Genomic DNA, 57,671 nt, shown 5'->3' on the forward strand with positions numbered 1-57,671 from the left:
GCCCCCTGGACCCCCAGGGGGCTCCTCCCACGACGCGACCTCGCCGCCGAGGACGCGCGCAGCCAGCCGGCGCACCCGCGGCCGTCCCCGTCACCATGCGCAGCGCTGTTCGTCTCTCCTCGACGAGGCCATAATCGGGCCACGGGAGCGGCGCGGGTGGGAGGCTACGGCATGAGCGGGGACAACGGCCCGAGCCCGGTTCACCGGCTGTTCGGCCTCGACACGGTGATCCTCGCGGAGCCGAGGCGTTCGCTCCTGCGCCGGTACACCGGTCCGAAGATGCACATGGCGGCGGAGGACGGCACCGTCCTGGCGCACCTTCAGGAACGCGGCACCTTCTCGTACGTACTCCGCGACCTCGACGAGCGCCCGGTCCTGGGAGTCGACCTGGTCTCCGGAAGGGGTGGTTTCGCCAGACCGGGATTCCTGGTGACCGGCCCCGCGAGTGAGCTGATCGCCGAGGTCCGTTCCCCCGGCCGTCTCCGTCACGCCCGGCTGCTCGTCGTACGGACGGCCGAGCAGGGCACGCTACGGACGGCCGAGCAGGGCACGCTACGGATCACGCGCAACGCCCTGCTGGGCAGGGCTTGGCGCGTGGAGGACGATCGCGACCGACTGATCGCCGAGGTGACGGTCTCGACGGTCCGCTCGCTGGACGGCCTGCAGGGCTACCGGGTGTCATTCGACCGACAGGCCGGGAGCGAGCAGCGTCGTCTCGTGGTCGGCGGACTGGTGTGTCTTCAGGTGATACGACGCTGGCTGAACACCCCCCAGGGCAAAGCCGGCTGACAGGCCGATGGGTAAGCACGTACCAACGCCACCTGATGCGCGCCTACTCCAGCCCGAAGCCCCGGGAACCGCTTGGTTCCCGGGACTTCGGCACATCCGGCATCGACAAGCGCGTCGACCGACATGTGTGGCCGGAGGGGGCGAGTCTTCCCAAGCCGAGTTCTCCCAAGCCGAGTTCTCCCCACTGGGCCCACTGGGTCCACTGGGGGTGTGCTGACGCACCAGGCGCCCGGGTGTCGGACCAGCCGAAGTGCTCGACACAGCTTCGGCAACCGCCGTGTCCTCGCTCCCGGCCGTCCTGTCGGATTGACGACAGTGCCGGGAAACCGGTGTACCCGTTCGCTCGTGCTGCCCCTACTGTCTGGGCCGACATCCCCACCCCCACTTGGGAGGAAGCATGATGCGGTTCGCGATATCTGCGGGCCTGACGGCGGCAGCCGCCGCGGTGTTCGGCACTTTTCCGGCGGCTGCCCAAGGCGGTGAAGCCGCGCCGCAGGAAGGCGCGCGGTACGTCGTCGTCCTGAAGAACGGCACCACCGCCGACCCGGTCTCGGTCGCCCGCTCCGCCGCGGGCGTCGAGCTCGGCTCGGTCTACCGCTCGGCGCTCGAAGGGTTCTCCGCCGAGCTGACGCCGACGGCCGTGGCCGCGCTCCGGGCGAACCCGAACGTCGCGTACGTGGAGAGGTCCGCGGTCGCCCACGCCCACGGTCAGGCCACACCGAACGGCACCGCCCGGATCGGAGCCCCTGCCAACTCCGGTCTGAGGGTGGGCGACGGGCGCGACGAGCGGGTCGACGTGGACGTGGCCGTGATCGACTCGGGCATCGACCCCACCCACCCGGACCTCAACGTGGTCCGCCGGGTGAACTGCGTCGCCGTCACCTCCTGCGTGGAGAACGCCGGCATGGACGACAACGGTCACGGCAGCAACGTCGCCGGCATCGTGGGCGGCCTCGACAACGGGATCGGATACGTCGGTGTCGCACCCGGAGCCCGCCTCTGGTCGGTCAAGTCGCTGAACAGCAAGGGCAGCGGCAGCACGGAGGAGATCGTCAACGGCATCGACTGGGTGACCGCACACGCCGACGAGATCGAGGTCGTCAACCTGAGCCTCGGCTTCGACGGCACCGTCCAGGCCGTCAACGACGCTGTCAACCGGGCCATCGCCAAGGGCATCGTGGTCGTCGTCTCGGCAGGCAACGACAAGCGCGACGTCGCCGCCCAGAGCCCCGCCAACGTCGCCGACGCCATCACCGTCTCCTCCCTCAGCGACGGTGACGGCAAGCCCGGCGGCCTCGGCGACTTCGCATGGTGCAACGCGAAGAACACCAACAAGGACGACACCCTCTCCAACTTCAGCAACTTCGGTCGCGGCGTCGACCTCGCGGCACCCGGCGACTGCATCCGCTCCGCCTTCAAGGACGGCGGATACTCCAACTACAGCGGTACGTCCCAGGCGGCGCCGCACGTCGCCGGTGCCGCAGGCTGGCTCACCCGTGGCAGCGCCAAGCCCACCACCAGGGCCGGCGTCCTCGCCGTCCGCGACCGCCTCGTCGCCACCGGCAACGCCACCTGGACCGACACCTCCGGCGACGGCGTCAAGGAGCCGCTGCTCGACGTGACCGACACGGCGGCGTATCCGGCCGGCGGCACCGGCACACCCCAGGCGACGTTCGTCTCCGCCTGTGACCGGGCCACCCGGGCCTGCGTCTTCGACGCCTCGCTCACCGGCGGGAGCGGGCTCTCGTACCGCTGGGACTTCGGCGACGGCACCACCGGCACCGGTGTCAAGCCCACGCGCACCTACGCCGCCTACGGCACCTACACCGTGAAACTGACGGTCAGTGACCCCTCCGGCCGCACCGGTGGCAATCAGACCACCTTCCGTCTGCTCGCGCCCCACCACAACGACAAGCCCACCGCCAAGGTCGACGGGTTCTGCACGGTCAACGGGCACTGCTCGCTGAACTCCGAGGGCTCCTACGACCCGGACGGCACTCTCGCCTCGTACAGCTGGAACTTCGGTGACGGTACGACGGGCACCGGTTCCGAGATCAGCCACCAGTTCCCCGGCGGCTCCTCCGGCACCTACCGGACCACGCTCACCGTCACCGACGACAAGGGCGGCACCGGAAGCGCCTCGACCACGATCACCTGCACCAAGCAGCAGTGGTACACGACCTGCTCGATCGGCTGACCTGCCCCGCTCGTTCCCCGGAGGGGCCGTACCTCCTTCCGGGTCGCCTGGTACGGCTCACTGCCGTACCAGGCCTTTCCCCTGTACGCCGGGGGGAGAAGGGCGGCCTCGGCCTCAGGTCTCCCGGTCGCCGAGATACCCCTTCAGTCCGGCCTGAAGACCGGCCTGGAAGCGGGTGCGTGCGCCGAGGGCGTCCATGACGCGGCGCATGTGGCGTTCGATGGTGCGTTGGTTGAGGCCGGTCTTGCGGGCGGTGACCTCGTCCGTGCAGCCGACGGCCGCGTAGCCGAGCAGCAGCTTGTCGAAGTCGCTGAGCCCGTCCGTCTGCTCGGGACGGCCGGTCGGCCAGAGAGGAGTGGCCCGCTGCCACAGGAGCTCGAAGAGGGAGACGAGTGCGTCGAGCAGAGGCGAGTCGCGCAGCACCACCGCGTGCCGGTCCTCGGTGAGCTGGACCGGGACGAGGGCCGTGGACCCGTCGGCGATGAGGGCCTTGAGGGGCACGCCGTCCAGGACCCGGGCTTGCTCTCCGTGGGCCGCGAGCTCACGAGCGAGAGCGTGCTGCTCCGGTTCGAGCAGTGACTCCCGGTCGTAGAGAGTGCGATAGCGCACCCCGTGGGCCATGCGAGCGCGCTGGACCTCGGCCTGTCTTCCGACCCCCTCGACGACGTACGGGGGCTTGTCGAAGGTGAGGATCTCCTCGCGGGCGGATCGCTGGGTCTGCAGGAAGAGCTGGATGTTGGCCTCGGCTCCCTGGACGACCTCGACCGCCGGTTCCCGGCCCGTCCCCTCTTCCCACAGCTGGGTCAGCTCCTTCGCCTCGGAGCGGGTTCGGTCCAACTGCTCCTGTCTGCGGGCGATCAGGACGTCGACGGCGGGTCCCGGCGGCGCCGGACGGTAGCGGACGGGCCGGGTCGGTGTACGGGAGACGAGCCCGGTGTCCTCCAAGGCCCGCAGCCGCCGACGCAGCGGTGCCTGCGGGGCGCCGAGCGCCTCCGCCAGGTCGGCCAGTGTCCGGTCGGGTCCGGACAACAGGAGTCGGTACAGGCGCTCCTCCTCCTCGCCGACTCCCAGTGCCTTGAGCGCTCCCACCGTGATCCCCCCCTGTCGGATTACCGACATCGACGGTATTCCCGGTGGCTCACCTTCCGCCAGAGGGCTTCTACGGATCCTCGTGGAACGGGCCCGCCTCCTGTCCGCTTGGAACGGGCCCGCCTCCTGTCCGCGCACGGTGCGGTCCGCGGTGTTGTTGCGGCGGTGTGGGTCCTGCAGGACAGGGCCGGCGGCGTTGCGGATGCCGACGATCAGGGCCTCGCAGGCGCGGCCCAGTTCTGCGCGGCCGTAGCTGTCGACCTCCATCCAGGTCCAGCCCACCTGCCGGCGACCGGTGTCGGCGCCGGCCGGCTCGGCGCCGGGCAGGAGGAGGCCGCTCACTGCGGCCAGCAGGACCAGCAGAATGGCCAGCGGGCGGCCTAGGGGTGTGACAAGAGGCCGTGGCGCGTTGCGGGCTGTGTGGTTCCCCCGCCCTGCCGTGCCGCCGCGGCTCGTCGGGCAGACAGGGCCGCCGCGAAGGTCGGCCCCCCGGCGCGGGGCGCTACTCCTCGCCGTTCGTTCCGGCCCGGAGCATCCAGTGCTGCTTCTCCAGGGTGCCGGTGATGCCGATCAGAAGGTCCTGCGTGACCGGGTCGGTCGTGCTGGTGGCTTCGATGCGGTCATGCATGCAGCCGATGATGGTCGACATGGCGGACACCAGCGTGGTGAGGGCTTCGGTGTCCTTGATCCGGCCCGGGGCGAAGGAGGGGAGGCCGCTGCTGGAGGCGATGGTCGCCGCCTGCCCGTCCGGGCTCAACCCGATGGCGGAGGCGCGTTCGGCGACTTCGTCCGCCTGCGCGCGGACGACGGCGACGACTTCGTCGACCTGGAGGTGGAGTGAACGGAACTGTGGACCGTGAAGGTTCCAGTGGGCCTGCTTGGCGAGCAGGGACAGGTCGAGCAGGTCCACCAGGGTGCCCTGGAGGGCGTCGGCGATGGCGGTGCGGTCGGGGTCGGGGTCGGGGTCGGGGTCGGCGAGACGATTCCTGACAGGAGACATGGTTCTCCTTCCTTCCTCTCGTGCAGGGTGCGGTGTCACTGCGGTGCCGGGCCTTGGGGTGCCGTGTGGCGTACCGGCAGTGGTGTCAGACGTTGAAGCGGGACGACGGGCGGGGGTTCTCTGCGGCCGGCTGTCGGCCGCACCGCGCAGGTCCGGGAGTGGCCCGCGCGGTGCGACGGGCCTTCCGCGGTCTCGCGGTGCGTGGTGGTCGGGGCGTGCCGGTCGCAGCCGGAGCGCGCCCAGGGCTGGGCGGCAGGGGAGGTGCCGGCGGGATCTCAGAGCCGGCACCTCGCCGTACCGCTCAACGGGCGGAGGACCGCTCCCGGCCTTCACGCCCGGCCATGCCCGGCAGCGTCTGGACGCGGCTTCGGCCCGTAACCCGTCCGACCGATGGCGAGCACCCAGCTCGCGCCGCTCCAGACGCCCGACCACCACGACTCATGCAGCGGTGCCGACATGACGGCCCGTCACTTCCGGGACCACCAGGCCTGCGCCCCATCAGCGCAAGCGCAGCCTCGTGTCCGGAAGGACGACGGCCTCTCAGGGCTGTGCGTGGCGCAGTGCCCAGTCCAGGGCGAAGTCGGCGACTTCCTCCCAGCCCGGCTCCGCGCACGTCCAGTGGGATCGTTCGGGGAACTCGTGGTAGTCGGTGACGGTCCCCGGTGCCTTGTAGTGGCGGTGGTTGGACCGGTTCACGGCGGGCGGCATGATGTGGTCACGCCCGCCGGCGAGGAAGAGGAGCGGGGCCCGGTCCGCGTTGTGGAAGTCGACCCAGGTCTCCCGTCTGCCGGGGGTGAGGTTGGCGATCAGCCCGTACGTCCACACCCAGCTTCCCGGCGCCGCGATCGCGTACCGGTCGTAGGCGGCCCTCGCCTCGTCCTCGGGGAGGGTGTTGGTGAAGGCGTAGTGGAACTGCTCGGGGGTGAACCCCGCTGCCCGGTGGCGCTTGGCAGGGTTGTTGAGGATGGGGAAGAGGGAGCGCAGCTGCGAGGGCGGGTTGACGCGGATGCCCTGCGGCGGTGCCGAGTCGATCACCACCCCGGCCGCGCCGTGGCCCCGGTCGAGAAGGAGCTGAGTGAGCACCCCGCCGAAGGAGTGGCCGATGAGGACCGGCTTCTCCGGCAGCGCGGCGATCACCTTCTCCAGGTGGGCGACGGTCTCCGGCACGGTCAGCGACGCGATGGGCGAGGGGTCGGCCCGCAGCGCCTCCACCTCGACCTCGAAACCGGGGTACGCGGGCGCGAGCACCGTGTGCCCCTGGGCCTCGTAGTACGGGACCCAGTGCTCCCAGCTGCGCGGCGTCACCCACAGGCCGTGGACCAAGACGATGGTGCTCATCGGCCGTACCTCTCCAAGAAGGCGTACAGGTCCTCGCAGAGGGTCTGCTTGTGGGTGTCGGTCAGGCCGTGCGGGGCATCCGGGTAGACGAGCAGCTCGGCGTCCTTGACCAGCGCGGCCGACGCCCTGCCGCCGACCTCGAACGGAACGACCTGGTCGGCGTCGCCGTGGATCACCAGGGTGGGTACGTCGAAGCGGGCCAGGTCGGCGCGGAAGTCGGTGGCGGAGAAGGCGGCGATCGACTCGTAGGCGTTGCGGTGTCCGGCGGCCATGGACTGCAGCCAGAACGCGTCGCGCACGCCCTGCGAGACGGGCCTGGTGGGGTGGTTGAAGAACGGTCCGGCGGCGAGGTCCTCGTAGAGCTGGGAGCGGTCGGCGAGCGATCCGGCCCGCAGCCCCTCGAAGACCTCGGCCGGGACGCCGCCCGGGTTGTCGTCCCGGCGCACCATCAGGGGCGGCACTGCGGCCACCAGCACCGCCTGGGCGACACGGGTGGTGCCGTGCCGGCCGATGTAGCGGGTGATCTCTCCGCCGCCGGTGGAGAAGCCGACCAGGGTCACCTCCTGCAGGTCCAGGTGGTCCAGGAGGGCGGCGAGGTCGTCGGCGTAGGTGTCCATGTCGTTGCCGTGCCAGGTCTGCGTGGACCGGCCGTGGCCACGCCGGTCGTGGGCGATGGCGCGGTAGCCGTGGTCGGCGAGGAAGAGCTGCTGCGCCTCCCAGCTGTCGGAGTTCAGCGGCCAGCCGTGGCTGAGTACGACGGGGCGGCCCGCGCCCCAGTCCTTGTAGAAGATCCGGGTGCCGTCGGAGGTGGTGACGTAGGTCATCGTGCTGCCTTTCCGATGAGGGCGGCGGTGATCCGCGGCTCGGAGATCATCGCGACGTGCGAGGTCCTGACCTCGACGGTGTGCGCTCCGGCGCGGTGCGCCATGAAACGCTGCGCGGCGGCCGGGATGAGGTTGTCCTCGCGGGCGAGGAGGTAGTACGAGGGCACCGTCTTCCAGGCCGGTTCGCCGGACGCCTCGGAGAGGGTCGCGGTGTCGCCGGGCCGCTGTGTCGCCCACAGCAGCTCGGCCTCGGACCGGGACAGGTCGCCGGCGAACACCTCACGGAACGCGGACCGTTTGACGTATCCCTCGACGCCGTGCGGGTGGTTGCGGAAGTCCAGCGCGGCCTCGGTGAGCCTGGTGCCGGGGAACATGGCCTGCAGGCCGGACACGGTCTCCCCGGCATCGGGGGCGAACGCGGCCACGTAGACCAGCGCCCGCACCCGCTCGATGCCGCGGGCGGCATTGGTGATCAGCATGCCACCGTAGGAGTGCCCGACCAGCACGAGGGGGCCGGGCAGCGTGTCGAGGAAGGCGGCGAGGTAGGCGCTGTCGCCGTGCACACCGCGCAGCGGGTTGGGCGGGGCGATGACCGAGTGGCCCTCGCGGGTGAGATGGGAGATGACCTGGGACCAGCCGCCGGCGTCGGCGAAGGCGCCGTGCACGAGCACGATCGTCGGCTTCGGCCGCGTGGCGGGTCCGCTCGCGGCGGCGGGGCCGGCGGCGGTGGCGGCCGCGGCTGCGGCAGCCGCTCCGGCCAGCATGGTTCTGCGGGGGATGGGCGGAGACATGGATGGATGCACCCCTGTTCACGGTCTCTTCTACGCAGCCCGATGGGGCCGTACGACGAGGAAAACAGCGCCTTGCCCGGCGGACCATGCAGAACGACATGCAGAACGTCGGGCTGTCGGTCGTACGGGCGCGGTCAGAGCCCTCGGGGCGCCGAACGTCCGCGAGTCGACCGTGGTCAGTGCCCTCCGCGCGCGGCACGCAGCCCCGTCAGTCGTCCAGGGCCGCCAGGGCCCTCCGCGCCTCGTCGGCGGTGTGCTTGGACAGGGGCGCGCTCCGGACGGCTTCCACGGCACGGTTCAGAGCAGCGCGGGCGGCCCGGCGGTCGCCCAGTTCGGCGAAGGCCAGTCCGCGGGTGAGGTGGACCAGGCACAGAAGTCCGGGCGTGTCCTGTGTCACTGCCATCAAAGCCGCCTCATCGGCGTGGGCCAGCGCTTGGCTGGGCCGCCGGAGGCGGGCCAGCACGTGCGCGACGTACACCATGACTCGTGCGCGTGCCGACTGCCCCGGGCGTGCGGTGACGGGCCGTACCGCGAGTTCCCGCAAGGTCCTGCGGTAGGTGGCCAGAGCCTCGTCGTACTGCCCGAGCAGGTCCTGGAGCCGCCCCACACGCACCAGCAGATGGACGTATCCGTCGTGGTCGCCGGCCAGTTCGGCCGGGCCGAGCGCCAGGAGGGCGGTCTGCAGTGCCTCCCCGTTACGGCCGTCCTGGTGAAGGGCGTCCGAGGCGTACTGCAGCGCCCACGCCTCCTCCTTGTGGTCGCCCTCCGCCACCGCGATCTCCCGCGCCGCCAGCGCGCTCGCCAGCCCCTCCTCGTGGCGTTGGACGCAGGCGCTGGCGGCCCAGGCGAAGTAGTTGAGGTGCGTCACTTCCAGGCGGCGGTCGCCCAGCGCGGCGGCGGCCGCTCGGGAGAGCCCGTACACCTCGTACCAGCCGCGCCAGGCGATGGCGGTGTCGGAGTACCAGTGCAGGGCCTCGGCGGTGTCCACCACCCGGGAGTGGTCGGCGGCTGCGGCGGCGATCCGCAGGGCGCCGAGCCAGTTCTCGGACTCGGCCCGCAGCCAGTAGGAAGCCTCCTCCGCGGTGGCGAGGGGGACCCGCCCGTCCCACTCGGCGGGCAGCGCGCCGTATCCGGGTTCGAACCAGCGGCCTGCGGTGATCGTGATCTCCAGCAGGCGGCGCGCCATGTCGAGCTGAACAGCGGCTCGTTCACCGTCCGGTTCCTCGCCGCGCAGCCGTTCACCGGCGAACAGGCGCAGCAGGTCGTGGAGTTGGTAGCGGTCGCCGGCGCGTGGCTGGAGCAGGCCGAGTTCCACCAGTTCGTCGAGCACGTCCTCGGTGTCGGGTACGGAGCCGCCGGTCACCAGGGTGACCAACGGGGCGGAGAAGTCCGGCCCCGGCAGGTGCGCGAGCCGCCGGAACACGCGACGCGCCTCGCGGGAGAGCTGTGCGTGGGAGAGCATGAAGGTCGCCACCACGCTGACGTCGCCGCTGCGCAAGGCGGCCAGCCGCCGGTCCTCACCCGAGAGCCGCTCGAGGAGGTGGCGCACCGACCAGCCGGACCTGGTGGACAGGCGGGTGCCGGCGATGCGCAGCGCCAGCGGCAGGTGCCCGCACAGCCGGGACACCTCCGCGACGTCCTCCGCCGCCGAGGGCCGCGCCGCCTGGTCGGCGACCGCCCGCAGCAGAGCCGCCGACTCCTCGGGCGTCAGCGGGGCGAGGGCCAGCCGCCGGACGCCCTCAAGGCCGCTGAGCACCCGTCGGCACGTCACCAGCACCGGCCCGGACCCCGCGCCGGGCAGCAGCGGTCGTACCTGCGCCTCGTCGGCGGCGTTGTCCAGCACCAGCAGGCAGCGCCGCTCCCGCAGCACCGCCCGCAGCTGCGCGCACCGCTCCTCGTCCGAGTCGGCGACGGCCCGTGCCGGTACGTGCAGCGCCCGCAGCAGGCGTACGGCGACGTCGCCCGCGGAGGGCGGGGCGGGGTCGACGCCGCGGAGGTCGACGTAGAGGCAGTCACCGGGGTAGTCGCTCCGGAGGGTTTCGGCGGCCCGCAGCGCGAGGGTCGTCTTCCCGACGCCGGCCTGCCCGTGCACGAGGACGACCGGGGCCGGGCCGCCTCGGTCGCCCTCGGCGGCAGTACGGCGGACCGCCGCCAGCTCGTCCGCCCGGCCGATGAAGTCGGCAACCGATCGCGGCGGTTCGCACAGCCCCGGGCGGGCGGCCGTGCCGCCGCGGCGCAGCGCGCTGACGTCCGCCTCCAGCCGTCGCCGCTCCTGATCGCTCACTTTCAGCGCGGAGGCGAGCGCGGCGAGTGTGCGGGGCTGCGGCGTGCGGCTGTGCCCCCGTTCCATGTCGCTGATGGCCCGGGCGCTCACCCCCGACGCCTCGGCCAGCTCCTCCATCGTCAGACCGGCTGCCCGCCGCAGCTCGCGAAGCCGCATTCCCAGTTTCATGACGTCCCCTCCACCCCTACGGGCGGGCCGAGTTCTTGCAGGGAGAAGGCGCGGTTGCGGTCGCGCCGCGCGGGATCAGGGCACCGCGAGCCGGGCCGGGTCGTCCTGCCGGCGGCGCTCCGGCCGGTCGCGGCGTCGCCGGTGGCCTGCGGCGAGGCGACGGCCAGGGCGCAGGTGGTACCGCCTGGTCGGCTCGTCCGGAGCACACTCGACGGATGGTCATCCCCGAGCCGTCGGTGGCGTACAGGGTGAGGGGCCCGAAGCTCCAGAACTCCGGCCTCCTCCGGATGCCGTCCTCGGGCGGCCTCATGGTCGACCGCGCGGCCGCCCGCCTCTCCCGCCGCCACGGCGTGGAACGCCTCGCCCCGCTCGACGTCCGCAAGACCAGCCGTGTCGAGAACGAGCACATCGCCCCCCCCGGGCATGATGACGGCCGCGGCCGCACCGCCGGGCTCCCCTTCCGATGTCGCCGCCGAGCCCCGGCAGCATGGCGAACGGCCATGCCAGGGCGGCGGACACCGTGACTCTAGACACCCGATCCGCCGCTGTGCTGGCTGTCACCGCACTCTCCCTGGCTGTCGGCGCACGACCCGCCGCCCGGAGGGGGAGACCTCCGGGCACACCGCACGCGGCTCCGGGTCCGCGTCCGTCGCCCACCGCCGGCACACCACAGCGGACCGCACCACCTGACGACCTGTAGATAAAGTGACCGCAGCGATGAACGGCCGTCGCGTTCCGGGGGGTTGTTCATGGTCACGGTGCTCGACACGGAGGACATCGCGCCGGGCGACCGCGCCGAGGCGATGTACACGGCCATGGTCAGCGCCAGCGCCCCCTGCTTCCTGATGCAGGAGGAGTGCGGCGCCGGCATCCGGGCCAGGATGGACGTCTGGCCGATGAGGACGATGCAGGTGTTCAGCACCGAATCCACCGGCATCCGTCTGGTGCGCACCGCCAAGCAGGCCAGGCAGGACGACGCGGCGCCCCTCATCGCCTTCGCCGTGCAGACGGCCTCCCAAGGGCGCCAGAGCCACCTCGGTCATCAACGGCTGGTGCCACGAGGGCATCTGCTGATGATGGACCACTCCGCTCCGTACGACTACGCGTGGTCGGGAGACGGCGCCTCGCGCTGCATCCAGGTCCCCCTCGACCAGTTGACACTTCCCGTCGACGTCGTGCGCAGGGCGCTGCCCCATCTGACGGCAAGTCCCCTGTACCCCATGGTGACCGACCACATCGCGCACCTCACCGGCGGCATCGAGGATCTTCTGCGCGACCCGGCGAGTGCGGACATCGAGGAGATCACCATCGGCCTCACGCGCGCCCTGGTCGCCTCCGCCGTCCGGCAGGACCGCCACGCACGGACCGCCCTCGCCGAGACGCGGCTGACCCGGATCCGCGCCTACGTCAGGCGGCACCTGACCGAACCCGATCTCCGCCCCGCCCGCATCGCTGCCGCCCACCACATCTCCGAACGGCACCTGTACAAGCTCTGCGCGCAGGCGGGCTTCAGCCTCACCCGGTGGATCATCGAGCAGCGGCTCGAAGGAGCACGCGAGGAACTCGCCCATCCGCTGGGCAGCGGCCGCACCATTGCCGCCGTCGCGCGGCGCTGGGGCTTCAGCGACCCCACGCACTTCAGCCACCGCTTCAAGGACGCCTACGGCGTGTCCCCGCGCGACTGGCGCGCTGCGGCGACCGAGAAGAACTGACGGACCGGGTCTCGCGTGGACCCGCCTGCCCGTACGGCAGGACCGGAGCGAGCGCGGAGGACGGCCGTGGGCGTTCGACAAGGCGACGGGCGACGGGACGGGCGACGGGCGCCGGACGCCGCCGAAAGCGGGACGGAAAGTCCGCTGCGGCCAAGGAGGCACGGCGCAAGAGGGCTGCCCTGAACGCAGTGCTTAACACGGCAGTGGAGAAGAAACACTTCGCGGAGAATCCCCTCAACGGCCCCTGTGGGAACACTCTGGCGGTCGACCGGAAGGTTGACGGGAAGTCGCCGGGGTTCCGGCGCGAGTGCCGCTCCGCGAGATGGGTGGCGACCCTTCTCGCGCACCTCCGCGGCGAACCTTCATCGGCGTCTCTTCTCCATCTCCAGGCCCGATCGGTGCCGTGTTTGTTCTCGGCTGTCTGTCCGGCCCTGAGATGGTCCCCTTTTCATGGAATCTGCCTTCATCTGCCCGCACGCCGAAATGTTCGTAATGCGTGTGTGGTTGACGTGGCATCAACTCCATGTTGAAGAATCCCCCCGTCTTGATCGGTACACCACTGGCGAGGCCGTCTTCCCCTCTGCGGAAGGCGGTCTGATTCGACATGCCCTGAGGTGCTCCGGTCGAGGCCGGAATCATCGCGACCGGCGACGGAAATGCCCTGCGCCGGCGTGTCGGTGCGTCTGTTCCGCCCCGTGTGGAACGGCGCCGTCGAAGGGGATGGCGTGAAAGTGAGATACGGGCGGGCAATAGCCTGCCTCGTGGTTTCGGCGATGGCCGCGACCACGTTGCCACAAGTCGCTTATGCGGCCCCGGTTTCAGGCGAGGAAAGAGACGGTGAAAGCTGGTTCTTCGACGGCTGGTTCTCGGATTCCAAGGACGACGACGCACCCGAGGCCCCGCGTACCGGCGGTGATCCGGTGCTGCCCAGCCGGGAGAAGCTTCCCCCGGGCAAGGCGGCGCCCAAGGCGAAGCGCGTTGGCGAGCTGACCGGGAAGCGGACCGCGAACGCCCGCTACTGGCAGCTGTCCGACGGCCGGGTGCAGGCCGAGGTGTCGGCCGTGCCGACCGGGTACCGGACGGGCAGGTCCTGGAAGGACATCGACCCGAGGGTCGTCCCGTCCGCGGCGGAGGGATTCGTCTTCGCCAACACGACGAACGCGGCGAGCAGCTGGTTCGGTTCGGACGCGGAGCGGCTGCTGCGCTTCCGGGCCGAGGGGCACACGGTGACCCTCGGCCTGAAGGGTGCGCGGAAGCTCGCGCCGGTGGCTCAGGGCGAGACGGTCACGTACAAGGATGCGCTGCCGGGTGCGGACCTGTCGTACGAGGTGGGCCCGGGGCGGGTGAAGGAGAACATCGTCCTGGACGCGAAGCCGTCCGGTCCGGTGTCGTTCACGTTCACCCTGGACGCGGGCGGGCTGACGCCGAAGGCGAACAAGGACGGTTCGGTCTCCTTCCACGGCGAGGGCGCGAACCCGGTCCTCGTCATCCCCGCCGCGTTCATGACTGACGCGGCGAAGGACGCCCGGGCTCCGTACGGATCCGCCTACAGCGGGAGCGTCACGCAGAAGCTCGTGCGGGCCGGCAAGGGCTGGAACCTGGTCGTCACGCCGGACGCGACGTGGCTGGCGGCGCCGGAGCGGCGTTACCCGGTCACGATCGATCCGACGCTCTCGATCGCGCCGACGCCCACGACGGCGCAGGACGTGATGATCTCGTCGGACGGCCCGACGACGAACTACGACGACAACTGGCGCCTGTCGGTCGGCAACACGAGTACGGGCACGTCGCGCGCGCTGATCAGGTTCCCGGTCGGCAGCATCCCGGCGGGCACGAAGCTCGACTCCGCGGATCTGAAGCTCTGGTTCGACCAGACGCACACCACCGGCGACGCCGAGGTGCAGCTGGAGGCGCACCGGGCCACGCAAGCCTGGTCGGAGTCCACGGCGACCTGGAACAGCGCGAACGCGATCACCGGCGAGCTGTCCGGCACCTCCGTGCTGGTGGACAACGGCGAGGCCGGGCGTACGGCGGCCGTGGGTGCCTGGCCGGCGTCGGGGAACACCGCGTACACGCAGTACGCGGTGAACCAGACGTACATGTACAACAAGGACTCGGTCGCGGGCGACACGTACACCTGGCAGCCGAGTCTTCCCGAGGACGGCACCTATCAGGTCGAGACGCACTACGTTCCCGCGTCGGACCGGGCCGCCGACACTCCGTACAGCGTGACCTACGACGGTGGGACGAAGGCCTACACGGTCGACCAGAAGGCAGGCACGGCCGGTGTCTGGAAGACGCTGGGCTCGCACCCCTTCAAGGCCGGCACGCTGGGCAAGATCGTCCTGGGGGACGGGCCCGCCTCGGCCACCACGTCGGTGATCGCGGACGCGGTGCGGTTCACCAAGGGCGGCGTGGTCACCAAGCAGCCCGGTGAGCTGAACACCTGGCACACCTTCCCCGTCACCAAGACGGTGCAGTCCTGGATCGACGGGACGAACGTCAACAACGGCTTCGTGATCAAGGCCGGTGACGAGTCCGCGAACGGCCCCAAGGGCGGTCCGCGCTACCAGGGCAGCGAGTTCGGGTACGGCGGCGAGACTGCCACCTACCCGCGTCTCGTGCTGACCTTCGGCCGTCAGGGCGTCGACCTGGCCGCCCCGACCACGATCCACGACACGGGCGCGGAGCTGTCCTGGTCGGCGTACCAGGCCAAGGACCCGATCGCGACCGGGGACGACCTGGTCGAGTACCAGGTCCACCGCTCGGTCAGCCAGACCTTCACCCCCTCGGCCGCCACCCTCGTGGCGCCCGTCGCGCCCGGCACGACGTCGTTCACCGACACCTCGGCGACGCCGACGAAGGCCGACGACGCCGACCCGTACGGCCGCGCCTACTACTACATGGTGGCGGTCAAGACGAAGGACGGGCAGGTCGTCGCCGCGCCGACGCAGCTCGTGCGTCTGCCGAAGGCCGGACGTACGACGAAGGTGCTCGCCGCGTCGCAGGACACCACGCTGTCCTCGGTCCAGTCGAGTACCCCGCACGACACCCTCGACGACAGCGGCCCGAAGAACTGGCTGTCCGTCGGCAACAACTCCGCCACGTACGGCGACACCCGCGCGCTGCTGAAGTTCCCGGCCCTCGGCATCCCTGCCTCCGCCCGGGTCCTGGACGCCAACGTGCGCCTGTGGTCCACGCAGACCACCCAGGACACCGCGGGTGCGGTCTACGAACTGCGGCCGCTGACCCGTGACTTCGACGAGGCCACCGCCACCTGGGCCAAGGCCGACGCCGGCACCGGCTGGACGACGGCGGGCGGTGACTTCGGTGCCGTCGTGGCCGACACGGGGGCGATGACGAACGACCCGGCGCGTCACGACTGGAACGTCACCTCGATGGCGCAGTCCTGGGTGGCCACCCCGGCCTCCCAGAAGGGCGTCGTCCTCAAGACGGCGGACGAGGCCGCGGCGCAGGAGCGCACCGTGTTCCTGTCGTCCGAGGGCACCGAGCCCAGGCTGGCTCCGAGGATCGTGGTCACGTACATCGACTCCACCACGGACTCGACGTACTACGCGCCGCAGACTCCCGCGCGCATGACGCCGAACAGCGACTACACGGTCGACTTCACCCTGACCAACACCACGGCCGCCACCTGGACCTCGGCCGACAACGTCCTGACCTACAGGTGGGCCCTGCCCGACGGCACGGACGTGACCACCGGCGGCAACCAGATCCGGACGGCGTTGCCGGCGAACGTCGCACCGGGCGGGTCGGTCGGCCTGCAGGCGCAGGTGAAGACGCCGATCAACTCGGACAACGGCAACAAGCGCACGGACTACGTCCTGACCTGGGACGTCTACAACAAGACGACGGGCACCTGGACGTCCGGCACCGCCGGCATTCCGGGCCTGAGCCAGAACGTGGCGGTGGAGGACCCCACCTCCAACGAGCTCGGCATGGAGAAGTTCTACTCCTACACGGGCAAGAACACCGGCGCCGGCTCGACCGTCATGAACAACCTGGCGTCCGGCAACAGCGTCTGGCAGTACAACGCGTTCACCAACCCGGGCCGCGGTGTCACCACCTTCGCCCGCTTCGTCTACAACAGCCAGGACACCTCCGACACGGTCTCCGGCTCCGGCTGGTCCTTCCAGGCATCCGGCCCGATCCGGCTCGGCGCTCCGCTGGAGTTCCACCCCAAGCCGAACCCGACCGAGATCCGTCTCCCCGACGGCGACGGCACCACCCACGTCTTCCGCTGGGACGCGGCGACGAGCGCGTGGAAGGCGCCGGCCGGCGTCCACTACAAGCTGACCGCGAAGACCGGTCTCGACTGCACTCCGCTGAAGGACCCGGTCCCCGACGCCTGGACGATGACCCGTCCCGACGGGAGCCGCTTCCTGTTCGGCTGCGACGGCTACCTGACGTCGCTGGTCGAGAAGAACGGCAACACCCAGACGTACACGTACGAAGAGCGGAAGTCGAACAACAAGCCGACCAAGTTCCTCAAGTACGTCACCGACCCGGCGGGCCGGCAGTCGCTGACGATCGACTACTACTCCAAGGCGGACGGCAACAACCCGAAGATCATCGACCACATCAAGTCGATGACCGAGATCTCGGGTCGCACGTTCACCTTCGAGTACTCCGACAAGGGTCTCCTCACCAAGATCACCGACGGCGCCGGTTCCAGCCAGCCGAAGGTCTTCGGCTTCGAGTACGACGCCACCCAGGGCAACAAGAACGTCAAGCTGGTCAAGATCACCGACCCGCGCGGCAACGCCACCGCCATGACGTACTTCTCGCCGCAGGCCGGTGACGACCCGAAGTACCACTGGTGGACCAAGACGATCACCGAACGTCTGCAGGGTGTCACCACCTTCGGCTATGCGGTCGACGCCGGGAACCCCAAGTTCGTCGACACCAAGGTGACCGACGCCCTGTCGCACGCGACCGACTACGTGTCGGACGACTTCGGCCGCCCGGTCCAGACGACCAACGCCAAGTCCCAGACCACGAAGATGAGCTGGGACGCGGACAACAACGTCACCTACCTGGAGGAGGCCAACGGGGCCAAGACCGCCTACTGCTACGACCAGAAGACGGGCTATCCGCTCTGGAAGCGCGACGCGGAGAGCAACAAGTCCGGTGTCCCGCCTCCGGGCGACTGCGCCCCCGGCACCTACCCGGCGAACTCGGCGCGCTACGCGTACGTGACCCGTCCGGACGGCTACGCGGTCGACCTGGCCACGAAGACCTCTCCGGAGGGCCGCACGTGGCAGTTCGGGTACGACTCCTTCGGCAACCTGAAGACGGTCACCGACCCCAAGGGCGTCGCCACCCCCACGGCCGGTGACTACACCACCGCCTACGAGTACAACGCCTACGGTCAGCTCACCAAGGCCACCGACCCCAACGGCAACCCGTCGACGACGAGCGACTTCGGTCCCACGGGCTACCCGGCGAAGATCACCGACGCCCTGGGGAAGACCACGTCCTTCGTGTACGACGTGCGCGGTCAGGTCACCGAGGTCACCGACGCGCTCGGCAAGAAGACCACGCAGACCTACGACACCTTCGGGCGTCCGAAGGAGAACACGGTCCCGAAGGACCAGAACGCGGGCGTGTTCATCACCACCCCCGCACCGGTCTACGACGCCAACGACAACGTCACCACGTCGACGGCGCCGAACGGGGCGGTCTCGACCGCCGTGTACGACGTCGCGGACCAGCTCGTCTCGGCCACGGCCCCGAAGGACACGCCGACGTCGCCCGAGCGGAAGACGTCCTACACCTACGACAAGGTCGGCAACCTGCGGACCGTCACCGAGCCGAAGGGCTCGCTGACGAGCTCGGACGCCACCGACTACGTCACCACCAACCATTACGACGAGATCTACCAGCTCACCTCGGCGGTCAACGCGGCCGGTGACAAGATCTCCTACGAGTTCGACGACGTCGGCAACGCCGTCAAGGTCGTCGACCCGAAGAAGAACGCCACCCCGGACACCACGGACTACACGTCCACGATGGCGTACGACCTGAACCACCGGCTCACCAGCTCCACGGACCCGGCGGGCAAGGTCAGTTCCCGCACCTACGACAAGGACTCCCTGGTCCTCACGGCCACGGACCCCGGGAACAGCACGACGACCCACACCTACGACGAGCGGGGCAAGCAGACCGAGGTCAAGGTCCCCTACGACGGGACGACGTTCCGCGTCACCCGCTACGAGTACGACCAGACCGGCAACACCACCAAGGTGATCACGCCGAAGGGCACGGCGACGGCCACCGCGGACGACTTCACCTCGCGCACCGAGTACGACGCGCTGAACCGTCCGGTCAAGCAGTACCAGCCCTACGACCCGGGCAACCCCGAGCACAACGACCCGAACGTCTACACGCAGACCGTGTACGACGCGGTGGGCCGGGTGGAACGGCAGTCGCAGCCGCCGTCGCAGGGCCAGACGGTCCGCAACGACAGCGTCATGGAGTACTACGACAACGGCTGGACGAAGAAGTCCAGCGATCCGTGGGACATCACCACGACGTACGACTACACCGAGCTCGGGCTGCAGAAGGCCCGTACCCTCACGTCGGCCGGCGGTTCCTCGGACCGCACCATGACGCAGTCGTACTACCCCGACGGCAAGCTGAAGTCCAAGTCGGACGACGGCGTGCCGGTCGGCCGGTCGGTCGTGCTCGTCGACAACTCCGACACCCAGCACACCACCGCCACCGGCACCTGGGCGACCGGCGGCACCACCGGTCAGCAGGGCTACGACCACCGCACCCACGCCTCCGGCACGGGCACCGACTCCTTCGCCTGGACGCTCAACATCCCGAAGGACGGCACCTACACCGCGTACGTGAGGTACCCGCAGGTCGCGGGCGCGTCCACGGCGGCGAAGTACACGCTGTCCCAGGGGACGACGACCCACCCGTCGGTCACCAAGGACCAGACGGCCGGCACCGGCACCTGGGTGACGCTCGGCTCCTACACCCTGAAGCAGGGCAACGACGCCAAGCTCAAGCTGGAGCAGAGCACGTCGGGCATCGTGGTCGCCGACGCGGTCAAGCTGGTCCGCAGCACGACCGGCGAGACGGACACCGAGAAGCGGACCTTCACCTACGGCTACGACGTCAACGGCAACGTGACGTCGATCGACGACACCTCCTCCGGTGCCGGCATCGACGCCTACACCATCGCCTACACCGGACTGAACAAGGTCCAGAAGGTGACCGAGGCCCTCGCGGGCCAGGAGAAGAAGGTCACGTCGTACACGTACGACGCCAACGGTCAGGCCGACACGGTCACGCACCCCGACCAGTTCTCGAAGTACACCTACGACCTGCGCGAGCTGGTCAAGTCGATCTCGGTCGGCAAGTCTGCGACGGACACGTCGCCGAAGGTCACCTCGTACACGTTCAACGACCGCGGCCAGCGGCTCAAGGAGACCAAGGCCAACGGCAACACGGTCGACCACACCTACCTCCTCGGCGGCGATCTGAGGTCGACCACGGAGAAGAAGGGCTCCGGGACGCTCGTCTCCTCGCACACCTACGCCTACGACCTGAACGGCAACAAGGCGCAGGACGTCGCGAAGAAGATGAACGCCGACAACCACACGGCGTACCTCGACGCGACCACCGACTACACCTACGACCCGGCGGGTCGGCTCACCCAGTCGGTCAAGACGGGCACCGGCGCGGGCACGGAGAAGTACGTCCACGACGACAACGCCAACGTCATCTCGCAGACGGTCAAGAACGTCACGACCGCCTACGAGTACGACCGCAACCGCCTGCTCCGGGCCACCACAGGGGGCTCGGCGGCCACCTACACCTACGACCCCTTCGGACGGCAGGAGTCCGTCACCTCGGGCGGGCAGGTCATCGAGAGGAGCGTGTACGACGGCTTCGACCACGTCGTGGAGTCCCAGAAGCGGGACGGCACCGGCGCGATGAAGTCGACGACGTTCACCTTCGACCCGCTGGACCGCACCGCCTCGAAGACGGTCGACGGCAAGAAGACCGACTTCCACTACCTCGGCCTGTCCGGCGAGGTGCTGAGCGAAGAGGTCGCCGGGCAGCTCACCAAGTCGTACCAGTACAGCCCGTGGGGCGAACGGCTGTCCCAGGTCAAGCACAACACCGACGGCACCGGCGAGGACGGCTTCTACGGCTACAACTCGCACAGCGACGTCGAGACGCTGACCGACAAGAACGGCGACACCAAGGCGACGTACGGCTACACCGCCTACGGCTCCGACGACCAGTCGGAGTTCACGGGCATCGACAAGCCGGACGCCACGGATCCGACGAAGCAGGAGTACAACCCCTACCGCTTCAACGCGAAGCGCTGGGACGCCCAGTCGGGCACGTACGACATGGGCTTCCGCGACTACAGCCCCGGGCTCAACCGCTTCACCACCCGGGACATGTACAACGGCGCCCTGGCCGACATGAACCTGGGGGCGGACCCGTTCACCGGCAACCGCTACGCCTTCGCCGGCGGCAACCCCACCAGCTTCGTCGAGCTGGACGGCCACTTCGCCTTCGCGATCCCGGCCATCTGGTGGGCCGGCGCGGCTCTGGTCACCGCCCTGTACGCGGCCACGCCCGAGGGACAGAAGAACCTCTCGGACGCGGCGACGGCGATCGGCCAGATGATCCCGACAGCGGAAGAGGCGTCCTCGTCCAGCGCGTCCAGCGGGACCAGCACGGCGCCCACGCCGTCCCCGTCGCCGGGATCGGCTCCCACACCGCCCGGCAGCGGCCCGCAGGGCTTCCACACCGGGAAGGCCGTCTCCGACCTGGTCCGGCTGTTCGCGCGCCTGGCCCCCTCGGCCGAGGAGGACAACTCTCCTCAGCGCAAGGCGATCGACGGCGCCGGTGAGGAGAGCCGCAAGTGCCAGAGTTCGTCCGGGCCGAGCCTCGTGTGGAACACCCCGGTCGACACACAGGGGCGCGCCACCGGTGGATTCGCCTGTCTGGACCCCTCCCAGCCGGCCAGCCTGGACAACACGGGTCCGCAGAACCCGCGCGGCTGGGACCTCCAGGACGAGGCCGACGACTGGAACCGCGCCCACCTCATCGCCCGTGAGTTCGGCGGCAGTCACTACCGGGAGAACATCGTCCCGACGACCATGTACCAGAACCAGAAGGAGGGCATGCGGACCGTCGAGTACGAGATCGAAAGGCGTCTCAAGCTCGGAGAGAAGGTCTACTACCAATCCGTCCCGGTGTACGCCCCGGGCTATGTGAACCCGATCGGCGTGCACATGTACGTCTCGAGTTCATCGGGGGCGTTCTCCCGGCTGATACCCTCCGGAGTCCACGACTGACGGGCCCGGGCGCCACTGAAGCCGTGAGTCCCCCGAGGGGCTGAAACGGCGCAGAAGAGGCGGTGGGGTGAGCGGCGTCGGCCGCCGCCCCACCGCCGTTGCCGTCAAGGAAGGAACACATGAATCATCTCGACGTCGTCCGGCTGCTGGGTCTCGACGCCCCGGTGCGGCCGGAGGGAGAGGGGTACGGCCAGATCGTCCCCGAGGACTTCGAGTTGCTGGTCCAGGTCCTGCCGCAGGGGGTGATCGCGTCCTCCCTGCTGCTCGGAGGGACCGAACTCCCGGTGCGCTCCCTGGAGGACTTCACCCGGGACACCGCGCTGCGCATCGCGGACATGGAGGAGGCCCTGCAGAGCCGCGAGCAGGAGCTCTGGCTGCCGCTGCACCCGCGGCCCCGCGGCATGGTGCCCTGGGGGCGCACCGCCAACGACGGCGTGCTGCTGTGGGACACCACCTCCGCGGACACCGCGGACTGGACGACCGTCCTCACGGACACCGACTTCCAGTTCTGGCTGGACCTTCCCTTCTCCGCTTCGGAGTTCGTCGCGCGGGCCGTCGCGGGACGTGCCGAGGGGACGCCCGCCCTCGAGACGTACCAGGAGTACGAGTCGGGAACGTTCTGGAAGGTCGCCGAGGACAAGCGCGCGACGGCCATGGTGCTGGCGAACCGCGACATCGGGGCGGTCGAGGAGATCCTCGCCCGCGTGCGGAGCATCGGCGTTCCCGGCGTCCGGCAGTACGCGGAGGAGCTGCTCGGCCGGGCGGGGGAGTCGTTCGGCGCGCTTCCGGAGGACTACCTGGCGATCATGGGGGAGTTCCCCGGCGGCGTCGTCGCCGGCGTACGGGTCTTTCCCGCCGCGGGCGGTACGGGAACCCCGGGGCTGCGCCGGCTGGACGAGGACGGGCTGTTCCTGCAGTGGGGCGAGGTCGGTGGCCGTGCCTTCGGCTGGCTCACCGCCAAGGGCGCCCCCGAGGAGTGGCGCGTGGCCTACATCGAGCCGGACGCGTCGGCGCTCACGTGCCTGGAGGACCAGACGTTCGCCACGTTCCTGCGACGCCGGCTGCGGGGCGACCACTCGCTGTTCTGACCACCGGCCGGCCTGTCGCCGAGCGGTGGCGGCCGAGGCGGACGGCCTGTGCCACGACGTCCACCGGAGCTTGCGATCCCTCCCTGCGCAGGGCGAGCGAGAGGCGCCTGACGGGCGAAAGCCCAGGTCAGGCGCCTCTTCTCGTGCACATAGAAAAGCCCGAGCTTCTTCGGCGAGTGCTGACCAGCAGGTTTGTGCTGTGCTGGTGGTACACGCCTCGAGCGGCCGCTGACCAGCGGAAAAGACCACGATTCGGCCAAGCCGCAGGCGGCTGGTCCGCGTATGGCCCGGATCTCGGTCGGCAGGGAGTGGACCCCTGACCGACGGCCCGGAGGGGCGAGTCGGCACACGGACGAGTGGCGGTGCCGACAGATCTCCACGGAGCATGCCTCGATCTGGCCGCCGCTCCTGCGTGTGCGAGGTCCGCGGCGCGGTGACTTCGATCCTTGGCGCCCTTCGCGGGTGACCGCCGCGTTGACTTTGTCCGCAGTCCTGCGTGATCAGGATGTTGCGCCCCTCCGCCACTCCATCGAGCGCCGGCATCTGGCCAGGACGGCGCGATCCCGGGAACGACCCGGCTCGCGCAGGGATCACCCGGTGACCGAGGCGACGTTACCTGTGGGAGAGCGGAACACTCCCTGTCGCGCGGGGACCACCGCCGAGGTCGACCAGATGCTCACTGCCGACGTGGAACATCCCCGCTCGCGCGGTGGAGGCCGCGGCCGGGATGGAGCCCGTGGTCGACTCCATCGGCGGCGGCGTGGGCCTTCTCCGGTAGCTGGGCGTGGCGGTCCTCGCCTACACGGGCGCAGCCAAGACGTGACCCGTTCGTGAGCCCGACGGTACGTATGCGTGCGCAGCCCGGCCAACTCCTCCAAGGCGGCCCAGGGCACCGCTACGCTCTCGGCGCCGGCCTCCCGGGATCCGCCCTGGGGGTCACACCATGGGCGGTGGGGGCTGGGCTTGGCCTGCTGCGTTCATCCCGGTACGGGTCGCCCTCAGCACCGCCTTCATGTCGTACTCGTCGCTACGCCGGAGGAAGATGATCTTGGAGAGCGCGATCAGACTCGGGCCGCACAACAGGATCGACAACCACCATCGGTCCTGTGCGACGAACACCCCGGCGCCGAGCATCGCGATCGCCACGACGCCACCCGTGATCAGCGTGGCCATATATCGCTTGTGGGACCGCCCGTCACGGGCTTCACGAGAAGCGCGCTCTGAGGCTTCACGAGTTGTCTGGGCAGCTCGCTCCGCATCCTCCCGCTGTATCTCCAGCCGGATCGTGCGCTCCTTGTGCTCCCGCTTGAGCTGCGGCTCCAGTGCTTTGAGGGCCACCTCCAGCTGATGCGGATCCAGGCGGGAACCCCACTGTGCGGCGATGTTCAATCCCAGCGACAGGACCGGGTCTTCTGTGGTCTTGGGCGAGGGAAGGGACCCTTGCTCCTCCGTGGTCACTGTTTGACCCCTCCGCCGCCACTCGAAGCGGGCGAGTAGTTGTCGATTTCGGATTCCTCGGGAGGTGGCCCGAGGCGGACGAAGAGCATGGCCAAGGCGTGGTCGATTGAGCTTGCGGCGTCGACGGCGACCGATGCCCGCTCGGCTGGCGAGAGGTCTGCCGAGTCTTCGGCCGCAGGTGTTCGAGGAGAAGGAGCCGGCTTGCGCTGCCCATAGCGGGGTGCTGCTCGGTCAAGGCGCATGCGGAGCGCTCGTAGGAGCGTGTCGCTCGCCAGGTCGGGATGTGGCGGGGCGAGGAATCCAGAAGCCGGCACATTGGCGGACAGGAAAGCATGGACGCGGATGGGTACCTCGCTGCCGAAACTCTCTGCCTTCGGCAGGAAGTCGATCAGGCGCTTGAGTGACTCTTCAGATAGTTGCCCCAGTGCCAACTCCCATCCCCGCGGCAACTCTTCCTCGTGCTCCAGGCCGTCACGGCCGGGCATGGGCAGTGGGACGAGTCCGAAGTCCCTGGGGTGGATTGTTGGGTCTGCAACTTCTTCGTGCTCCACTCCATCCGGCGGGTTGTCCGAAAGACGCTTGATCAGTTGCTCTAGCCTCGCGACCCGTTGCTTCACGACCTGGTCCTCGGCCGCTGACCCCCTCTTGCCGAGGAGGTGTACGAGCGTTTCGATCAACGAGTGCGCATCTTCGTCGGGACTTCGTGCGAGAAAGGCGAGCTGGCCGGCCAACCCCTCTGGGACGAACTCCATCGCCTCCGACCACCCGATCGGGAGCTCGCGCACTCGGGTGATCTGGACTGAGGGGCGAGAGAGGAGCGATCTGATGAGTACTGCCAGGCGCAGCGACACATCCTCCCACTGTTGATCATCCCGAAGTCCTTCGGGCGTGGGGCGAGCATCTGAGGCGGTCCGCTGAGCGGAGCGTGGGGGCGTCTTCGAGCGTGATCGGAAGGTGAGCCACATGGCCAAGGCGGCCGTACCGGTGGTGGCTATGGCGGCCCCCGCGCTCACGATCGACGCGACGTCCATGCATCCCTCCCGCACGTGATCTGAATGACTCACGGTACCCAGCCCCGCAGCGGTTGGTAGTCGATACGTGGATTCTTTCTGGGGAGGGGTCGGGGTTGTCCTGGAGCCGTAGCGGGCGTCGGTGCTCGTGACGCGATCTGGTGTTCGCTGTGATCAGAAATCGCCCTCTGGCCGGCGAGTTGTATGTCGCGGGGCACCCGTCGGCGCGTGCTCTACATGCTCCGCCGACCATCAGGAGGCCCGCGTTCCGTCAGGGGGCGACATGATCACTCTGCCTGAGATCGCCCTGCTCGGCTTCACCGGATACCGTGCGACGCGGCTCGCAGTCCACGACGCCATCCGACGCCATCCTCGACCCCGTCCGCGACCTCATCCACAGCTGGCACGAGCGCAACGGGGACAGCGGCCCACGCACCTTCGTGGTGTCGCTGATCTCCTGCGTCCACTGCATGGGCTGGTGGATCTCCGGCGGCTCCTTCGGGAGTACCGCCGCGGCACCTCGCGGTCGCCGGGGAGGGCCCAGATCGACGGCGCCCCCGTCGCCAGCCCGGCTCCCGCCGACAACGCCACCGACTCGGCTGTCTCCCTGGACCCGATCGCGATCCGCGTGTGGGACCCGAGCCCGGAGCACCATCTGGAGGCCGACTCCCCGGTCGTCGCGAGCCTCTCGGTGCTGGAAGAGCTGCGCCTCCTCGGCGCGGCCGTCCGGGCCATCACGCACGGCGTACAACGCGCACGCCCGCCTGGACATCTCCCAGGCGTGGGGCGACGGCTCCAGGGTCGCCGCGGACGGCACGCACATGGACACCTACTTCAACAACCTGCTGTCCGAGACCGCGGTGCGGTACGGCAACTCGGGCGGCATGGTCTATCGCCACATCTGGGGCATGTGCATCGCGCTGTTCACGCACTTCATCCCGCGCGGCGCATGGGAGGCCGACTACATCATCGAGGGCCTGCTGAAGAGCACGTCCGAGGTGAAGCCGGCCACGGTGCACGCAGATACGCGGGGCCAGTCGTTCCCGGTCTTCACGCTCGCCCACCTGCTGGGCTTCGACCGGATGCCGCGCATCAGGAACTGGAAGGACCTCACCTCTCCCAGTGGATCGGCGTCGGCCAAGGCGGCGTCATCACCGACAACGACTCCGTCGAGCAGGAGAAGAAGCGAAGTTCAACGCGTTGCTCACGAACGCGTGATCTTCCACAACGCCCTGGACATTGCCGAGATCGTGCGCCAGCTCCAGGAGGAGGGCCAGGTCATCGATTCCGAGGACCTGGCCCACATCTCTCCTCAACTGACCGAGCCCATCCGCCACTTCGGCGAGTGCCCACCCACGGACTCGGCCTTGAACCTGAGGCGTACGACCCGCACCTGGACGTCGACTTCAGCCCGCTCCGCGGCGACGACTCGCCCGTCCCGTCCCGTCCCGCCTCGCACGGCTACGGCCAAGCGGCCTGATCAGGCGAAGCCGGGCGACAGCCCGTCCGGGACCTCACGGGGGACCAGCGAACGAGGTCATCTGCGTGGAGCCGGCCTGCACGGAGCTACTTGGATTCGACCCGTCCGAACGGGTTGGGGTCGGCCGTCACCGCGTCGCGGGCCGCCTGCCAGGCGGAGTCCCCGGGGTAGAGCTCGCTGCGCAGGTAGGCCCAGGCGAGCGTGGCGAGGGCGGCGACCCGCTCGGGGTTCTCGTCCGTGGTTTCGGCGACGTCGTATCCGGAGATCCCTCCGAGCCCGTGCTCCGCGTCGAACAGGGTGAGCAGGGACTTGGGGCCGGGGGAGAGGACGTAGGGGTCGGTGTGCCATTCGGGGCCGCTGACCGTCAGGAATGCGGAGTCGTCCTTGTCTCCTGCGACCACCAGCGCGGGTGTCGTCATCGTGGAGAAGTCGGTGGTCAGGAAGAAGGAGTAGTTCTCGACGGTGAACTCGGTGAGGGCGTCGCCGCCCCGGCCGGGCGGGGCGAGCAAGACGCCCGCCTTGATCCGGGGATCGGCCAGGTTCACCGTCGTTCCGTCGTCGGGATCGGTGAGCCGGGCGCCGAGCAGCAGGCTCGCGGTGTGCCCGCCCATGGAGTGTCCGGCGACGGCGACCCGGCTCGGGTCGATGTGACCGGCGAGATGCGGGACGGCGTCCTCGATCACGTCGAGCTGGTCCAGGACGCGCGTCATGTCCTCGACCCGGGTGCGCCAGTGTGCGACGGCCCCGGGGCCGTCGTGCTCCAGGCTCAGCGTCCTGGAATCCAGGTGGGTGGGCTGGATCACGACGAAGCCGCGTGCGGCCCAGAAGTTCGCGAGCGGGGCGTAGCCGTTCAGCGAGGAGAGGTTGTTGGAGAAGCCGAGACCGTGCGAGAGGAGGATGACCGGCAGCTCGCTCCCGGTCATCGGCGCGGAGATGCGCACCTGGAGGTCCACGGCGCGGCCGGGGGCCGACAGCACCACCGGGCTGACCGAAAGGACGGGGGTGGGCGAGTGGAGGGTGTCGGCTGTGAAAGCAGGTTCACTCATGAGGAGCATGCCCTTCGATGACCCCCGCCGCCGTCCGCGGACGGCGGCGGGTATGGCGGAGTGCCCGCAGTCAGCTAACCTGAAAGCGGATCCTTGTTCCGTTTAAGATATGGAACGCTGATCCGTTTCGTCAACGGCCCCCGGAAGGAGAGCGTGATGCCCACAGCAGGCCCGGCCAAAGGAGCGTCCGCCCGCAGCAAGCGAGCGGACGCGATGCGCAACCAGCAGACGCTGCTCGACGCAGCCGCGGAGGTGTTCGTGACGGCGGGGATCGACGCGCCGATCCGCCAGATCGCCGCCCGGGCGGGTGTCGGACTGGGGACGCTCTACCGTCACTTCCCCACCCGGGCGGACCTGGTCACCGCCGTCTATCACCATCAGATCGAGGCCTGCGCCGAAGCCGGCCCGAAGCTGCTGGCCGATGCCGACTCCCCGTTCGACGCGCTGCGCCAGTGGGTCGACCTCTTCACCGACTTCCTGGTGACCAAGCACGGACTCGCCGACGCCCTCCAGTCCGACAGCGACCGCTTCGCCACGCTGCACACCCACTTCCTCGACCGGCTGATGCCCGTCTGCGCGCAGCTGCTCGACGCCGCCGTCGCCGCCGGCGAGATCAGGCCCGGCACGCAGCCGTACGAGCTCATGCGCGGTATCGGCAACCTCTGCATCGGGCGCGACAGCGACCCCCGCTACGATCCTCGAAGGCTGATCGAACTGCTCCTTCAGGGGCTGCGGCTCTCATAGAAGAGCGGTAGGGCCGAGGAACACCGAATCGATTCGCAGGACTTGGTCTCGCTCGCAGGTGGGATCGGGGTGCTTCTGAGAATCGTCGGTGACAGCATCCGTCCGGTCGGCATGACGGTCCCTCACGCGGCTTCCCCGAGCGCATCGGATACGCAAGGTGCCCTCCGTGAAGACCAGCACCCGGGTACGCGTGAGGCCCCAGTTCGAGGCCGCGCTCGCGCTGGCCCGCCAGATCAATCACCGTCTACGAGATGAAGCGCCTCGGCCGTGCACGCCGCCGCACTCACCGCCCACGGCCTGGTCCTGGAGATGTTCGCCGGGCCTCTGCCCGGCAGGTCCGACCTCAGCGGCCGGGGCCGGCTGCTGTTCGCGTTCTTTGCGTTCTTCGCGGCGATGGTGGAGACCGAGCGGGGGAGCATCCGGGAGTCGCCCCTCGAAGGGCTCGACGCGGAGGCCCGCAAGGGCAAGCACGGTGGGGGCCCGCCCGTTATCACCCGACGACATGCTGCAGCGGCGGCTGACCTGCCGCTGCCAGGCGCTGACGACCCTGGCCCACCTTCGCTGCGGTCACGCCTTCGCCGGGCTCGCAGCCAGATTCCGCGTGGACCTGCCCCCAGACGTACCGACGCGCGAAGTCAAATGCCAGGCTGCAGGGGAACGTCTGATCGCACGAGGCGGACTTGAGCGGCTGGTATGCGGCCGGGCAGGTAGACGAATCCGTTGCCGTTGTCGAGGAGCAACCCCTCGCCGATGCCGTCCACGGACCAGATTGGGTGCCGATCCGTCGCCGCCGAGCGGTGAGCTCCTGCCGCAGCAGTCGTCGTGCGGAAGTGGACAAGCCCCGTCCGGACGGGCCTCTGGACCGGCCGAGAGCCAGGTTGCGGAGCCCCCTTTCCGGGCCCCGGCCGCATGCTGGTGGGCCCGCACGACGGTCGAGTCGGCTCGTCCTTCGGTTTCCCTGCTCGGGCCGACCAGACCAATGCGCCGTAGTGAGTGGAGTGTTCGGCCCAAGCCTTGTCCATCTTCGGGTCGTAGAGGTCGGGCTTGTCGATGTCGGTCTTCAGGTTGTCACTGGGACGAGCCGGCGAGGGGCGCCGCCGAAGGAGCGGAAGGCTGCGACGTGCGCTCCGTCCATGCGCGCTGGTCCAGGTGCAACACCGGCCGGACGAACATGTGCCGCGAACGCGGCAGCACCATCACGAACGCCCAGACCCGGTGGCGTTTGCCGGTCCGCGGATCGAGCCACGGCCCGAGGAAGCCGTAGTCGATCTGGGCCTCCGATCCGGGCTCGATGTCGTCGCGCAACACGGTGCCCTGCTACTTCGCCACCTCGTCCGACAGGGTCGCGTGCACCCAGCGGCGGAACGAGGAGATCGACACCTCCCCGGGGAACCACTCCCTGATCAGCTTCGACCGGTCGGCCTCGCTCATCGCCGGGCCGCCCGGGCTGATCCCGGCTGCTTCCGCCGGAGCCAGGTACTTCCCGACCCCAGGTCGGGCGGTTTGAGCGTCACGTACCCGAGATCGCCGGACGGTACGGCCTCGACGTCGACGCCGAGTGCTTGACCGCGTCCCTCGACGCGTACGCGCGGGGCTGATCGCGGCCGGTGTCGGGCACGAGTGCCGGCTGCCGTCGAAGGTCCTCACTAACTGCGTGAGAGCCGCCGCGGACTCAGGTGCGTCGCCTGTGCTCACTGCCGACACCGAGGACGACAGTCAGCGGAGGCCGCCGCCATGCAGCCACCCGGCCGGGAAGCAGTCGTCGTGCGTGCGCCTCAGGTTCGGTTCAGTCGCCCACCCGGCCGGTGTCGTACGCCCACATCGCGATCTCGACCCTGTTTCGGGCGCCGATTTTGGTCAGCAGGCTGGCGACGTGGGTCTTGGCGGTCGTCAAGCCGATGAACAGCTCGGCGGCGATCTCGGCGTTCGTGCGGCCACGGGCGACCAGCATCAGTACCTCCTCCTCGCGTTCGGTGAGCGGCTCGATCGGTTGGGTCCGTCGGCTCGACGGTTCCCTGGCGGCGAGGGTGGCCAGCAGCCGCCGGGTGATGTTCGGCGCGATCAGGGCATCGCCGACGGCGGCGGCATGGACGGCCTGGACGAGCAGCTCCGGCCCGGCGTCCTTGAGCAGAAAGCCTCGGGCACCGGCCCTGAGCGCGCCCTGGATGTACTCGTCGAGGTCGAATGTAGTGAGCACCACTACCGCGATGGGGTCCGGAACGCCCCGCCCTGCGAGGAGCTTGGTCACCTCGATGCCGTCGAGCCCGGGCATCTGGATGTCGACCAGGCACACGTCGGGGCGGAGGCGATGCGCCAGCTCGACCGCGGCGTGGCCGTCGGCGGCCTGGCCGACGACCTCGATGTCGGGCTGCGCTTCAAGAATCATCGACAGGCCGGTGCGCACCAGATCCTGGTCGTCGGCCACCAGTACGCGCACCGTCATCGGCGTACCTTCGTCGGCAGTTCGGCGTCGACCGTCCATCCGCCCTCGGGCGCCGGCCCGGCACGCAGCGTGCCGCCGAGCAACTGCACGCGCTCGGTCATCCCCAGCAGCCCGAAGCCGTGGTGCACCGACCGCGCCGGGTCGATCTGTCCGTCGTCGGTCACGCGTAGTCGCAGCCTTCCCGCGCCCCCGACGACCTGGATCTCCACACGCGAGGCGTTGCGGGCGTGCCGCAGGGCGTTGGTCAGCGCCTCTTGCGCCAGCCGGTAGACCGCCGCGTCGACCTGGGGCGGAAGTTCGGCCAGGTCATCAGGCAACTCTACGTCGACGACCGGGACCGGGGCGCGTCGGGCGAGGGACCCCAGGTCGGCAACGCCGGGCTGGGGGGCGTACTCCGCCGGCGCCCCGTCGCGCAGCACCCGGACCATCGCCCGCATCTCCGTCAGCGTCCGCGACGCTTCCCCTTCGATGACCGCCAGCGCCTCGAGTGCCGCTTCAGGTCGCTGCCCGGCCATCGCCCGGCCCGCCTGCGCCTGCACGGCGATCGCCGAGACGTGGTGGGCGACCATGTCGTGCAGCTCGCGCGCGAGGGCGACCCGCTCCTCGCTGCGGCTCTGGGCCAACGCCCTGCGCCAGCTCTCGGCGCGGTAGCGGAACGCCGCGCCGCCCGCCGCGGCCGCCAGGACGGCGAACCCGCCGATGATGTCGGCCGGCCCGGTGTAGTCGGCGACCGTACCGATTCCCGCAGCGACCGTCACCACCGCCAGGCCGATCACGATCTCGCGCCCTGAGCCCCAGCGGACCAGCGCGTAGACGAGCACCAGGATGTAGATCATCATGTCGAGGCCCACGCTCGGGGCCCCGCCCAGCAGGCTCGCCAGTCCCAACGCCATCACGGTGCCGAAGGCCACCACGACACAGGCCAGTGGGTGGGTACGCCGCCACAGCAGCACCGGCGCAAGTCCGACCGCCACGATCGTCGCCAACGGCCGCCAGGCGACGTCGTCCCGGAGGACCCCCTCCAGCAGCGCCGTCACCATCAACACCCCGACCAGCACCCAGTCGCGCGACACCCGTTCGGGAGCGTCCGTGGCGCGGGGCTCGGCCCACAGGGAACTCAGGGCGTTGGTGGTCACACACTCAGTCTAGGGACCGCCGAGGCGTCGGGGACCGACCGAAAGAACGAGACACCGCTCCTTCCAACGGCCGAGGTGGGTCCGGCCTCGACGCCGATGTCCCCGCCGCCGGGCCCAGCGATCGTGGAGCTACCGACCTCACCACGACAACGGAGCGTACGATGAGAACACGTCAACCCACCGCCACGCTGGAAGACCCGCGGATCCCGGTGAGAGTCAAACTCGCCGCAGCGTGGACAAGCTTCATGTTTCTCTACGCCTACGTGGACATTCTCGCCTTCTTCAAGCCCGGTGTCATCGATGACATCGAGGCCGGCGTCGTCTGGGAGTTCGACATCAGCCAGACGTTGTTGACCACCTTCCTGGCGCTCATGGCGATTCCGATCCTCATGGTCGTGCTGTCGATGACGCTGCCCGCCCGGGCGAACCGCATCACGAACCTCATAGTGGCCTCGATACAGGTCCCCTTCGCGGCGTTCAACGCGGTGGGCGAGTCCTGGACGTACTTCTACGGCCTTGGCGTCGCACTGGAAGTGATCGTTCTCGCCCTCATCCTGCGGTACGCCTGGACCTGGCCCCGCACCACACCGTCGGCGCCCCTGGCGACCGGCCCGGACCGCGAACCCGTTCGTGCCCAGCAGCAAGCGTGAACCCGAGAGCAGTCCCCGTCCTGTGCGGAGCCATCTGCCTCGGTGCCGCGTCATCGACCTCCTGGCGGTGGGACCCTTTCGACGGGTGGGCAGGAAGAAGCGGTAGAGAAACCACCATCTCCGGATTCCCCGGTTGGGCCAACCGGGGAATCCGGCGAGCATCCTCAAGGGCCGACTCCCGCGCTCAGTCACCCGTGACCCCAGGGACCGCCATAAGAAGCCGTGACCCCAGGGACCGCCACAAGAAGCCGTGACCCCAGGGACCGCCATAAGAAACGACGTCCAAGCGCTCGACCGCCTGCCCCCCCGCAGCGCTCTTCTCAGAACGACACTGGCGCGGGCATGCCCGCCGTCGGGCGCTGGGCTGCCTACTGGTCCAGCTCCTCCGCCGAGGTCGGCCTTCGGTGTCGCCCCCGGCCTTTGCCCATCGCCGGCCGGTCCCACTCTGCAGGCTTCGCCCGCTCGGGCGGAGGCGGATACAGAAGGGACTGGGCAGCGGCCAGGTTCTCGACGAGGCCGACCACCTGCCACTCCGTGCCCGTCCACTCTTCGATCGCTCTCGGCGCGCCAGGGTCGACGTGGACCCCGCGGTGGGGACCGATGCCGAGTGACACCGCGCGCCGCCTGCCCACCGAGGCAGCCCGGCGCTCGGCCCGACGGCGCGCCCATTCTTCCAACGGTTCGTCATGCTGCATCCAGGCATCGTGACCGAGTTCCGGGCCGGGCCGCCACCCTGTCCCTCGTCCGAGTGGTGGCACCTGAAGCGGTCACTCGACGGGGGAAGTCCGCTGGCGCCTGGGGAGGCCGGCCGGCCAAAGGCGGCCGCCGCCCGGGACGCGGGTCAGCTCCAGGCCACGACCGTTCCCGTGGCTTTCCCGTGCCTTGCAGTCGTTGTACGGCTCCTGGTCCCTGCGCCGGCTCCGGCGCGGGGATCACGGATTCCGGTGCCCGCCGGGTGGGGCTGCCCGGCTCTCGGCGGTGCCGGGTGGACCCGGTGAGGGCTCGCCCGCCGCGAGGTGCTCCAGGACCTCCGCCAGTTCCTGGCAGGCGCGGCGCACCGACCGGCGGGTCGCACGCTGCTCGGTGATGACGGAGGCGAGAAGCAGGGCGGTCAGGGCGGCGGAACCGTTGAACGCCTGGAGCTTGGCCATGATCTCGACGTCCGTCAGGTGGAGGAACGCGCCCCGCCCGGAGGTCGCCTCGAAGGTGGCGAGCACGGATGCGAAGAGCGCGCACAGCATGCTTCCGGCGAGCTGGAAGCGGAGCGCTGACCAGATCAGCAGGGGGAAGACGAGGAAGAGCATGCTCATCGGGCTGAGCACGGCCATGGGCATGAGGATCAGGGTCGTCAGCCCCAGAAAGGCCGCCTCTTTCCAGCGCCGTACGCGGAACCGTCCGGCCGGCCCCGCGAGGACGAGCAGGAGCGGGGCGACGAGCAGCACCCCCATCGTGTCGCCCACCCACCAGGCCAGCCAGACGGGCCAGAACTCGCTCTTGTCCAGGGAGCTCTTCGCCACCTGCAGTCCGACCCCCGCGGTCGCGCTGATGAGCATGGCGCCGAACCCGCCGAGGAAGACCAGGGAGAGTCCGTCCCGCAGCCGCGCCATGTCGAGCCGGAAGCCGGCCCGTCTCAGCAGCAGGAAGGCGCAGAGCGGCGCGACGGTGTTGCTGGCCACGGTGACCACGGTGGTGGGCCCCGGAGTGGTGAGGGAGGCGATGACGAGGAAGGAGCCGAGGGCGATCCCAGGCCAGACCCGCGCGCCGAGCAGCAGCAGGGCGGCGACGGCGACGCCGGTGGGAGGCCAGATGGGGGTGACCACCACGCCTTCGACGACGAGGCGTCCCATCAGACCGAGTCGTCCGGCCGCGTAGTAGCAAACCGCCACGGCCAGCGACATCAGAGCCGCCTGCGCAGAGGACCGGAACTGCCGAGTATCCAACACGTCAGCCATCAGACACCTGCCGGGCCGCCACGACCGGGCAAGGCCCCTGCGTGTCGGGCGCCGCCGTCCGGCACGGGCCCGGGCGGGTCCGAGGACCGACCCCGCCCGAGCCGGCCCGAGGCGGGCCCCTCCCGTCACTCCTCGGCAGCCGGCCGGGCCGGACCGCCGTCATAGCCGACGACCAGGACGGCCGCGTCGTCCTCGTGCCCCACCGTGGCCGCCAGCTTCATGACGGCGGTGGCGAGCGCCTCGACGTCCAGCCCGGCGACGGCGGTGATCCCGGCGAGCCGTGTCACCCGGTCCAGACCCTCGTCGACGTGGAGCGAGGGCCCCTCCACCACCCCGTCGGTCAGGAGGACGAAGACGCCGTCGGCGGTGAGCCGGTGGCGCGTGGCCGGGTAGTCGACGCCGCGCAGCACACCGAGCGGAGGCCCGCCCTCGCTGTCGTCGATGCCGGAGCGGCCGTCGGTGGTGGCCCAGATGTGGGGGATGTGACCGGCTCGGGCGCACTCCAGGGTGCCGGCAGCGGGGTCGAGTCGCAGGAAGGTGCAGGTGGCGAAGAGGTCGGCGCCCAGAGAGACGAGCAGGTCGTTGGTACGACCGAGGAGCTCTCCCGGGTCTCCGGTGACGGAGGCCAGCGCGCGCAGTGCCACGCGGACCTGTCCCATGAAGGCGGCGGCCTCGATGTTGTGTCCCTGCACGTCACCGATGGACATGCCGATCTGCCCGCCGGGCAGGGAGAAGGCGTCGTACCAGTCACCGCCGACGTTGAGCCCGTGGTTGGCGGGCTCGTAGCGGACGGCCAGCCGGGCGCCCGGAAAACTGGGCAGGTCCGCGGGCAGCATGCCGCGCTGCAGGGCCACGGCGAGCTCGACACGGGAACGCTGCGTCTCGGCCAGCTCCCGCGCCCTGGCGGTCAGCGACCCGAGCCGGACCAGAAGGTCCTCGCTGTTGTCGGCCGGCCGTCTGCGGAACATCGATCACTCCGGCGTCACGACAATCCTCGCATCACTCCGTCCCGTCTCCATCACGCGGGACCGCACGGGACCACCTCGGTACGAACAGGTCCTTCCTACTCTGCCCGGAGGGGGCAGCGTCCGCATCTCATCGGCGGAGAACGCGGCGGATCCCGGCGGGGCCACCCCACACCGCTGGAAACGAGCAGCGGTGAGGCGATTTCGAAGGCGTCGCCCCGCCCCTGACCTGCGTCCTGACCGATCAGGCCGACGCCGCTCGACGCGCAAGACACCGGCGGCCCCAACGACGCCGGCGCTACCGTTCCACGGACCGCTGGCGGCCCCAAGGACACCGGCGGCCCCAAGGACGCAGGCGCCCCCAAGGACGCCGGCGCCACCCTTCCACGGACCGCTCACTGACCCGCAGCGCGCGGGGCTGGACGGAGGACCGTGCGGCGAGGACACGGCGGCTGCTGGGGATCGCGCTGCAAAGACCCTGAGCCGTTCCGCTGCGCCGTGCCGTCATGCGGGCGGGGCCGCACACTGAGGTACTCGGCGTTGTCCTCCTCCTCGACGGGGAGGAGGGCCTTTTCGCACGCCTTGTTCGGACCCTGCCCCTGTGCTGTCATGGTCGCCTTGTGACCAGGTGCGGGGGAGGCTGCAGGAGTGCTTGGGGGCTTACGGGACGCGTCGCCCCGGGCCGTCGGTCCCTATCGGATCGTCGCCCGGCTTGGATCGGGCGGCATGGGCGAGGTGTTCCTCGCGGCAGACGAACGGCGGCCGCCGCAGCGGACCTTCGTCGCGCTGAAGACCGTACGCGGTGACCTCGCGGACGACGAGGGCTTCCGCTCTCGCTTCCGGCGCGAAATCGAGACCGGGCGGGCGGTGTCCGGCCGGTACACGGCGCGGCTCATCGACGGAGACGCGGACGGCGCACCCCCGTGGCTGGCCACCGAGTACGTGCCGGGACCGAACCTGGAGGAAGTGGTCCGCGGCGGTGGTCCGCTGCCGGAGCCGGCGGTGCGCGCCCTTGGCCGCGGTCTCGTCGCCGCCCTGCGCTCGATCCACCACGCGCGGGTCCTCCACCGCGATCTGAAGCCCGCGAACGTGCTCCTCACGAAGGCCGGCCCCAAGGTCATCGACTTCGGCATCGCCCGTGCCTTCGGCGCGAGCACCATGACCGCCACCGGAAAGATCGTCGGGTCGCCGGGGTTCATGTCACCCGAGCACGTGGCGGGCAGCGAGCACGTCGTCGCCGCCTCGGACGTCTTCTGCCTCGCCTCGCTGCTCTGTTACGCGGCGACGGGACGCGGCCCGTTCGGCGACGGCCCCGTTGCCGCCGTGCTGTTCCGCATCTCCAGGGCCGAGGCCGACCTGACGGGGCTTCCGCACGGGCTGCGCGAGGTGCTCACGCCGTGTCTGGCGCAGGACGCGTCGAGCCGTCCGGACACGGCCGAGCTGGCCCGCCTTCTCTCGGCCGGAGATCCCGCGGACGCCGACGGCGGGGGAGCGGCGGACGTCCCGTGGCCCGCACACATGACCCGTGACCTCGCTCGGCGCGAAGCCGAACTGGAAGAGCTGGACATCCGGTTGGGGGACATCGCCGCACCGGGTCTGCACGACCTGCCGACCGTGACCGCTCCCCGCCGGGTCGACGCCGCTCCCCGCCGGGCCGACGCCACTCCCCGCCGGGCCGACTCCAGGGGCCGGCGGGCCGACGCCGTGGGCCGGCGGCAGCGCCGTGGGCCGGCCGTGGCCGTCGTGGCGTCCCTGGCCCTTCTGGCCGGTGCCGGGCTCGGCGGGACCTACGCGACCGGACGGTGGCCGTGGCCGCAGTCGCGCGGCCTGGCGACTCCCGGGCCGTCCGCCTCACCGCCCGGGGCGTCCTATGACGGGCTCTCCGAGCTGACGACGGTGACCGAGATCCCGCGCGGAGACGACGGCCGGCCCGCCCCACTGACGCCGCCCGTCGCGATCGGCGACCGGATCGCCTACGCGGACAACGCCACCCTTCACGTGGTGCCCCCCGAGGACGAAGGCCGGCCGTTCGCGGCACCGGTGCCCGGCGCCCCCGGCAACCGGGCCGCCGACACCACCCCCGCCCGTCCGGGCACTCGCCGTGCTCCGTCCCTGCTCTCGGTCGGCGGCATCGTCCTGCTCGGCTACTTCGACGGCACCGTCCGCGCGCAGACCCTTCCGGAGCGCTGAACCCGCTATCCGTTCCCGACCTGACGCACCACCGAACCCCCGATGCGCCGCCGCATCCCCGGAGAACCTGGAGTCGTCGTGCTGGAACCCCTGGACGCGTCCGCCGTCCGCCGTGTCGGCCCGTACGTGCTCATCGGCCGGATCGGCGCGGGCGGCATGGGCACGGTCCATCTCGCCCGGCGGGAGGGCACCGCCGGCCTGGCGGCGGTCAAGACCGTCCGTGAGGACGCGTGTCTCGACGTGGAGTTCCGGCTGCGTTTCCGCCGGGAGGCGGACGCGGCCCGTGCCGTACGCAGCCCGTTCACTGCCCACCTGGTCGACGCGGCACCGGACGCCGGACCTCCGTGGCTGGCCACGGAGTACGTCACCGGCCCTTCGCTCGCCGAGGCGGTGACGCGGCACGGGCCGCTGCCCCTCGACGTCGTCCGGGCCCTCGGGGCCGATCTCGCGCGGGCCCTGCGCGCGATCCACGGGGCGCGGATCGTCCACCGGGACCTCAAGCCCGCCAATGTGATCTGCGCCGCGGACGGTCCCAAGGTCATCGACTTCGGCATCGCCCGGGCCTTCGACGGCACGGTCCTGACCGCTGCCGGCATGGCCGTGGGCACCCTGGGATTCATGGCTCCGGAGCAACTGGACGGCACGGGGGCCGTGGGTCCCGCCTCCGACGTCTTCAGCCTGGGCGTGCTGCTGTGCTGGGCGGCCACCGGGCGCGGCCCCTTCGACGACGCCGAGCCGGCCGCTGTGATCGCGCGGATCGCCGAGGGGCATGCTGACCTCCGGCTCGTACCGGACGGCCTGCGGGAACTCGTGCGTGCCTGCCTGGCCGTCGCCCCGAACGCACGGCCCACGACGGACGCCCTGGTCAGGGCGCTCGACCCACGGGCCGCGGGGGAGCGGCCGGGGGCCCTCTTCGCCCGTTCCGAGGAGCCGTTCCCGTGGCCTGCGGGGGTGCGGGAGCTGATCGGCGCGTACGAGGCGAAGAAGCGTGAGGTCGTGGCGTCGGCGCCGCTGGTCCCGGCTGTGCCCTCCGCCGCCGTGCCCGTACCGGCGCCGCCGGACGGGCCCTCGCGGCGGTGCCGTACGCGCATGAGGGTGGCGGTGGCGGCAGTGGCCGCGGTGCTCACCGTGACGGCGGCTCTCGTCGGCGTGCGGCTGCTCGCCCGGGACGACGGCGACGGCAGGGGAACGGGGGCGGCACCGAGTCCGTCGACCACGGTACGGCCCACCGCGCCGCCCGATCCGGTCGAACCCATGGCGAACGGGGGCAACCTCGGCGCGATCACCTGGGCCTACCCCGAGCCGGGGACGCGGGGAGCGGAGCGGCCGAAGGGCTGGAAGCCGTGGCACGCCACGGCCGGGGCCCATGTCGACGGGTGCGTGCTCGGCGTGGACCTGCTCGTGTGCAGTGACAATCAGGGCGTGGAGGCCCGCCGTCCGGCCGACGGGAAACTCGTGTGGCGGCACACGGCACCGGTCCGCACCGGCGGTGCGGTCATGACGGCGGGCCTCTCCGGGGACCGGGTGTACCTCCCGGAGGGCGGGGGCGTCCTCGTCGCGCGGCGGTCCGACGCCCGACCGCTGGCCCACTGGCCGGGAGCAGCCGGCTTCCTGCCGGAGCTGGCGGTCGCGGCGGGCGGCAGGGTCTACATCGCGTACGAGGGCGCGGGGGGAGGAGGGCTGCCCGGGGAGATGCTGTTCCGCGCGTATCGGGAGAGCGACGGCCAGAGGATCTGGGAGACCAAGGTCAAGGAGGCGTACCCCAACAGCATGACACCGGCGGCCGGCCGCCTGTACCTCACCGGCCCCGGGGGACCTGGCAGCTGGACCAGCGGGACGGTCGGCTGCTCGTCGTCGAGGGGCGAAAGACCACCGAACTGGTAGGGCCGGACGGGACCTTCTACGAGTGGATGGGGGACGACACGACACAGATTCGGGACGGGGGCACGCTCCGTGTACGTGGCGGCTTTCCCGGCCGGCCGCTGACGGCCGACGCGAGCACGGCGGTCAGCCTCTACGAGACGCAGACGGAGACCGGGAAGCTCAGGGAGCTGATCGGGAGCCGGTCCGGCGACGGGACGGTGCTGTGGCGCACGCCCTGGGACGCGACGGGCTTCATGGACCGGGGCCAGGCGCTCGTCGTAGGGCGGCGGCTCGTGCTGATCAACGGATCGGGGGTCGAAACGCGGTCGCTGACGGACGGCGCGCCGATCGCGTTCATACGGCCGGCTTCCTGGCCCGACCTGTCCGACCCCGAGCTGCCGTTGACTCTGGTCGCCGGCGACGTCGTCTTCGTCGTCAAGGACACCGGGCTGTGGTCGGTGCGCCTGCCCTGACCCCACCGGGCTGGGTCACGGGCCTGATCCGAAGCAGAGGGCGGCCTGGCGGCGCATTCGTGTGACCCGGCCAGGGCACGGGCGGCTGGTACCCGCGGGCGCGCACCTCTCTGCGTGATGCTGCCAACAGGCCGAGTGGCGACCACCAACAAGCGATCCCTCCCTGGAACTCCCGACGGAATGGACGTCGGGTCAGGAGTCGATCTCCCAGTGGACTCGCGGTCGGCGGAACCAGTGCAGATGGGCGAAGGCCCGCTCGACAACCCAGCGCATGGTGCCCAGACCGGAGCCGCGTTCGGTGCCGCGTCGCGCGATCGGAGGCTTCACGCTGAGGTCCTGGACAAGGCGGCGGTACGTGTCGTGGTCGCAGCTGCGGTCGCCGAGCACTACGTCGGGACGGTGCCGGGGCCGGCCGCGCTTGCCCCGCACGGGAGGCACGGCCTGGAGCAGTGGGAATCGGGCGGCGATCGACGAGATGAGTTGTGGGCAGTGATCGAGCCGTTGCTGCCGAAGGGTGAGCCGATGTTCCACGGCTTCGGCCGAGCCACCCCACACCCCGATCGACGGTCGGAGTGATCCAGCCACAGCAACCGGCACTCGGAGGACTCTGGCGTCGGCAGGGTTCCGGGGTTCGGGGGCATAGTGTCTCCTTCCGAATGGGCCGTTGGCCGGGGACCCAGCCGCGAACGGGTGGCCCCACCGTCCTCCCACGTCCCAGCAGGCCACGCCCGGCTGAACTGGATTCCTCGTCGGCACCGAGCCCCGCGGCATCGCCTTCGCGGTCGCCGCGTGCCGCGGTGCACGCGGCTTCATTGCAGGCCGGCGTGCCGGTCGGCGTCCGGACCAGGTCGGTGTCGGTGTCTGTGTCGATGTGGTTGACGTGGGCGATGCCGACTGCGATCCCCTGTCGGGCGACTTCGGCGGGCAGCGCGTGGGGCGAAGGCTTCCACGCCGGACGTGGAGGCGCCGTCGGGGCGACGTTCCGCGCGGTGCTGCTGTGGCACTTGCGGTCGCCCTCCCCATGCTCGGACGCCGCACACGGCTTGTCCGCCGCCACCGACGTCGCCGGTCCGGCCGGGATGGCGGCCACTGTCGCGGCGGTCAGGAGCACGCTCACGCTCTTCATACGCATGTCCGCCAACCCGGCGCGGAGGCTGCCGTCCGGGGCCGGGGGCGGTGATCACTCCCTCGTGCACCGGTGTCCGCGCCGTTCGAGCACGCCGTGCCGCAGTGCCTGGACTGTCTCGCCCACGCCGATGTCCTCCGCCAAGTCCTGTGTGGGTCGCTGCTGTTCAACGAAACGGCATGGTCTGGAACCTGCACCTCAGAGGGCCATCCGACTTGAAAGGGTTCACCATTTCATGACAGACATCAGCAATTCGGTTGAACCAACAGCAGGCGGCTTCATCACGAATTGCACCGTGGAGCCACTTGCGATGATCATGTGATCATCAGGGCGGCTCCTGTCGCCCGCACGACCAGGGGGGTTTCATGCGCAAGTCCGTCTCCACCATCCTCACCGCTGTCGCACTGACCGTCGGCAGCACCGTGGCCCTCGCCACTCCAGCCGGCGCGACCACGAGCGAGCCGGGCCCCATGGCCATGGCTGCCGGCACCCAGATCTGTTACAAGGCGCACGTGCAGAACGTCGGTTGGGAAGACCCCCTGGCCTGCGACGGCCAGCAGTCCGGCACCACGGGCCAGGCCCGCAACATCGAGGCGCTGGCCATCCAGTCCAAGGGCGTCGGACAGCTGTGCGCGTGGGCCCACGTTCAGAACCAGGGCTGGGATCTCGAGCCGTCGTGCACCGACTACGACGGCCAGATGGTGGTCATCGGCACCGTCGGCCAGAACCGCGCGATCGAGGCCGTCTACGTCGAGGTGAGCCTTGGAGGCGTCGCCGCCAAGGCTCACCTCCGCAACTACGGTTGGACGGAGTGGACGCCCTACAGCCACTACGTCTCCATCGGCACCACCGGCCAGAACCGTCCGATGGAGGCCATCAAGCTCGCCGTGCAGCGGTAAACCGCGGGCATGAAAGGGGAGCGGGCGGCGGGCAGGGAGACAGCCCTTCACGCCGCCCGCTTTCGAGCTTCCCGGCCCGCGCACGCGCACAGGCGGCACCTGGGAGGCGATCCTGGCCCCGTCCTGACAGCGGCGGACGCCGCCGACGACCTCGACTGGACCGTGTCCTAGGGCCGGGATACCGCTGTCCGCGTCCGCGCGAGGTGGGCGAGGAGCCGGTCGGGGCCCCAGCTCACGATCCCTCGGGCCACGATCCCTCGGGCCACGATCCCTCGGGCCACGATCCCTCGGGCCGCGACCGAAATCACGTACGCGGTCGCCCGGTCCTCCGCCGACGTCCTCAGCCACGGGCCCACTCCGCCGTCCCGTGCGAGCCCCAGACCAGGGCCGCCGCGTCCTCGGACATCGGCACCGTGGAGGGCCACGCGACGCCCGCCGGCGGCACCACCGCACGGCGGCTCAGGTCGAAACCCGGGTAGACCAACACCAGCAGTCCGGAGAGGACGCCCGCCTGGCCGTGGACCGGGCCTTCACCCTTACGACAGCATCGGCCACGTCGACCGACTCCACCGGCATGTTCTCCACTGACCCGGCAGCAGCCTTTCCAGCTGCGGCCGCACGGTGCTCACGGCGCAGAGCCGTCGACGCTGTCCCCCTGGGGTAGGTCGACTTCGGGGCGATGTCAACCGCCATCGAACGACGACCAACCGTCACGCTGCGCACGCGACCACAAGAAGTGGACGAGAGCCTGTGAACGAAGAACGTATGGAGGTGGTTCTGGAGAACGTTCTGGCCTCGGCGGTGGGTGAGATGTCGGCGAGTATGGGAAACGCTCTCCGAGCAGGCTCGCGATCGACGTTCTCCGTGAGGTGGAATGGGAGCGCTCGGCGTCGCTGGCGTCGATAGAACGGGGGTGCATGGTGGGGACGATCCTCAAGGGCATGAACCGCGTTCGGTGGCACGAGTTGACGCACGCGTATGGATCAGCGGAAGAGGTTCCGGGCCGGCTGTCACGGGTGGCGTGGGGCGATGCGCTGACCAGTGCTTCGGCGTTGAGTGATCTTGGGCTGTGGCTTGGCGAGCTGTCCCTCTTCGACGCGACTGCCGAGGCGGTTCCGTTGCTGTGGGATCTCGCGGTGACTGACGCTGTCGCCAGCCGCTCCGGTGTGGTCCAGCTGCTCATGACGATCCTCGAACAGGCCAATCCTTCCCGGCTCGACGTTCAATACGCGGCCCATCAGGCCGTGCTCGACGGCAGAGGCCTGGCAGTCAGGCTGGCCGATGACGGAGATCCCGCCGTGCAGGCAGCGGCACAGGACTTGATGGCCGCGATCGACAACCACGTCTGCAAGGCCTGTCGTCGCGCCTGACCGCAGGTCCGTTGTTGCTGACGCGGCGGCCGGTTGATGACGCTCGTGGCATTCGGCTCTGACTGCGATTGCGCGATGGCGAAAGTCCGGGCGAACGAGGCTATGCCAGAGTGAGAACCATGACCCGTTCCGATCGTGATGACGAGCTGACCCCATTCCTTCAGGGCTCTACTTCGGCGTCATGGTCTGTTAGAGCGGCCTCAGGCCGACGTCTTGCGGCCGTCGCGGAGGTGCCCGAAGTGGCTGAGGTCCTGCAGCGGTTGTTGCTGGATGGTCGCGATACGTTCGTCACTCAAGAGACGGCGGAGGCTCTGCTCGGACGCTGGGACGTCCTTGGTCTGCGCATGGTCCTGGCCGCGCTCGCCAGCGCCGATGACGACACTGGCGATCATCTTGCTGCTGCAATCCTCAATGTCTGCGGTCAGTCCAAGGAGGACGGGGAACGGCTCGCGGCACTGTGCTCGGCGTTGACATCGGATGCAGATATGGCCGTGAGCGGGGAAGCCCACCGGATTCTCGAACCACTGCGGTGACCTGACCGCTACTCACCCTGAGTCAGAATCTGGGTCCGGAGGAGCGTGAGGCACGGTCCTTGGCATCGGAGCGCGTTGCAAAGCCTGAACCGTTCGCTGCGTCGTGTCGCCAAGTGCGTGCAGGCCTCCCAGGTCGTGTCGCGATCGGTCTCAGCCAGTGGGCGGGACATGCGGATCATGGACAAGGACGCGTACTGGCTGGACACGCGGATGAATGACGGCGGCACCTGCACCTACGCCACCGGCGGCGGCCAACCGGTGATCTGCAAGCTGACCGCGGCCTAACCTCTCCGGGCACCAAGGGCAACGGCCCCCACCCTGGTTTCAGGGTGGGGGCCGGATTCTCTCCATAGCAGACGCTCAGGCCGGAGAAAGGAGGACGCCGGGCAGGTCACCGGCCCTGACGACATCCTCGCTGATGGTCACGCCCGTGTAGGCGCCCACAGCGGTGAACACCAGCTCCGGCAGACGCTCACCATGCACCTCGAAGTGCTCGACCACCTCGGCCTCGCAGACCTCCGGCATCGAGGGAAACACCGCGCCCGCAGCGCTGAGGGGGGCGGCATCCAGGGCCGAGCCCTGCCCGGTGTCGGTGCCGAAGTCGGCTCGGAACGCGCACGCCCCGGGGGCATGGATGACCAGGGCCGTAGGGCTGAAGCGGTTGGCGGTCAGGCAGAGGATCTCCTCACCCTCGCAGGGAAGCATCGACTCGACCTTGCCCTGGTAACCGGTCGCCCAGGTGGCCATGCCCGAGTCCTCCAACACAAACGTCCAATCGCCGCACACGCCGTACATGGCGCGGTAGGACGGAGAGGAAGATCGGCCCGACCCCCCGGCCGGCACGCGAAGCTCCCGGCACGGGGTACGCGCGTCCAGCTCGTCGAGGTCGGCACCCAGGTCGATGAGGAATTCGTCCGCCGCCACGCCTCTCGCCAGGGTCAGTGAGATGCCACCGAGCATCCCTGGCATGGCTGATGCAGGGGTGTGGTGATGTGCGCCTATCCACGCGATGCCGTCTCTCATGCCGTTCAGACTATGGACCCTGCGCTACCACCCGTCGCTGATGGGCGAGGGTTGCCCGGGCGATCCGGCTTTCACCGGCACGCCGGCTCGCCAGCTCGAACCCACGGCGCTGCGCGGTTCAGGAGATGAGGGCCGAGGGCCCGTTCATGAGGCGGTACCGGGAACCCGGCACCCGCGTGCGGCAGGGATGAGATCTTGGGCGCACTCCTCAACCGGTCCGACTGTCGACACCGAGACATGGATCGCAGCGCCTCTCAGGCGAGACGGGTGCTGCTTCTCATGGTCGGGCGCGCCTGGTCTCGTTCGTCGCGTCGGTCGATTGGGTTATCAGTTGGTTGAACCACCATCTGCGCACCCGGGCGCCGGTAGTGACCTGTGGAGTCTTCCTCGGTAGGCGCCGCGGCCCCTGGCTCCTGGTACGGCGCTGCCATGCCAGGTACAGCACGCGGCGCAGTCGTCGTACCGGATGACCGAGCGCCGCCGCGTAATGACTCGCTTCCGGACCTCCCCGTGGATGAGTGCGTCCGAGGGCATGAATTCGTAGGCCCTTGCCATGTTCCCCAATGCTTCCGACCAGCGCTGTCGTGCACGGTGGAAAGCGACCACCGCCCCCACGCCGGCCGTTTCCGCTGCTGCGGAGACAACTGCCCCAGTGTCGACTCCGCGTCGAGCCGTTCATCCGCGTCCTCGAACGGAGCAGCCCACAGCGCGCTGATCGTGTCGACGGATGCCTCGAAGTCCTCGGGTCGCCCCACCCTGTTGCCTTCATCCCGCACCCGGTCGTCGATCACGCGGTAGACGTAACCTCTGACGTTCTCGATCTGGCGCCCTTTCTTGTGGTTGACCAGCACGGTCATGAGGGCGTCCTGCACCACGTCCTCGGCCGACAGCCGGGACAAGGGGATGCCCTTGCACCGCTGCAACCGCTCCGCGTGGCGCACCAGCGCGGCGCCTTCCTCACCGTGCAGCCCGCGGCACCGAGTCGATGAGCCGGCCACTCTCATCGCCGTCGAGCATGAGCGACCGCGCACGTCCCTGCTCGAGCCTCTCCGGCCCCTGAACGCACCTCACGGGCACACCTTCCTGAGCCGACTCGTCGGCCGATCGTTCCCTGAACCGTCTGCACGTCACCGGGGCGCCTTCGATGGCCCCTCACGTGAGACAGGGGACGTCCTTGGCCTTCCGGATGACGGCAGGGCGGCACTTCCTCCGATTGATCTCAAACGACCTCGGTTGCGTTGCCGTCGTGGGCGTGGCGCTCCGCGCGCTGGACCACGGGCAGGTTCACCCAGTGCTTGTAGAGCGCGATTCCGCTGACATGTAGTTCCCCGAGTGGCCCGCGCTTCGGCAGGTAGAGGTGCAGCGGAACCGTGCGCTTCACCTCCTTGCCCTCGAACGACCACCGTCCCCGGTACAGGGTGCTGCGGCTGATCCAGCGCCGAGGAATGCCCAGATGGTCCGCGTAGTCGCCGGGCGACGGGAAGCTCTGTCCCACCTTGGCCTGCACCTCCTCCTGCGCATCCGTGATCGCGCGCAGCACCTGTGCGCGGCGCAGGCCGTTGGTACGGACCCGGTTCAGCAGCCACCGGGCGGCCAGAATCAGGCCGAAGAGGACAGCGGGAATCCCCACGAAGGCGACGAGCAGCACAGGCAGGAACGACCGTTCCCATGCGTCGACGGGGGGCGGGCCTCCGACCGTCGACGGCTGCTTGCTGACGAGCACATAGCCGACGACGAACGTGATCGCCGTGATGACTACCGCCGTCGTCGTGCCGAGCGCCGTTGCCAGTACCTGCGACGCCCGGGCGATGTGCCGTGAGATGCTCCCGCGGTGCAGATCGGTGAGCCGGGCGAGTTCTGCGTGCGAGTATCCGACCCCCTTCGCCAGAAGAATCAGCCGGCGCTGCTGCGGTGACATCGCCCGCAGGACGCTGTGCGTGTCCAGTCGATCCGCGACATCGTCTGCCTCCTCCACCTCCGACACCCAGAGAACCCGGGGGCGGCCGGCGGAGTGGGTGGTCGTGTCGACCGGGTCGGCGTACCCACGCCGCTTCACTTCGTCGCTGACCTGGTTCGAAATGATGCCGTAGAGATAGCGGTCCACTCGCAGGATCGGGTGTCCCGACTCCTTCTTCGACAGCACGACGACGATGGCGTCCTGCACCACGTCCTCCGCGCTCAGCCGGGATTCCGGAATGCCGTGCATCTGCAGCAGGGACCGGGCCCGCGTCACCATACGCGGGCCGAGCAAGTTGTAGACCTCCGCAACGACATCGCCGAGGGGACGCTGCTCAAGCTGCGTCATGCTTCTTCTCCTCCGCGCGGCTGCCCGACCGGGTCCTGCGCGTCAGCTCCGAGCGGGCCCGGATCACCGCGGCCTTTCCTTCCGCGCGTGCACGTTCGGCCTGCCCCCGCGCGGCGATCAGCTCGGCTCGTCCCCGATCCCTGTACCGGCCTGCAACGCTGCCGACCAGCTTCTTCAGACTTGATCCCGCGACCATGACCAGCAACACGGCGATGACCTCCACGGCGACATCCCTTCAGTCTGTCCCCACCGGCTCGTCCTGTGGGACACGTTCACTGAAGTACGTGGAGCTGGACGGCGCCTTGCATGACAGGTGCCGAAAACAATCTTGAATCGAGCTGTGGAGCGGTCCCACTCAAGGGAAGGTGCTGCTGCCGGACTCGGCGGGGATCGTCCAACATGCCCTGGGGCCGCAACTGCCGGGCACACTCCATAGGGGCCCTGTCCTTTACTCCTGACAGGTTCGTGTCCACAGCCAATCCGATGGCATCAGCGTCGGCTGCCACAGAAGATCTCGCCGGATGTGTCGGTGCGTGGGAAGGCCGAGTGAACGAGCAGAGTCCCCGAACGGCGACCTGAACCGAGGCAGCCAGGGCTTCCTGAGCGCCCAAGCGCCCAGTCTGCACGGAGCTGCGGTAGCTCCGGCGTCCATCGTCACGCGTCACGCGTCACGCGTCCATCGTCACGCGTCACGCCGGGCGCCGAACTCGATCTGCTGCCCGGCCGGTTGGCAACGAGCCTGGCGGCCCGGGTCGCCAACCGGCCCGGCGTCGAAGTCGTATGCGACGTCTCGGGCTGACCGGCCGGTGTACTCGCCTAGATCGCCCTATCATCGACCTGGGGACGCTATGCGGCGTGGAGCGGGGGTTGGTGGACGTGCGGTTCGTCTGGGTTCACGGAACAGGTGTGCGCCGAGAGCGGCACGATCATCTCTTCGGGCTGGTCAGAGAGGGGCTCGCCGCGCGCTTTCCTCAGGCGGAGATCACGTCCTGCTACTGGGGAGACGACCACGGCGCGCGGCTGGCGTCGTCGGGCGCCTCGGTTCCCGTGCCCCGGGCGGGGCGGGCGGGCGGCGATTCCCTGGCCACCGTGCCGCCCACGGAGCTTGCAGTGGCCGAGTGGCAGCTTCTGGTGACCGACCCGCTGTGCGAGCTGCGGCTGCTGCCAGAGTTGGGCACTGACGACGAGACCCTGGGCATGCCCGGAGTACGGGCCGCCGGCGCAGAGGTCGCGGACCTCATGGCCGGCCTGCCGCATCGCCCGGCCGACGACGACGAGCTGGGCGGGCTCCTGAGGAGCACCTGCCTGGTCGGGGCGTACGCCGAGACGCTGGATCTCGTGGCGCAATCGGAGGAGTTCGAAGCGGCGTGTGCCGCTGCTTCCGACCAAGCGGCGGCGCGTGAGGTGGTGGCTGCGGCCGCTCGGGCCGTCGTCGCGCAACTGCTTGCCGAAGCTGGGGAGTCGGCGCTTTGCACAGGGGACGAACGCGACCGGATGGTCGACATCCTGACGAGCCGCCTCGGCGGCACCGGCCGTGGCGCCGTGGGCCGGGCGGGCGGTGTGCTGCTCCGCCTCGGGATGCGCCTCACGACCCAGCCGGCTCTGAACCACTGGCGAGGGTCGATCACCACCCGTTCGGTTCCCGCCGTCGGCGACATCCTGCGCTACCAGGCACGGGGAGGCCCGCTCAGGGACAGCCTCACCCGGCACATCACGGCTGCGGACGAGCCGACCGTGGTCCTGGGACACAGCCTGGGCGGCATTGCCCTGGTCGACGTCCTGGCCCTTGCCGCGATCAGCCAGGAACCACTGCGCAACGTGCGGCTTCTCGTGACTGTCGGCTCCCAGGCACCGCTCCTCCACGAGCTGGGAGCTCTCACCGGGCTTCCGCCCGGTGCGTCGCTGCCGCCGGGCTTTCCGCGCTGGCTCAACATCTACGACCGGGCGGACCTTCTGGCCTACCTGGCTGAGCCGGTTTTCACCGCGCCGTCCCGGGTGGCCGACCACGAGGTAGCCAGCCGCCAGCCCTTCCCCGTGTGTCACAGTGCCTACTGGAAGCTGGACGCGGTGTACGACCGGATCGCGAAGGAGATCGAGGAGCTGGGGTGACCGGATCGTTCACACCGCGCTTCGATCTCGTACCGCACCGCGTTCACGCCCTGGTGGTGGGCGTCGAGACCTACGAGGTGAGCTCCCAGTGGGACCTTCCCGGTGCTGGCCGGGATGCCGTACGGTTCGCGGACTGGCTGACGGGCACGGCCGGAGTCCCCCTCGACAACGTACGACTTCTGCTGTCCCCACCTGCCCGGTCGGCTGACGGGCTGTCGGGGCTTCCGTATGCGACCAGGGACGCGACGCGGGAGAACGTGAGCTCCGTCATGTTCGACGAACTGCCCCACTGCGAGGGGGACCTCCTGTGGATCTACTGGGCGGGGCACGGTTACATCGACGCGGGTGACCGTCTGCTGCTTCCCTGCCAGAACGCCACCGCTAACCTGGCCCGTCATTTCAACCTGGGCTCGGCACTGCACTGGTGGCGTTCCGATGCCATCAAGCGCGGCCGGTTCCCGTTTCAGATCGCGATCGCCGATGCCTGCCGGATCGATGCCGCCGCCCAGCCGGGACTGAACTTCGGGACCGGGGACACTTATGGAGGCAGGAAGACGGACCCGGAGCGCCGGCAGTTCGTCCTGTACGCCAGTCGGCGCGGCGAGGTCGCCGGGAACATGGCCGAGCGCGGCGCGGGGCAGTTCACCGACAAGCTGTTGCAGCGGCTCAACGGGGTCGGGCTCGCCGAGGCGGTCTGGAACATGGACGGCATCGCACGTCAGGTCGTGGCCGACTTCGCCGAGGACCGCGAGGTGGGGCTGGCCTGGCAGCACCCCGAGTTCACCTATGAACGGGGCTGGGACGGGCTGCCGATCTTCGGACGGTCCTGGTCCGATCCAGCGCAGCGGGAACAGGCACCCTGTCTGGACCAGCAGGCGTGGAACGAACTGGGCAGCTTGCTCAGGGAACTGCAGCTGCCGCCGTTCACCTACGACGCGTACCGGTGGGCGTTCGAGATCAGCGGCTGCGTGCCGCCCGTTACGCGGGCCCTGCCCTCGACCAACCTGGTCAGCATCGCCCGCGATCTCGACCGGCGGCACGGCGGCACCGGTCGCATGGCTCTCGCGCTGCCCTTCGTGCGCTACCTGGCCCGGACGAGCTGCGACCCGGCCTGGGCCAGGAAGGCCGACACGTGGGTGGACGCCACCGTGGCGAGGACGGGCATGGATCCCGTCCCGCCCGCACCGGGCCTTCCCGCCGAGATGCCCACTCTGCATCTGAGGCTCGCCGGTGACCCACAGGACGACGGCCTGTTCTGGGCGCGTCTGTGGATCCACAAGTCGGAGGGGGCGTTCGAGAGCGTCTGGGAGTCCCAGCGGGCGATCACGCTGCGCGAAGTCCGTGATCGGATGGCCCAGGAGATCAACGCGATGACGACCGGCGTCGACCGGGCGCAGTGTGGATTCGCCCGGATCGAATTCGATGTCCCGTACGCGCTGCTCGACGAGGAGTTCGAGCGGTGGAAGCTGCCGATCGGGCGCCCCGGACGTCCGCCGCGCGAACTCGGTCACCAATACGAGGTCGTGCTGCGCTGCCTGGACGAGCGGGTCGGCGTTGCTGCTGATGCCTGGCGCAGGAAGTGGGACTGGTTCAAGGCCCACGGCGGACAGAACTCCCAGGCCATGCGGCGCCTGGGCGACGAGGACATCAACGCGACGCTCGACCTCGTGCTCACGAAGGAGGCGTCGCCCGTCTGCGTGATCGCGGAGGTTTCCGACACACGGGTCGCGGACACCATCGACGCGATCCTCGACGCGGGCATGCCCATCGCCGTTTGGCCCCGTGCCCGGACTCAGCCCGGTACGGATGGCACGGAGAACGCCGTGAGCCACTTCGACGACGTGCGGGCGCTGCCCAGGAACGTGCGCGACGGACGCATCGCCGCGCAGCGCCGGCCTCTCGCCCTGCTGTGGGACGACCCGGATCGCATACCCGACAATCGCTTCGCAGTCGTGGCGTACGGGGCTCAAGAAGGGACGACGGAGGCATGAAGCACTGGTGGATCTACCAGGGCCCAGGAGACTGCGATGCCAGACTCGCCAGGCTCGCCGCGCAGGAACCGCCGTGGAGGACGTTCCACGGCATCCCCGATGACGACTACGCCCAGCCGGGTGAGGAGAGCGCCGCCTGGAAGGACACGCTGCGGCGCGGCGCGGGATACGTTCCGGACCAGGAGGAGAAGGAGTCTGTCAATACCGCCCTCTACCTTCGCCGTCCGCTGCTCATCACCGGCAAACCCGGCGTAGGCAAGTCGACGCTCGCGTACAGCGTCGCAGCCGACCTCGGCCTCGGCCCCGTGCTCCACTGGCCGGTGACGAGCCGTACAACGCTGCGTGACGGCCTCTACCACTACGACGCGCTGGGCAGGCTCCACGACGCCAATCTGCGCTCCCTGAGCACGCGGTCCGCGGCTTCGGAGCGCGAGGAGGCCCCGCCTGGCGCCACCCTCGCCGCCGGTACGTCGGACATCGCCCCGTACCTTCGGCTGGGCCCTCTCGGCACCGCGCTGCTGCCCGGCAGGAAGCCACGGGTCCTTCTGGTCGACGAGATCGACAAGAGTGACATCGATCTGCCCGGTGACTTGCTCACGGTCTTCGAAGAAGGGGCATTCGAGATCCCCGAACTGGCGCGTGTCGCCCAGCAGCACCCCTCCGTCCGCATCGGCACGGCCGACGACGCCAAGGCCGGGGCTCTCGTGGAGGACGGCCGTGTCCAATGCAGCTCCTTCCCCGTCGTGTTGCTCACGAGCAACGGCGAACGCGACTTTCCCGCCCCCTTCCTGCGGCGTTGCATCCGGCTGCACCTGGAGCCGCCGAGCCAGGACAAGCTCGTGCGCATCGTGCGGCAACGGCTCAGACTGACCGAGAAGGACGACAGCGCTTACACGGACCTGGTGGAGGACTTCCTCGCCCGGAGGCAGGACGGCGACCTGGCCACCGACCAGCTTCTCAACGCCGTCCAGCTCCGCCTGAGCGGCACATGGACCGATCCCGAGGACCGCAGCCGCTTCCTGGCCACTGTCCTGCAGCGGCTCAACGGGCCGACCGCTCCATGAGGGTGATGCCGTGATCGAGGAGTTGTCCGACGCGCTGGGCGGGGCGGGTGCCGACGTGGGCCCGGAGGAACTGGCCGACATCCTCTGGCTGGCCGGCCGTATCGACGCGGCGGGCGAGTCGGAGCAGACGACCGCGGCCGACGACCCCGGCCGGACCCCGTCGGCACCCTCCGACACGGCAGAAGCGGGAGCCGACGCCGGCGAGACCGGTGAACACCGGCTCTACAACGACACCACGACAGCCGGGACCGGCGACCAACAGGGCCACCCCGGCGTGTCCGTCCTGGTGCGGCGCGCACCGGCGCTCGACGACTCGCTCGGCATCATGCGAGCCCTGCGCCCCTTGGGAAAGCGGGCCGAGAGGGCTGGCGAAGGGGAGCTCGACGAGGAAGCCTCAGTCCTCGCATCCGTCGAGCGCCGCATGCTGGTGCCCGTCATGCGCCCGTCGAGGGGCCGCTGGCTCGACCTCGTCATCGTCGTGGACACCCACCCGACCATGGTGTTCTGGCACGACGTGGTGACCGAGTTCTCCCGCGCCGTCACCCAGGCCGGTCTGTTCCGGGACGTGCGAGTGTGGTTCCTCGGCGACCCCGACACCACGGGCAGGCCCACGGTCGCCCGCACGCCTGGGGGCGAACCGCGCAGTGCTCAGGAGATCACCGACCCCTCCGGGCACCGCCTGGTCCTGGTCGTCACGGACACGGTCGCCGAGAGTTGGGGCCGGCCGACGATGGCGCGGGCCCTGCTCCGCTGGGCGGCGCACGGGCCGGTCGCCGTCGTGAACGTCATGCCGAGGCGGCTGTGGGACCGGGGAGCGGTAACCCCCACCGGTATGTTCGTGCGAGCCGCCCGCCCGGCCGCACCGAACGGGACCTGGCGGGTTCGCCCGGCAGGCCGCCGGTTCCGCCCCGGGCGGAACCGGTCCGCCCGTGGAGTATCCGTTCCCTTGGTGGAGGCCACCCCGGAATCGCTCGCAGCGCTCGCCTCCCTCGTCGCCGGTGGTGGCCGATGGACACGGATGACATGCCTGAGCGTGGACCGCGACTGCTCCTGGACGCCGAGCGAATCGTCAGCGGGGTCCTCGCCTCCGCTGGTTCCTCCTTCGGCCGAGTCCGTGCTCCGGCGGTTCCAGGCGACCGCGTCACCGCCCGCGCGACGCCTGGCCGGTCACCTCGCCGCTGTTCCCGTCACCCTGCCCGTCATGACCCTCGTACGCCGGGCCATGGTCGGGGAGTCCGACCACGGACACGTGGCGGAGGTGGCGCTGGGCGGTCTGTTCCAGCCGTGGCATCCGCTGCCTCCACGCACCGAACTGGACCGGTACACCTTCCAGTTCCTGCCAGGGGTCCGCGAAGCCCTCATGGGAGGACAGGACCGACAGGACATCACGGCCGTGCAGGAGCTCGTACGGAGATCGGTCTCGGCGTACTTGGAGCACGCGCCGACGCACGCGGGCGAGTTCCGGGCGGTGCGCGGGGCACCGCACCTCACCCAGGGAGATCGCGTACTGGCACCCGGGGCGCTCCCGTTCGCCCACACCAAGGGGCCGGAGTCGGCCCCGGTGGGGGTGCCTCTCCCGGAGTCAAGGCAGGGGAGACGTTCGTACGCTGCCGATTCCCCGGGTCTCCTGCCCTCATCGCACGCGGCCTCCTTGCAGCAGGTGGTGCGGAGAGCGGAGCAGGGGACGAGCCAGCTGGCCGTCCTCACCGGCCCCGCCGCGTCAGGCAAGACCCACGCGGCCTGGGAGGCGGTACGACTGCTTCCGGCCGACTGGCGCATCTGGGAACCGCGTTCCGTCGAAGAGTTCCTGGCAGCGGCCCCCAGGGTGGGACCGCACACGGTCGTCTGGCTCGACGACATCGAGGGCATCGCTTCCGGCGACGACCACGAGGTCGGCAGCCGAGCGGCGCGGTGCGTCGCTGGTCTGGTGGACCAGGGAAGCCCGCCCCGTGGCCCCGTCCTCACCTTCGTGATGAGACGAGAACGTGACGGCACCCATCCGTTCACCCTCGTGGAGGAACGTGCTGATCTCCTCACTTTCGAGGACGGTGCGGAATCACTCCTGCCTCCCGTCGCCGAGACGCTGGAGTCGCTCCCCCGGCCCGTTCGCGCTGTGTTGCCGGATTCGGACGCCACCGAGCCGTACTCCTCGGCCGATGCCGTCGTGCGCGTCGGAGCCGATGGAGTACGCGGAAGCGGCGTGCTGGTGAGAACGGGGGTGTTGACCGCCCGCCACCTCGTGAGCGACGCGCGTCGGATCACCGTGACCGTGCGGGCCATGACGTACACGGCCGAGGCCCACTCCTCACAGGGAGAGGTCGCTCTGCTGAGGATCACGGACCCGACGTGGCCGGACGGCACGTCGCCCGTCATGGGCAGGTCCTCACAGGAGATCCTCAAGGGGCAGAGCGTAGAACTGCAGGGCGTCGCGGGAGACGGCAGGGTTCTGCTCCGATGCAGGGTGTCGAATGTGACCGCGACGCACATAGCCGCTGTACTCACCGATCCCGTGCTGCAGGTCCTGCCGCCGCCCGCCGGCTTTCTGGAGCTGAGCGGCGCCCCGATCGTGGATGACAACGGGCGACTGGTCGGGGTGGTGACAGGAATGAACCAGGTAGTGGCCCAGCCCACCGGACCGCTGGTGGGGCAGCCCGTCTCCTCCCTCGACCGGTTGCTCGGCACCGGCGGAGAGTCCGCCCCTGAGCGCGACTCCCGTTTGCCGCTTCCTCGTGATTCCCGTGCGGTGCTGGTGGCAACGGCTAACACGTCATCACCGAGCCTCCCCGCGATTCCTTCCGTCGTCCCCGGCCTGGAACGCCTCCACGCCCTCCTCACGCTCGAGGGCCCGGCCCGCGCCTTCGACCCTCAGACCGCCACCGCCGTGATCGACCCGGCGACGTCGGCGGACGTTCTGCGTCCGCTGCACGACGCCGCCGCTGAGGCCCGCGATGTTCTTCTCTTCTATTTCGCGGGGCTCGCCCTCCTCGACAGCAGGGGCGAGCTCCATCTGGTCTGCTCGTCCACCGACCCGGAGCAGCCCGAGCTGACAGCCGTCAGCGCCAGGACCATCAACGACGTTCTGTTGACCAGTCCCGCGCGTCGGCGTCTCGTGATCCTGGACTGCGACTACAGCGGGCGTTGGCCGTCCATGGAGACCGACGACGTGTGGATGCTGGGAGCCACGAGTGGTTCGAGAGTCGCCTATGCGCCGGTGGGCACTCGGTACACCGCGTTCACAGGTGCACTCATCGATGTCCTTCAGGACGGCGTTCCCCACAGCTCGGCACCGGTGCTGGACCTGCACCTGGTGTGCGACGAGGTGAGCCTGGCCTTGCGCACCCGGAACGACCTGCCCGCTCCGCTGGTCCGAAAGGGCCGGTTCGTGCTGGCTCTCGGCGTGAACCGTGGACGGCCGGCACTGGGCAGGCAGCGTGGCAGAGTGAAGTGGTTCAACACCGAGAAGGGGTACGGCTTCATCACGCCCGACCGCGGCTCGGATCTCTTCGTCCACTTTTCGGAGCTCCAGATGGCCGGCTTCCGCACTCTCGACGAAGGGCAGGTGGTGGACTTCCGCATCGTCCAGGGGCCGAAGGGTCCTCATGCGTCGGACGTCCGGCTTGTCATGCCGAACCCGTGACGAGGGCCGGAGATCGGCTTGCGCGGGATCGATGGCATCAACTGGTCGTGGTTCCGAAGGCCTTCGTGCGCCGCTTGCCGCAGTGATGGCTCGCCTGCCGGGGTCTTGAAGTCCTCGCCCTCATGGCGCTGCCTTGCGTGGATAGGCCTCTGAAGAGCGCCGACCTGCGCCAGTACCTCGTATGCCTGGCGGCGAGCGGGCGCCCTCAGGGGGACGCTGCGGTACGTGCTGATCAGTCGGTGTGGTCTGTGGAACACGTCCCGTGCCTGGTTCGGCCTCGCCTGATGCCGGTCAAGGTCACCGTGGCTTCGGCCCCGCACGTACAGCGGCAGCGCCACCGGTCGGTGGTTCTGCCAGGGTAGGTCTCCAGGGGCTCGAACCCTGCCTGGCGGACCTCGGCAGCAGCCTTCGCCGGATCGGTTCGACCCCCGGCACGGGGGCACTTCTTACACCCCGTCGTTCCTGACCGGACGAAGGACAGACGCGTCATGACCTCGTTCCCGCAGGAACAGCGGCAGCGCCACGGGGCCGTGGCCCGGCCCTGGTAAGGCTCCAACGGCTGGAACCCGGCCGCTCGCATCTCGGCCTCGGCCTGCTCGGCGTTCGATGACTTAGAGGAGCAGAAGCGGCAGCGGCTCCCTCCGTTGTTGACGTTGGAGTAGGTAGGGGTGCTCTCGCGGCCGCATGTGGTGCAGCGGCAGCGCCAGGGAGCTCGACTGGTGCGGTAGGGCTCCAGCGGTTCGAACCCGGCCGCGCGCATCACTTCACCTGCCTTGGGGGCGGTCGCGGCGGCACGTTCGGCCTGGGCCGCTCGGGTCCGGCAGATGCGGCAGCCCTGGCCTCCGTTGCGTACGGCGTTGAAGGTGGGCCGGCCCTCGTGCCCGCACGTGGTGCACCGGGAGGGCCAGGTCGCATTCGTACGCCCTGGGTAGGGAACGAGCGGCTCGTACCCGCGGGCGCGCATCTCCGCGGTGGCGGCTTCGGCGTCGAACAGGACAGCGGCGCGGGGCCGGGCGCCGGCCCGGGGAGCGTAGTCGTCGGGGGCGCGGCGGGTCTCCTCCTCGACCATGGCCCACACCTCGCCGGCGGTGACGCGGTCGGCGGAGCAGGTTTCGCTCCATCCGTTCGGCATGACGTCCTTGGTGAGGAAGGGGCACAGCTTGGCGCCTCGCAGGCGGTCGAGGACGGCCTGTTCGACGTCGTAGGCGGCAGCTCCGGTCGCATAGTCGCGAGCCAGGTACAGCTCCCAGCCCTGACGTTCGTGCTGGAGGAGGCGGGAGGTGTATCCGGTGCAGGCGCCGATGCCGACCTTGACCGCGTTCCACTCCCGGTGGGTGATCACGTACAGCTTCGCCGGTCCTGCCAGGTCGATGCCGTGGGTGGCGCACATCCGGCATCCCTTGCCGGTACGGACACCGGTCAGCCGAAGATGCACGTCGTGGCCCGCCGGACAGCGGCACAACCAGCGCTTGTCACTGCCGGGATAGGGCTCCAGCGGCTCGAACCCGGCCGCCCGCATCTCGGCCGCGCACGCCGTGGGGTCGAGCGGCGCGCTTCCCGCGCAGTGTCCG

At 69.9% G+C, this 57,671-nt stretch carries 40 protein-coding genes and 2 pseudogenes (1 of these 42 running past the window's edge); 20 read left to right on the forward strand and 22 right to left on the reverse strand.

Going from position 1 to position 57,671, the window contains the following annotated elements:
• Positions 1–171 precede the first annotated feature (171 nt).
• Both ACFQ79_RS11380 and ACFQ79_RS11385 read left to right on the forward strand, forming a co-directional pair.
• Positions 172–789 carry a hypothetical protein gene (locus ACFQ79_RS11380; protein ID WP_383581543.1) on the forward strand — a complete coding sequence of 206 codons (618 nt, stop codon included), beginning with the start codon at positions 172–174 and terminating at the stop codon, positions 787–789.
• A gap of 397 nt (positions 790–1,186) precedes the next feature.
• Entirely contained in the window at positions 1,187–2,986 is a 1,800-nt protein-coding gene (locus ACFQ79_RS11385) for a S8 family serine peptidase (protein ID WP_383581545.1), read from the forward strand.
• Positions 2,987–3,100: 114 nt separating this feature from the next.
• Here ACFQ79_RS11385 and ACFQ79_RS11390 read toward each other — a convergent pair whose 3' ends face one another.
• The 6 genes from ACFQ79_RS11390 to ACFQ79_RS11415 form a co-directional block, all read right to left on the reverse strand.
• Positions 3,101–4,075 (reverse strand): helix-turn-helix domain-containing protein, encoded by a 975-nt coding sequence (locus ACFQ79_RS11390; protein ID WP_383581547.1) that lies wholly within the window; start codon positions 4,073–4,075, stop codon positions 3,101–3,103.
• Between the two features lie 502 nt (positions 4,076–4,577).
• Positions 4,578–5,075 (reverse strand): Dps family protein, encoded by a 498-nt coding sequence (locus tag ACFQ79_RS11395; RefSeq protein WP_383581549.1) that lies wholly within the window; start codon positions 5,073–5,075, stop codon positions 4,578–4,580.
• A 540-nt stretch (positions 5,076–5,615) separates the two neighbouring features.
• Positions 5,616–6,413, reverse strand: a complete 798-nt coding sequence (locus ACFQ79_RS11400) for an alpha/beta hydrolase (protein WP_383581551.1) — start codon at positions 6,411–6,413, stop codon at positions 5,616–5,618.
• Entirely contained in the window at positions 6,410–7,237 is an 828-nt protein-coding gene (locus tag ACFQ79_RS11405; protein WP_383581553.1) for an alpha/beta fold hydrolase, read from the reverse strand. The genes ACFQ79_RS11400 and ACFQ79_RS11405 overlap by 4 nt, the downstream gene beginning before the upstream one ends.
• Positions 7,234–8,028 (reverse strand): alpha/beta fold hydrolase, encoded by a 795-nt coding sequence (locus tag ACFQ79_RS11410; RefSeq protein ID WP_383581555.1) that lies wholly within the window; start codon positions 8,026–8,028, stop codon positions 7,234–7,236. The genes ACFQ79_RS11405 and ACFQ79_RS11410 overlap by 4 nt, the downstream gene beginning before the upstream one ends.
• A 208-nt stretch (positions 8,029–8,236) precedes the next feature.
• Complete coding sequence (locus ACFQ79_RS11415; RefSeq protein WP_383581557.1) at positions 8,237–10,480, reverse strand: ATP-binding protein; 2,244 nt, start codon at positions 10,478–10,480, stop codon at positions 8,237–8,239.
• Positions 10,481–10,695: 215 nt separating this feature from the next.
• Between ACFQ79_RS11415 and ACFQ79_RS11420 the strand changes: the two genes are divergently transcribed.
• The 4 genes from ACFQ79_RS11420 (at position 10,696) to ACFQ79_RS11435 (ending at position 22,633) form a co-directional block, all read left to right on the forward strand.
• Complete coding sequence (locus ACFQ79_RS11420) at positions 10,696–11,004, forward strand: hypothetical protein (RefSeq protein WP_383581559.1); 309 nt, start codon at positions 10,696–10,698, stop codon at positions 11,002–11,004.
• A gap of 225 nt (positions 11,005–11,229) precedes the next feature.
• Entirely contained in the window at positions 11,230–12,192 is a 963-nt protein-coding gene (locus ACFQ79_RS11425) for a helix-turn-helix domain-containing protein (protein ID WP_383581561.1), read from the forward strand.
• Between the two features lie 1,709 nt (positions 12,193–13,901).
• On the forward strand, positions 13,902–21,545 hold the full coding sequence (locus tag ACFQ79_RS11430) for a DNRLRE domain-containing protein (protein ID WP_383581695.1): 7,644 nt from the start codon (positions 13,902–13,904) through the stop codon (positions 21,543–21,545).
• Between the two features lie 119 nt (positions 21,546–21,664).
• Positions 21,665–22,633 (forward strand): hypothetical protein, encoded by a 969-nt coding sequence (locus ACFQ79_RS11435; protein ID WP_383581563.1) that lies wholly within the window; start codon positions 21,665–21,667, stop codon positions 22,631–22,633.
• A 936-nt stretch (positions 22,634–23,569) separates the two neighbouring features.
• Here the strand turns inward: ACFQ79_RS11435 and ACFQ79_RS11440 are convergent.
• Both ACFQ79_RS11440 and ACFQ79_RS11445 read right to left on the reverse strand, forming a co-directional pair.
• Positions 23,570–24,091, reverse strand: coding sequence for a hypothetical protein (locus ACFQ79_RS11440; protein WP_383581565.1), 522 nt, complete (start codon positions 24,089–24,091; stop codon positions 23,570–23,572).
• Positions 24,088–25,122 carry a hypothetical protein gene (locus tag ACFQ79_RS11445; protein ID WP_383581567.1) on the reverse strand — a complete coding sequence of 345 codons (1,035 nt, stop codon included), beginning with the start codon at positions 25,120–25,122 and terminating at the stop codon, positions 24,088–24,090. Before ACFQ79_RS11445 ends, ACFQ79_RS11440 begins: the two co-directional genes overlap by 4 nt.
• Before the next feature lie 449 nt (positions 25,123–25,571).
• On the opposite strand from ACFQ79_RS11445, the pseudogene ACFQ79_RS11450 reads away from it, so the two are divergent.
• Together ACFQ79_RS11450 and ACFQ79_RS11455 are read left to right on the forward strand one after the other, a co-directional pair.
• Positions 25,572–26,387: pseudogene (locus tag ACFQ79_RS11450) on the forward strand (Tn3 family transposase); the annotation flags it as partial.
• Positions 26,388–26,446: 59 nt separating this feature from the next.
• The gene (locus tag ACFQ79_RS11455) at positions 26,447–26,581 is read left to right on the forward strand and encodes a hypothetical protein (RefSeq protein ID WP_383581705.1); all 135 of its coding nucleotides are present in this window, start codon (positions 26,447–26,449) and stop codon (positions 26,579–26,581) included.
• Between the two features lie 86 nt (positions 26,582–26,667).
• Here ACFQ79_RS11455 and ACFQ79_RS11460 read toward each other — a convergent pair whose 3' ends face one another.
• Positions 26,668–27,627, reverse strand: a complete 960-nt coding sequence (locus tag ACFQ79_RS11460) for an alpha/beta hydrolase family protein (protein ID WP_383581569.1) — start codon at positions 27,625–27,627, stop codon at positions 26,668–26,670.
• 156 nt (positions 27,628–27,783) lie between these two features.
• On the opposite strand from ACFQ79_RS11460, the gene ACFQ79_RS11465 reads away from it, so the two are divergent.
• The gene (locus ACFQ79_RS11465) at positions 27,784–28,371 is read left to right on the forward strand and encodes a TetR/AcrR family transcriptional regulator (protein WP_383581571.1); all 588 of its coding nucleotides are present in this window, start codon (positions 27,784–27,786) and stop codon (positions 28,369–28,371) included.
• An 808-nt stretch (positions 28,372–29,179) separates the two neighbouring features.
• Here the strand turns inward: ACFQ79_RS11465 and ACFQ79_RS11470 are convergent.
• From ACFQ79_RS11470 to ACFQ79_RS11485, 4 genes and pseudogenes are all read right to left on the reverse strand, one after another.
• Positions 29,180–29,310, reverse strand: a pseudogene (locus ACFQ79_RS11470) (IS5/IS1182 family transposase); the annotation flags it as partial.
• 129 nt (positions 29,311–29,439) lie between these two features.
• Complete coding sequence (locus ACFQ79_RS11475; protein WP_383581573.1) at positions 29,440–29,679, reverse strand: hypothetical protein; 240 nt, start codon at positions 29,677–29,679, stop codon at positions 29,440–29,442.
• 478 nt (positions 29,680–30,157) lie between these two features.
• Entirely contained in the window at positions 30,158–30,814 is a 657-nt protein-coding gene (locus ACFQ79_RS11480; RefSeq protein WP_383581575.1) for a response regulator, read from the reverse strand.
• Complete coding sequence (locus ACFQ79_RS11485) at positions 30,811–31,950, reverse strand: sensor histidine kinase (protein ID WP_383581577.1); 1,140 nt, start codon at positions 31,948–31,950, stop codon at positions 30,811–30,813. The genes ACFQ79_RS11480 and ACFQ79_RS11485 overlap by 4 nt, the downstream gene beginning before the upstream one ends.
• A gap of 161 nt (positions 31,951–32,111) precedes the next feature.
• Here ACFQ79_RS11485 and ACFQ79_RS11490 point away from each other — a divergent pair, with 161 nt between their 5' ends.
• A complete protein-coding gene (locus tag ACFQ79_RS11490) occupies positions 32,112–32,600 on the forward strand; it encodes a DUF6326 family protein (protein WP_383581579.1) in 489 nt (162 codons plus the stop codon).
• A 368-nt stretch (positions 32,601–32,968) separates the two neighbouring features.
• Here the strand turns inward: ACFQ79_RS11490 and ACFQ79_RS11495 are convergent, their stop codons facing one another.
• The 3 genes from ACFQ79_RS11495 to ACFQ79_RS11505 form a co-directional block, all read right to left on the reverse strand.
• Positions 32,969–33,295 carry a DUF6087 family protein gene (locus tag ACFQ79_RS11495; RefSeq protein WP_383581581.1) on the reverse strand — a complete coding sequence of 109 codons (327 nt, stop codon included), beginning with the start codon at positions 33,293–33,295 and terminating at the stop codon, positions 32,969–32,971.
• Between the two features lie 237 nt (positions 33,296–33,532).
• Positions 33,533–34,498: an MASE1 domain-containing protein gene (locus ACFQ79_RS11500; RefSeq protein ID WP_383581584.1), complete on the reverse strand. Its 966-nt coding sequence runs from the start codon at positions 34,496–34,498 to the stop codon at positions 33,533–33,535.
• Between the two features lie 179 nt (positions 34,499–34,677).
• Positions 34,678–35,520, reverse strand: coding sequence for a PP2C family protein-serine/threonine phosphatase (locus ACFQ79_RS11505; protein WP_383581586.1), 843 nt, complete (start codon positions 35,518–35,520; stop codon positions 34,678–34,680).
• A 645-nt stretch (positions 35,521–36,165) separates the two neighbouring features.
• On the opposite strand from ACFQ79_RS11505, the gene ACFQ79_RS11510 reads away from it, so the two are divergent.
• The 3 genes from ACFQ79_RS11510 (at position 36,166) to ACFQ79_RS11520 (ending at position 40,043) form a co-directional block, all read left to right on the forward strand.
• Positions 36,166–37,707: a protein kinase gene (locus ACFQ79_RS11510; protein WP_383581588.1), complete on the forward strand. Its 1,542-nt coding sequence runs from the start codon at positions 36,166–36,168 to the stop codon at positions 37,705–37,707.
• A 78-nt stretch (positions 37,708–37,785) separates the two neighbouring features.
• A complete protein-coding gene (locus ACFQ79_RS11515; protein ID WP_383581590.1) occupies positions 37,786–39,591 on the forward strand; it encodes a serine/threonine-protein kinase in 1,806 nt (601 codons plus the stop codon).
• Between the two features lie 26 nt (positions 39,592–39,617).
• Positions 39,618–40,043, forward strand: coding sequence for a hypothetical protein (locus ACFQ79_RS11520; RefSeq protein WP_383581592.1), 426 nt, complete (start codon positions 39,618–39,620; stop codon positions 40,041–40,043).
• A 192-nt stretch (positions 40,044–40,235) separates the two neighbouring features.
• Here the strand turns inward: ACFQ79_RS11520 and ACFQ79_RS11525 are convergent, their stop codons facing one another.
• Complete coding sequence (locus tag ACFQ79_RS11525; RefSeq protein WP_383581594.1) at positions 40,236–40,481, reverse strand: hypothetical protein; 246 nt, start codon at positions 40,479–40,481, stop codon at positions 40,236–40,238.
• 1,053 nt (positions 40,482–41,534) lie between these two features.
• Here ACFQ79_RS11525 and ACFQ79_RS11530 point away from each other — a divergent pair.
• Entirely contained in the window at positions 41,535–42,068 is a 534-nt protein-coding gene (locus ACFQ79_RS11530) for a hypothetical protein (RefSeq protein WP_383581596.1), read from the forward strand.
• Between the two features lie 340 nt (positions 42,069–42,408).
• Here the strand turns inward: ACFQ79_RS11530 and ACFQ79_RS11535 are convergent, their stop codons facing one another.
• Entirely contained in the window at positions 42,409–42,555 is a 147-nt protein-coding gene (locus ACFQ79_RS11535) for a hypothetical protein (protein ID WP_383581599.1), read from the reverse strand.
• Between the two features lie 430 nt (positions 42,556–42,985).
• On the opposite strand from ACFQ79_RS11535, the gene ACFQ79_RS11540 reads away from it, so the two are divergent.
• A complete protein-coding gene (locus ACFQ79_RS11540; RefSeq protein WP_383581601.1) occupies positions 42,986–43,438 on the forward strand; it encodes a hypothetical protein in 453 nt (150 codons plus the stop codon).
• Positions 43,439–43,557: 119 nt separating this feature from the next.
• Positions 43,558–43,971 (forward strand): hypothetical protein, encoded by a 414-nt coding sequence (locus tag ACFQ79_RS11545; protein ID WP_383581603.1) that lies wholly within the window; start codon positions 43,558–43,560, stop codon positions 43,969–43,971.
• Positions 43,972–44,331: 360 nt separating this feature from the next.
• On the opposite strand, the gene ACFQ79_RS11550 is transcribed toward ACFQ79_RS11545, so the two are convergent.
• The 3 genes from ACFQ79_RS11550 to ACFQ79_RS11560 form a co-directional block, all read right to left on the reverse strand.
• Positions 44,332–44,994, reverse strand: a complete 663-nt coding sequence (locus tag ACFQ79_RS11550; protein ID WP_383581605.1) for a hypothetical protein — start codon at positions 44,992–44,994, stop codon at positions 44,332–44,334.
• A 1,219-nt stretch (positions 44,995–46,213) separates the two neighbouring features.
• Positions 46,214–47,299 (reverse strand): RNA polymerase sigma factor, encoded by a 1,086-nt coding sequence (locus ACFQ79_RS11555; protein ID WP_383581607.1) that lies wholly within the window; start codon positions 47,297–47,299, stop codon positions 46,214–46,216.
• Positions 47,286–47,522 (reverse strand): hypothetical protein, encoded by a 237-nt coding sequence (locus ACFQ79_RS11560; RefSeq protein WP_383581609.1) that lies wholly within the window; start codon positions 47,520–47,522, stop codon positions 47,286–47,288. Before ACFQ79_RS11560 ends, ACFQ79_RS11555 begins: the two co-directional genes overlap by 14 nt.
• 647 nt (positions 47,523–48,169) lie before the next feature.
• Here ACFQ79_RS11560 and ACFQ79_RS11565 point away from each other — a divergent pair.
• The 4 genes from ACFQ79_RS11565 (at position 48,170) to ACFQ79_RS11580 (ending at position 56,100) form a co-directional block, all read left to right on the forward strand.
• Positions 48,170–49,408: a hypothetical protein gene (locus tag ACFQ79_RS11565; RefSeq protein WP_383581611.1), complete on the forward strand. Its 1,239-nt coding sequence runs from the start codon at positions 48,170–48,172 to the stop codon at positions 49,406–49,408.
• 269 nt (positions 49,409–49,677) lie between these two features.
• A complete protein-coding gene (locus tag ACFQ79_RS11570; RefSeq protein ID WP_383581613.1) occupies positions 49,678–51,399 on the forward strand; it encodes a hypothetical protein in 1,722 nt (573 codons plus the stop codon).
• Positions 51,396–52,463: an AAA family ATPase gene (locus tag ACFQ79_RS11575; RefSeq protein WP_383581615.1), complete on the forward strand. Its 1,068-nt coding sequence runs from the start codon at positions 51,396–51,398 to the stop codon at positions 52,461–52,463. The genes ACFQ79_RS11570 and ACFQ79_RS11575 overlap by 4 nt, the downstream gene beginning before the upstream one ends.
• Positions 52,464–52,473: 10 nt before the next feature.
• Entirely contained in the window at positions 52,474–56,100 is a 3,627-nt protein-coding gene (locus ACFQ79_RS11580) for an SAV_2336 N-terminal domain-related protein (protein ID WP_383581617.1), read from the forward strand.
• A gap of 232 nt (positions 56,101–56,332) precedes the next feature.
• On the opposite strand, the gene ACFQ79_RS11585 is transcribed toward ACFQ79_RS11580, so the two are convergent.
• On the reverse strand, positions 56,333–57,671 hold the 3' portion of the coding sequence (locus tag ACFQ79_RS11585) for a hypothetical protein (RefSeq protein WP_383581620.1). It continues 854 nt past the right edge of the window; the window shows 1,339 of its 2,193 coding nt (coding positions 855–2,193); its start codon lies off the right edge, out of view; it ends in the stop codon at positions 56,333–56,335.

The organism is Streptomyces sp. NPDC056480, assembly GCF_042795405.1.
GTDB lineage: Bacteria > Actinomycetota > Actinomycetes > Streptomycetales > Streptomycetaceae > Streptomyces.

Coding starts and splice junctions, on each gene's coding strand:
- ACFQ79_RS11385 (WP_383581545.1), top strand. CDS start 1,187: ATGATGCGGTTCGCGATATCTGCGGGCCTGACGGCGGCAGCCGCCGCG.
- ACFQ79_RS11400 (WP_383581551.1), bottom strand. CDS start 6,413: ATGAGCACCATCGTCTTGGTCCACGGCCTGTGGGTGACGCCGCGCAGC.
- ACFQ79_RS11405 (WP_383581553.1), bottom strand. CDS start 7,237: ATGACCTACGTCACCACCTCCGACGGCACCCGGATCTTCTACAAGGAC.
- ACFQ79_RS11530 (WP_383581596.1), top strand. CDS start 41,535: ATGCGCAAGTCCGTCTCCACCATCCTCACCGCTGTCGCACTGACCGTC.
- ACFQ79_RS11380 (WP_383581543.1), top strand. CDS start 172: ATGAGCGGGGACAACGGCCCGAGCCCGGTTCACCGGCTGTTCGGCCTC.
- ACFQ79_RS11550 (WP_383581605.1), bottom strand. CDS start 44,994: ATGAGAGACGGCATCGCGTGGATAGGCGCACATCACCACACCCCTGCA.
- ACFQ79_RS11415 (WP_383581557.1), bottom strand. CDS start 10,480: ATGAAACTGGGAATGCGGCTTCGCGAGCTGCGGCGGGCAGCCGGTCTG.
- ACFQ79_RS11435 (WP_383581563.1), top strand. CDS start 21,665: ATGAATCATCTCGACGTCGTCCGGCTGCTGGGTCTCGACGCCCCGGTG.
- ACFQ79_RS11545 (WP_383581603.1), top strand. CDS start 43,558: ATGACCCGTTCCGATCGTGATGACGAGCTGACCCCATTCCTTCAGGGC.
- ACFQ79_RS11430 (WP_383581695.1), top strand. CDS start 13,902: ATGATCTCGTCGGACGGCCCGACGACGAACTACGACGACAACTGGCGC.
- ACFQ79_RS11500 (WP_383581584.1), bottom strand. CDS start 34,498: ATGTCGCTGGCCGTGGCGGTTTGCTACTACGCGGCCGGACGACTCGGT.
- ACFQ79_RS11465 (WP_383581571.1), top strand. CDS start 27,784: ATGCCCACAGCAGGCCCGGCCAAAGGAGCGTCCGCCCGCAGCAAGCGA.
- ACFQ79_RS11575 (WP_383581615.1), top strand. CDS start 51,396: ATGAAGCACTGGTGGATCTACCAGGGCCCAGGAGACTGCGATGCCAGA.
- ACFQ79_RS11540 (WP_383581601.1), top strand. CDS start 42,986: ATGGTGGGGACGATCCTCAAGGGCATGAACCGCGTTCGGTGGCACGAG.
- ACFQ79_RS11445 (WP_383581567.1), bottom strand. CDS start 25,122: ATGGACGTCGCGTCGATCGTGAGCGCGGGGGCCGCCATAGCCACCACC.
- ACFQ79_RS11395 (WP_383581549.1), bottom strand. CDS start 5,075: ATGTCTCCTGTCAGGAATCGTCTCGCCGACCCCGACCCCGACCCCGAC.
- ACFQ79_RS11505 (WP_383581586.1), bottom strand. CDS start 35,520: ATGTTCCGCAGACGGCCGGCCGACAACAGCGAGGACCTTCTGGTCCGG.
- ACFQ79_RS11425 (WP_383581561.1), top strand. CDS start 11,230: ATGGTCACGGTGCTCGACACGGAGGACATCGCGCCGGGCGACCGCGCC.
- ACFQ79_RS11420 (WP_383581559.1), top strand. CDS start 10,696: ATGGTCATCCCCGAGCCGTCGGTGGCGTACAGGGTGAGGGGCCCGAAG.
- ACFQ79_RS11490 (WP_383581579.1), top strand. CDS start 32,112: ATGAGAACACGTCAACCCACCGCCACGCTGGAAGACCCGCGGATCCCG.
- ACFQ79_RS11570 (WP_383581613.1), top strand. CDS start 49,678: ATGTTCGACGAACTGCCCCACTGCGAGGGGGACCTCCTGTGGATCTAC.
- ACFQ79_RS11460 (WP_383581569.1), bottom strand. CDS start 27,627: ATGAGTGAACCTGCTTTCACAGCCGACACCCTCCACTCGCCCACCCCC.
- ACFQ79_RS11555 (WP_383581607.1), bottom strand. CDS start 47,299: ATGACGCAGCTTGAGCAGCGTCCCCTCGGCGATGTCGTTGCGGAGGTC.
- ACFQ79_RS11520 (WP_383581592.1), top strand. CDS start 39,618: ATGGGGGACGACACGACACAGATTCGGGACGGGGGCACGCTCCGTGTA.
- ACFQ79_RS11480 (WP_383581575.1), bottom strand. CDS start 30,814: ATGACGGTGCGCGTACTGGTGGCCGACGACCAGGATCTGGTGCGCACC.
- ACFQ79_RS11410 (WP_383581555.1), bottom strand. CDS start 8,028: ATGTCTCCGCCCATCCCCCGCAGAACCATGCTGGCCGGAGCGGCTGCC.
- ACFQ79_RS11495 (WP_383581581.1), bottom strand. CDS start 33,295: ATGCAGCATGACGAACCGTTGGAAGAATGGGCGCGCCGTCGGGCCGAG.